Genomic DNA, 56836 nt, shown 5'->3' with positions numbered 1-56836 from the left:
CCCCACCGAGTTCTGCACCGTGACCGCGGCGACCGCGACACATGCGTGGACGCCGCACAGCGCCATCGTCCGCGAGTCCGCCTGGATCCCGGCGCCACCGCCGGAATCGGTGCCGGCGATGGTGAGGACGCGGACGGGGGTCTGGCCGTCGGGGGTCAGGGGCAGCAGCTTCACGAAGGGGACCTTACCGATTCTCTGAGGTGACGGATTCGACGGGCAGATACACGCGACCACCTGCGTCGACGAACTCGCTCGACTTCTCGGCCATGCCGGCCTCGATGGCTTCGACCGAATCGAGTCCGTGTTGCCGTGCGTACTCCCGCACGTCGGCGGAGATCCGCATGGAGCAGAATTTCGGACCGCACATCGAGCAGAAGTGGGCCGTCTTCGCCGGCTCGGCGGGCAGCGTCTCGTCGTGGAACTCCCGCGCGGTGTCCGGGTCGAGGGACAGGGCGAACTGGTCGTGCCAGCGGAACTCGAACCGGGCCTTCGACAGCGCGTCGTCCCGTTCCTGCGCCCGCGGATGCTGTTTTGCGAGGTCCGCGGCGTGCGCCGCGATCTTGTACGTGATGACCCCGGTCTTGACGTCGTCCCGGTTCGGCAGTCCCAGGTGCTCCTTAGGGGTGACGTAGCAGAGCATTGCGGTACCGGCCTGCGCGATCATCGCCGCGCCGATCGCGGACGTGATGTGGTCGTACGCCGGTGCGATGTCGGTGGCGAGCGGTCCGAGCGTGTAGAACGGCGCCTCCTCGCACAGCTCCTCCTCGAGTCGCACGTTCTCGACGATCTTGTGCATCGGCACGTGCCCGGGACCTTCGATCATCACCTGCACGCCATGCGATTTCGCGATCTTCGTGAGCTCGCCGAGGGTGCGGAGTTCGGCGAACTGGGCCTCGTCGTTGGCGTCCGCGATGGAGCCGGGGCGCAGGCCGTCGCCGAGCGAGAACGTGACGTCGTAGCGGTGGAGGATTTCGCAGAGTTCGTCGAAGTGGGTGTACAGGAACGATTCCCGGTGATGGGCCAGGCACCACGCCGCCATGATCGAACCGCCGCGGGAGACGATGCCGGTGACCCGGCGCGCGGTCAGCGGGATGTAGCGGAGCAGTACTCCGGCGTGGACCGTCATGTAGTCGACGCCCTGTTCGCACTGCTCGATCACGGTGTCGCGGTAGATCTCCCACGTGAGTGCCGTCGGATCGCCGTTGACCTTCTCCAGCGCCTGGTAGATCGGCACGGTTCCCACGGGCACCGGCGAATTGCGCAGGATCCATTCCCGGGTCTCGTGAATGTTCTTGCCGGTGGACAGGTCCATGATGGTGTCCGCGCCCCACCGCGTCGCCCACACCATCTTCTCGACCTCTTCCGCGATCGACGACGTCACCGCGCTGTTGCCGATGTTCGCGTTGATCTTGACCGCGAACGCCTTGCCGATGATCATCGGCTCGAGTTCGGGGTGGCAGCGGTTGGCCGGGATCACGGCCCGACCCGCCGCGACCTCGGCGCGCACCGTCTCGGGTGAAACACCCTCTCGTGCTGCGCAATACCGCATCTCGGGAGTGACGGTTCCGGCGCGGGCGGCGTCGAGCTGGGTGCCTGCCCGGTCGGCGATCCACGGCGCCCGCAGGTGCGGAAGCCCCGCGTCCAGGTCGATCGTGGCGTCCGCGTCGGTGTACGGGCCCGATGTGTCGTACACGTCGAGGTGCTCACCGTTGGTGAGGTGTACGCGCCGGACCGGCACCCGGACGTCGCCGCCCGACAGCAGGTACTGCTTGGTGCTGCCCTGGATCGGTCCCGTGGTGACGGACGTGGCTGTAGATATGGTTGTGCTCATCGATGATGCTCCCTACGCCGGCATTACCCGGACAGGTTCGACGGTCGACGGCCCTAGCCGTCCTCTCAGCCCGCTGGTGCGAGCCCCCGTGGATGTGTAGTTGTCCCGGAGACTGTAACCGAGATCTCTGTGAGTGAAACATTCGGGGGAAACTTGGACAGCGGTTCCGTGCATCGGTATAAAGGGTGATGAACATCACATTTCGATTACGACACATACCCCAGGAGATAGCCATGCTGACGGACGCGCAGGTTGTGGACGTGATCGACAACGCCGATCAGAACCGATTCGAACTCCGACTGAGTGGTGACCTGGTCGGCATCCTCGGGTATTTCGCCCTCGCGGACACCCCGCCGGGTGCGGGCGCGGGAGTGGGCGTGGTGGCCCGGCCGCCGGGCCAGGGGGGCCGGGGGCGTCAGGCTCCGGTGGTCTCGTTCATGCACACGGTGATCGTGGAGGACTTCGGTCACCGCGGACTCGCCGCACTCATGGTGGGGCGCTCCCTCGACCTCGCGCGCGGGTACGGCTGGAAGGTACGGCCCGTGTGCACCTATGTGCAGCGCTTCGTCGCAGGGCATCCCGAATACCGCGACCTCATGGTCCCGGTGGAGGTCTGACGGCGACGGGACACGAATCGACCACTCGTCGGCAACGAAACGGTTCCGGGGCCGGTGGTTCCGCTCGCGAGGGCGCCCGGGAACTGTTTCCATGAGTGGCATGGATCACATGTCGAACGGTTCCGGCCCGTCGGGGAGCATCACGACCACTGCTGCGCGCGTGCTCGACAACCCCGCCCACGAACGATTCGATCTGTGGCTGGGGGACGAGCTGGTCGGCATCCTCGGCTATCGCGACGAGGACGACATTCCCGGATTCACCGCCAGACCCGGCGAGGTGGTCGCGTTCATGCACACGGTGATCGTGGAAGACCTCGGTGGCCGCGGTCTCGCCGCGGTCCTGGTTCGTGAGGCGCTGGGTTCAGCGCGCCGGCGGGGCTGGAAGGTGCGCCCGATCTGCACGTACGTCCGGCGCTACGTGGCGCTGAACCCGGAGCATCTCGACATTCTGGTCGCCGACTAGACCCCGGGGGCGCCGTTCGTCTCGGGTTGCTGCGTGTCAGTCGCCGAGGTCGACGATGACGGGCGCGTGATCGCTGGCGCCCTTGCCCTTGCGTTCGTTGCGGTCGATCTCGGCCTTGTCGACACGGCCCGCGAGGGCGGGCGACCCGAGCACGAAATCGATGCGCATACCCTGCTTCTTCGGGAACCGCAGCTGGGTGTAGTCCCAGTAGGTGTAGACACCCGGGCCGGGGGTGTGCGGCCGGACGACGTCGGCGAATCCCGATTCGACGAACGCCTGGAAGGCCTCCCGCTCGGGGACGGACGTGTGGGTCTTGCCTTCGAACAGCGCCGGATCCCAGACGTCCTCGTCGGTGGGTGCGACGTTCCAGTCACCGACCAGCGCGATCTGCGCGTCCGGATCACGGTCGAGCCACCCGACCGCATCCGTGTGCAGCTTCGCCAGCCACTCCAGCTTGTACGTGTAGTGCGGATCGGCGAGCTCGCGGCCGTTGGGCACGTACAGGCTCCAGACGCGGACGCCGTTGCAGGTGGCACCGATGGCGCGCGCTTCCTGCACGGGGGCGACCTCCGGATCCTTGTGGAACCCGGGCTGATCCTCGAAGCCGATCTGCACGTCGTCGAGGCCGACGCGGGACGCGATCGCGACACCGTTCCACTGGCTGAGGCCCACGTGCGCGACCTCGTACCCGAGTTCGCGGAACCGCTCGTACGGGAACTGCTCGTCCTTGCACTTGGTTTCCTGCATCGCCAGCACGTCGACGTCGGACCGCTGGAGCCAGTCCAGGATCCGGTCGGTACGGGCACGAACAGAGTTCACGTTCCAGGTTGCGATGCGCACGGCAGCCACCCTAGCGGCACGCCCCGACAGATTCTCAGCCGCCGGGTTCGGTGGCGTAGCGGTACCGGTGGTGCGCCACGAAGCCGACGTTGCGGTACATCGCCTGCGCGCCCTCGTTCTCGGCGGCGACCTGCAGGCACGCGTGGGTCGCGCCGTGCTCGCGCCCCCAATTGATCATGTCGCCGCAGATCAGGCTGCCGATTCCGCGGCGGCGGTGAGCCTGCGCCACCTCGACCGCGGTGAGCCCGACCCACCGGCGGTCGTCCGGCGCGGTCGTGACGGATCCGCGGGCGACGGCGAGGAGCGCCGAGTCGGCGGCGCCGATCCGGCCGAAGCCGAGCGTCCCGCCGCGGACCGCGTTCAGCACGTCGACCGCGAAGTCGGGCAGCGCGGACCCGCGGTAGCGGTACAGGGCGAGCCAGTCCGGATCCGGGTGATCGGTGACGGTCGTGGTCCGCGGACCCTCGGGCAGCGCCAGATTGTCGACGTCGGCGGCCATCACGACCACTTCGTCGCTGACGTTCCAGCCCGGCGGCACCTCGCCCAGGCGGTCGGGGATCAGCAGCCGCAGCGGGCGGTCCCGCTCGGCGTACCACTCGCGCAGACGGTCGAGCGTGCCGCCGGGGGAGGGGTCGTCCAGGCTCCCGACCGTCCCGCGGTCGCCGAGCGGCGCCGCCGAGTTGGCGCGTCCGGTGAAGCCGTGGCCGTATCGGGCGAGCCAGCCGTCGATCCAAGCGTGCTCGATCCCCGGCCAGCCGTCGGCGGAGGCCAGTTCGAGGGACCGGATCTCGCTCGCCCGCACCGGTCGCGCGGGGACGGCCTTCAGCGCGACCACTCGCCCGGGCTCCACTTCGATCGCGGTGCCGGCCGCATCGCGGACGACCACGACCGGCTCGACGCTCTCGAGCACCCCGATGACGTCGGTCATCGGATGGCTGGACCCGGGCGGCAGCTGGTAGCGCAGCACCACCCGGGCTCCGAGCGGAATGTCAGTCGTCATGCCCGAACGGGTCTTCGACCGTTCCGGGCACCCAGCTGAGACCGGGAACTCCCCAGCCGGCGCGCTTGATGGTCTTCTTGGCGGCGCGTGCGTTGCGGCCGACCAGCATGTCGACGTAGAGGAAACCGTCGAGGTGACCGACCTCGTGCTGCAGCATGCGCGCGAAGAAGTCGCGCCCCTCGATCTCGACGGCATTGCCGTCGGCGTCGGTGCCGGTCACCTTCGCCCACTCGGCCCGGCCGGTGGGGAACTGTTCGCCGGGGACCGACAGGCAGCCCTCGACGTCGTCGTCTGGGTCTGGCATGGTCTCGGGTCGTTCCGACGTCTCGAGGACCGGGTTGACGACGCAGCCCCGGCGGCGGAACGGCTTTCCGGTCTCGTCGACGTCCGGGCAGTCGTAGACGAACAACCGCAGCGGCAGGCCGACCTGGTTGGCGGCGAGCCCGACGCCGTTGGCGGCGTCCATCGTGTCGTACATGTCAGCGATGATGTCTGCGAGTTCCGCAGGTGACTGGGACACCGTCTCGGTCGGTTCGTGCAATACCGGGTCGCCCACGATCCGGATGGGGAGGATGGCCATGGTCGTCAAGGATAGTGCGGCGCGCCCGAGCCGTTCGCACTGCCCGCGGCGTTCGTCGTGGTTGAATAGTCGCTGAAGTACAGCTGTGTAATTCGTTGCTCGGTCGGCCACGCGATCGAGGAGCCGGGGGAACGTGGTTTCGCTGAGGTCGGGCGAGAGCTAGTAGTCGAGGAGTGAGATGGACGGCGCAACAGCGCGTAGTCGGAACCAGTCCGAGCGCATCGACGGCGACACTTCCGTAGGGGTCGACGACGTCGGCAACGACGACGGTCTCTCGCGTCGGGAGCACGACATCCTGTCCTTCGAGCGCCAATGGTGGAAGTACGCCGGCGCGAAGGAAGAAGCGATCAAAGAGCTGTTCGACATGTCCGCCACCCGGTACTACCAGGTACTCAACGCGCTGGTGGACCGGCCCGAGGCACTCGCAGCCGACCCGATGCTCGTGAAGCGCCTGCGACGGCTGCGCGCGAGCAGGCAGAAGGCCCGCGCGGCCCGTCGCCTCGGGTTCGACGTCACGTAGCACCCGGTCGCTAAGGTCGACATCGTGAGTACTCCGAAACCCGAATCGTCCGGCCCGCCGTTACGTGCCCTCGCGATGGTGCTGATCGCCCTCGCGATTCTCTTCGCGGGTCTCGGGTTCGCCTCGCTCGGAGGTTCGGACTCGGAGGAGACCGCAGCCACCGTCACGACCTCGGCGGCTGCCACGACCACCGCCGCCCGTCCGACCACGGCCGCCGGAGCGGCGGGAGGCACCTCGGCTTCCGCGGCGAGCACGACGTCCGGTGCGTCCAGCACCACGAAGGCCGCCGACGCGGCGCCGGTCCCGGTGCGGGTGCTCAACAACAGCAACGTCACGGGTCTCGCGAGCCAGACCGCCACCGAACTGATGTCTTCGGGGTGGACGGTGTCGGAGACCGGCAACTACAGCGACGGCACCATCTCCGAAACCACCGTGTACTACGGGACTTCCGCGGCCGAGAAGGAAGCGGCCACCGAGATCGCGGCGCAACTCGGGGTGTCGGCCGAGCCGAAGTTCCCGGGTATCGCGAATTCGTCCGCCGGTGTGGTCGTCATCGTCACTTCCGCGCAGTAGACCGGACGGTCGGTGCACCGGCGCCGCAGTTATGATCAGGTGCACTTCTTCGCCACCTCAAAGGAGCGGTTTGATGGCCTCGAGTTCTACCCGTCGGATGTCCTGGCGCATTGTCACCCCGGTGGTGGCCATTGCGGCACTCGGACTGACCGCCTGCAGTAACAACGAGGAGCCGACCGACGTTCCCGGCACCACTCCTCCCGTCTGGACCGGCGCCGCCGATCCCAGTGCCGCAGGCGTTCCCGGCGACGCCGAGAGCGGCTCGGGCGAACACGCGGAAAGCGGCGCGCTCACCGCGACGCTGAAGAACGCGGAGGGCGAGAACGTCGGTACCGCCACGTTCAAGCAGTCGGGAAGCCACGTCGAGGTCACCGTGTCCGTCAAGGATCAGACGCCCGGGTTCCACGGGTTCCACGTGCACTCCGTCGGAAAGTGCGAGACGAACTCCGTGGCACCGACCGGCGGTGCGCCCGGAAACTTCCTGTCCGCGGGCGGGCACTTCCAGGCGGCGGGCCACTCGGGGCACCCCGCGAGCGGCGACCTCACCTCGCTGCAGGTGCTCGAGGACGGGACCGCCGAGTTGGTCACCAGCACCGACGCCTTCACGGTCGAGGATCTGAAGAACGGCGACAGCGGCACCGCGGTCATGATCCACTCGGGTCCCGACAATTTCGCGAACATCCCCACCCGGTACGCACCCGCTCCCGATCAGGAAACCCTGAACACCGGTGACGCAGGCTCTCGTGTGGCCTGCGGTGTCATCGGCGCCGGCTGAGTCGCGTGACACCCCGGCTGCGGCCGGGGTGTCGGTACGCTGCCGCGCACTGCGGCCTGTGGTTGGATCGAAACCGTGGTAGTTCCCTTTCCAGGTTCGCCGCGGCCGACACTGGGTGTCGAGTGGGAGATCGCGCTGGTCGACAGGGTCACGCGGGATCTCTCCAACACGGCCGCGGAGGTGTTCGACGCGGTCGCGAATCTCGCGGGTCCGGAGGATCCGCGGATCACCAAGGAGTTGCTGCGCAACACCGTCGAACTCGTCACCGGCATCCACTCCACCGTCGGTGAGGCGATGGACGACCTCGACGAGTCGCTCGACCTGTTGCGGCGGGCGGCGAACCCGCTCGGCGTCGATCTCATCTGCGCCGGAACGCACCCGTTCGCGCAGTGGTCGACCCAATTGGTCACGCGGACACCGGATTACGACGAGCTGATCGAGCGCACCCAGTGGTGGGGCCGTCAGATGCTGATCTGGGGTGTGCACGTCCACGTGGGGGTGTCGTCGCCGCAGAAGGTGTTCCCGATCCTCAACGCGCTCTTGCAGCGGTACCCGCATCTGCTCGCGCTGTCCGCGTCCTCACCGATGTGGGCGGGCGTCAACACGGGGTACGCGAGCAATCGCGCCCTGATGTTCCAGCAGCTTCCCACTGCGGGGCTGCCGTACCAGTTCGCGAACTGGGCGCAGTACGAGGATTTCATCAGCGACCAGATGAAGACCGGCGTAATCACCAAGATCGGCGGGATGCACTGGGACATCCGGCCCGCGCCGCGGTGGGGCACCATCGAGGTCCGCGTCTTCGACGGGATCTCCACCCGCGCCGAACTCGGTTCTCTCGTCGCGCTCGTGCACTGCCTGATCGTCGACCTGGACCGGCGTTTCGAGGCGGGCGAGAACCTGCCGAACCTGCAGCCGTGGCACGTGAAGGAAAACAAGTGGCGGGCCGCGCGGTACGGACTCGACGCCGAGATCATTCTCGACGAGGACAGCAACGAGCGACTCGTCACCGACGACCTGAACGACCTGCTGGAGAAGCTGGCGCCGACCGCGGTGCGGCTCGGGTGCGCGGACGAATTGGCCGCCGTGGCGGAGATTCCCCGCCGCGGCGCCTCCTATCAGCGGCAACGTCAGGTCGCGGAGGCGACCGGCGGTGACCTGGTGGCAGTCGTCGACGCGCTGGTGAAAGAGCTCGGGACCTGAAAGCCGGTCTCGGGCAGGGCGCTCGTCCACTTGCCGTTCACGTGTTGTTTACACTTGGCGGGTGTCGATCGACGATGTTGCCGTTGTACGGCCGGGTGGGCCCGTCGATCGTTCCCGCATGTTCGTTGCGGGCGGGGCGCTCGGGGTGGCGATCCTGCTGGTCGTGGTTCAGTCGGTCGCGTCCGTCCAGGGTTTCCCGGGTCCCCTGGAGAGCCTGTTCCGTGACTACGTCCTGACCCCCAAGTCGGCGTCCGTTCCGTGGGCCGGTCTCGCGCTCGCGATGGTCGGGCTCACCAACCGGCAACGGGTCGTCGCGCTGTCCGCGGCGGCGGGCATCGACGTGGTGGTCGCCGCTGTGCGCTACCTGTCGGGTGGCCCGCTGACGGTCGGGAACGGCGCCACGTGGGTGCTCACGGCGATCGGTGTCCACGCCGCGGTCCGGTGGACCGGCGAGCAGCGGCGCAGCGCCCTGAAAGGTGTCGGGCTGGGTGCGCTGCTGATTCTCGCGACCAAGTTCGGCGACGCCTGGCTGCAGGTCACGATCATGGCCGGGCCGATGGTCCTCGACGAATTCGCCCAGCTCGCGGATCATGCGCTGGGAAGCCCGTCGTGGCACATGGGTCGGTTCGTCGACGCGCTCGGTCCCGTCGGTTACGGCATCCTGCACTGGGTCTACATCGAACTGCCGGTCGCGGCGATCGCGGTGGCCGTCTACCAGTTGCGGAACGGATGGCCCTCGCACTACCTGGTGCGCACGTTCCTGCTGATCGGTCTCGTCGGTCCCGTGTTCTACGTGCTGTTCCCCGTGGTCGGTCCGATCTTCGCCTTCGGCACCGAAGGGCAGGGGTTCCAGGTCAGCGACTACTGGCCGAACCTGGTCCCGGCACCCGACTTCGCGCCCGAACCCCTGCCGTTCGATTCGACGACCCCGCGCAACTGCATGCCGAGCCTGCACACGGCGTGGGCCCTCGCGTTGTTCATCCATTCCCGGCAGGGCGCCTGGTGGCTGCGGCTCGGCGGCACGTTCTGGCTGGTGTGCACACTGACTGCGACCCTCGGGTTCGGCTACCACTACGGCGTCGACCTGGTCGCCGGAGCCGTCCTGTGCCTGACCATCGAGTCCGCGCTCCGCGACCCCGAACGGGGATGGGGCTGGTTCCGGGTCCGCCTCGTCGGCGGCGGCGCACTGGTGCTGGCGGGACTGCTGCTCAGCTACCGCTACCTGGCGGTGCCGATGGGCCGATTCCCTGAGGTGTCCGGCCCGCTCGTTCTCGGTGTCCTCGCCGCGATGATTCTCGGCTTCTATGCGACGTTCTTCGCCCGGCCCGACACCGCGCTAGCCCGGTGGGGCAGCGGCGCGAAGACGGCGGTCACGGACGTTCTGGTGGCTCCAACTCGTTGATCATCAGCAGCCCGTCCTGATCGCGCTGCTCCCGGTACGCCACCCGGCCGACGCTGTGCGCGATGACCGGCGCGGTGAACAGGGTGAAGATGCCGACGAGGATCAGCATCCAGATGTCGACGTTGCCGCGCAGTTCGAGGACGGCACCCGCGAGCACCATGATGAGACCGACCACCTGCGGTTTGGTGGCGGCGTGCATGCGGCGCAGGGTGTCGGGGAAACGGACGATGGCGATGGCGGCCGTCAGTGCGAGCAGCGACCCGCACAACATGAGGGTGGCCCCGATGACGTTCAGCACGGTGGTCACGACTTGTCACTCACCCGGAACCGGGCCACCGACACCGAGCCGATGAACCCCACCAGCGACAACGCGACGATGGCGGGCACGATCGTCGTGTCGCCGGTGTACGCCGCCCACACGGCGAGTCCGCACATCGCGAGCGCGATCAGGGTGTCGAGGGCGACGAGACGATCGAGCGAGTTCGGACCGTCGAGCAGCCGGAACGTCGTCAGCACCCCGGCGACGACCAGGATAATCCCGGATATGACCGATACGACTGTCATGAACTGCCCTCCTGAGCGGGGTCGTCGTACTGCTGGTCGCGGTTGTGCCACGGGCTCGGTTTCCAGTCGGAGTCCCGTTCGAACGCCTCGACGAACAACCGTTCCAGCTGCGCGACGGTGCGGTAGAACTGGCTGACCGCCTTCTGCGAGCCCATGTCCAGGACGTGGACGTACACGATCCGCCGGACCTGGTCGATCTCGAGGACCATGGTGCCCGGGATGAGGTTCAGCACGTCGATGCACAGGGTCAGCACGAGGTCCGACTTGATCCCCAACTGGTATCGCAGGACGCCGGTGACGGGCGGCGGCCCGGGCCGGAGTGCGAGCCACGCGATCTGGAGGCTCGACTGGAGCGAGTAGTACACGAACATCACGGCCAGCCGCAGCAGTGGCAGGACGTGTACCCGGCCCTCCACGGGCACCCGCGGCAGCGGCATGAGCACCATGATGATCGCGCCGACGGCGAGTCCGCCGAGGATGTTGCCCCAGCTGACGTTGCCCCACAACAGGATCCACACCGACATCAGCCACAGCAACGCGCCGAACTGGAGAATTCTCTCGCGTTTCATCGCGGTGCCTCCTGCGCTTCGCCGCCGGGATGACCGCCGAGGACGGCGTCGATGTAGATGGACCGGTTCTGCAGGTCGCTCGCCGCGCGATCGCTGATCTGGATGATCTGACCGGCGAACACCGTCATCGCCAGCCCGACGGCGACGAGGGCGACGGTGGGGATCAGCATCATCGCGGGGATCCGGCCCACGTCGGCGCGGTCGTCGAACGCGATGTCGGCCTCGGACTCGTCGAGTAGCGCCGACGGGCTGACGTCCGCGAGGTCGCCCTCGGGGGCGTCGGCGCGGGCCCGCCAGAACGCCTTGGTCCACACGCGTGCGACGACGTACAGGGTGAGGAGGCTGGTGACGGTTCCGCCTGCGACGAGGGTCCACGCCAGCACGCTCGCGTCCGCCGAGCCGGCCTGCAACAACGCGACCTTGCCGATGAACCCGGAGAACGGGGGAATGCCGCCGAGGTTGAGGGCTGGAATGAGGAACACGATGGCCAGGACGGGGCTGGCCGCGGCGAGCCCGCCGAGACGCCGCAGCGACGACGACCCGGCCTGGCGTTCGATGAGACCGACCACCAGGAACAAGGTGGTCTGCACGAGGATGTGGTGGGCCACGTAGTAGATGGCACCCGAGAGCCCCGACTGCGTGGACAGCGCGACCCCGAACACCATGTATCCGATGTGGCTGACCAGGGTGAAGGACAGCAGCCGTTTGATGTCGCTCTGCGCGATCGCACCGAGGATCCCGACGAGCATCGTCAGCAGGCCGCAGACCATCAGCACGTTGTCGAGTTCGCCCTCCGGGAAGAGCAGCGTGTGCGCGCGGATGATCGCGTACACACCCACCTTGGTGAGCAGGCCGGCGAACACGGCGGTGACCGGGGCCGGCGCGGTGGGGTAGGAGTCGGGCAGCCACGTCGACAGCGGGAACACCGCGGCCTTGATGCCGAACGCCACGAGCAGCACGCCGAAGATGGCGGTGCGGGTGCCGGACGGGATGCCGTCGAGGCGGGTGGCCATGTCGGCGAGGTTGAGGGTGCCGGTGGCCGCGTAGGCGAACGCGATGCCCGCCAGGAAGATCAGCGACGACACCATCGACACCATCACGTACGACACACCCGCGCGGACGCGGTCGGCGCTCGCGCCCAGTGTGAGCAGCACGAAACTGGCGGCGAGGAGGACCTCGAAACCGACGTACAGATTGAACAGGTCGCCCGCGAGGAACGCGTTGGAGATGCCCGCCGTCAGCGCCAGATACGTCGGCAGGAAGATCGAGACGGGCTGGTCCTCACTGCCGTCGCGGATACCCTGACCCACGGCGTACGCCATGACGGCGAGCAGCACGATCGACGAGACCACCAGCATCATCGCGGACAGCCGGTCGACCACCAGCGTGATGCCGATCGGCGAGTCCCAGCCACCCACCTGAACGGCCGTCGTGCCGTCGCGATCGGCGAGGAACAGCAGCAGTCCCGACACGACGAGGACGCCGATCAACGCGACGAGCGTGATGATCCGCTGGGCCCGCGGACGCCGGCCGAGCACCAGCGTGGCCGCGGCGGCGAGCATCGGGACGAGGACGGGCAGCGGCGCGAGCGCCGTGATGACGTTCGGGGAAATGGTCACGACTTCTCCCCGATCCCGGCCTTGTCGATGTCCTCGTCGTCGTCGAAGTCACCCTCGTGCAGGTCTTCGTAGCATTCGAGGTCTTCGAGGTTCTTCAGTTCGTCCAGGGGAATGGGGTTTCCGTCCTTGTCGAAGGCGTCGCCGCTGAAACTCGGCTCGCCGGTGACCGGGTCGTCGGAGCGGTCGCGGTCCGGGGCCTCGGCGGGCGACCGGCGCCGCAGGACCTTGGTGTCCTCGGGGTCGTTCTCGACGGCGTCCTGCGTGGTGATCTTGAACGACCGGTACGCGAGCGCGAGCACGAAACCGGCGATACCCATCGTGATGACGATCGCCGTCAGGATCATCGCCTGAGCCAGCGGGTCGGCCATCGACTCGTGAATGGACTCGCGGCCGACGATCGGCGGATTGCCGTCCGGACCACCGGACGTGAGGATGAGAAGGTTGATGCCGTTGCCGAACAGCAGCAACCCCAGCAGCATGCGGGTGATGCTGCGTTCGATGAGCAGGTAGACGCCGGCCGACACGAGGACGCCGATGATGACGAGAAATCCGAGGTTGGCGCTCATTACTGGTTCACCTCGACCTGTGCGTCGAGACGTGCCCCGAGACTGCGGAGTACGTCGAGTACGAGTCCGACCACGATGAGGTACACACCCAGGTCGAAGAACAGTGCGGTGACCATCTTGACGTGACCGATCACCGGCAGCGTCACCTCGAACACCGCGGACGACAGCGCGGGGGCGCCGAGGAACAGCGACGCCAGCGCGGTACCCGCGGCGAGCGTGAGCCCGAGCCCCAGGATCTTGCCCGCGTCGATCGGAACGGTCTCGCCGAGTTCGTACCGCCCGCCCGCGAGGTAGCGCAGGACCAGCGCCAGACCGGCGGTGAGGCCGCCGGCGAAACCGCCGCCGGGTGCGTTGTGGCCGGCGAAGAAGAAGTACACCGACAGCACCATGATGGTCGGGAAGATCAGCCGGGTCGTCACCTCGAGGACCAGTGACCGGTGTTTCGGATCGATGAGGTCGCCGCCGAGCAGCCACGTGGTCTCGGAATGCGAGGCCGAAGAATCGGCCGTGACCGCGGGGGCGTCGGCCACCCTGGGGGCGCTGCCGAAGCGGCGGTTCCGGAACACCAGGCTCGCGACACCGGTGGCCGCGACGAGCAGCACCGAGATCTCGCCGAGGGTGTCCCACGCGCGGATGTCGACGAGCAGGACGTTGACCACGTTCTTGCCGTTGCCGAGGTAGTACGCCGCGTCGGGGAGTCGCTCGTAGATCGGCACCGAGTTCCGCGCGTTGATGGCGTACGCGCCGATCGTGGTGATGGTGGCACCGACGGCGACCGCCAGCATCGCCCGCGGAATCTTGAATCCGATTGCCCGGCGCTCGTCCACCTCGGCGGGCAGCTTGCGGAACACGAGGACGAAGATGACGAGGGTCAGCGTCTCCACCAGGAACTGGGTGAGCGCCAGGTCGGGGGCGCCGTGCAGAGCGAACAGCACACCGCACCCGTAGCCGCTGAGACCGACGAGGATCACGCTGGCCAGACGGTTGCGCATCACCGTCGCCGCGAGCGCGGCCGCGACCATCATCAGACCGATCACGAACTGCACCGGCGAATCCCACAGGCGGACGTCGGCGCCGGTGTCGGTGCCGACGACGAGGAGCACCAGCGGCACCAGCACCAGGGTGCCGAGGATGGTCGCCTGGGTCAGCGGCAGCGAACCGCGCTGGGTGGCGCCGGTCAGCCGCATTGACAGGGCGTCCATGCCGCGCAGCGTCGCGTCGTAGATGCGGTCGGCGTTGCCGAGCGGCGGATGCTCGAACCGCAACCGGTTGACCCAGCGCTGCGCCACGAAGAGCGCGGTGCCGACGGCGAAGACGAGCAGTGTGAGCAGCAGCGCCGTGTTGACGCCGTGCCACAGCGCGAGGTGGTAGTCGGCGGCGGCCTCCGCCGGCAATGTGCGCGAGTACGGCGTCAGCAGCTTCTCGAGCTGCGGCGCCGCCAGTCCCGCCGCGAGGCTCAGCACCGCGAGGACGGCGGGTGCGGCGAGGAACAGCGGTCCGGGTGCGTGCATACCCTGCACGGCGGGGCTCGGCCGCGCGAGCCGCTTGCGGCCGAACGCGCCCCACATGAAGCGCACGCTGTAGGCGAGCGTCAGGATCGAACCCAGCACCACGACGCCGACGGTGGCGATCCGCGCCGGATCGGCGAGCACGGTCGTGCTCAGCAGGGAGTCGAAAGCGGCTTCCTTGCCGACGAACCCGAGGAACGGCGGAAGTCCGGCCATGCTGGCCGCTGCCAGCGCGGCGAACACCATCAGCGCCGGCGCGCGATTGCCGAGGTGCGCGAGTTTGCGGATGTCGCGGGTCCCCGTCGTGTGGTCGATGATGCCGACCACCATGAACAGTGCCGCCTTGAACATCGCGTGCGCGACGACCATCGTCATGCCGGCGAGCGCGGCATCGCGGGTGCCGAGACCAACCAGCACCATCATGAAGCCGAGTTGGCTGACGGTGCCGAACGCGAGCACCAGTTTGAGGTCGAACGCGCGCATCGCCCGCCACCCGGCGAGGACCATCGTCAGCAGGCCGAGAGTGATGATCGTGAACCGCCAGGGTGCCGCGTCGGCGAAACCCGGCGACAGCCTGGCCACGAGATAGATGCCCGCCTTCACCATCGCCGCGGCGTGCAGATAGCCGCTGACCGGGGTCGGGGCGGCCATCGCGCCGGGCAACCAGAAGTGCAGCGGGACGATCGCCGATTTCGACAGCGCACCGATGAGGACCAGCACGACACCGACACCGGCGAGCCAGCCGCGGGGTGCGACCTCGATCAGTTCGGACAGGTTGTACGTGCCACTCACCTGGCCGAGGATGATGATGCCGACGAGCATGGCCAGACCACCCGCGGTCGTGACGAGCAGGGCCTGCGTCGCGGCGCGGCGGCTCGAGGCGCGTTCGGCGTAATGCCCGACCAGCAGGAACGACAGGACCGTCGTCAGCTCCCAGAAGATGTACAGCAGCAACATGTTGTCGCTCGCGACGAGCCCGAACATGGCCCCGGCGAACGCCACCATCTCGGCGGCGAAGATGCCGAGACGGGGTTCGTCGTCGGTGAAGTAGCGGGCGCAGTAGACCAGGATCAGCGTGCCGATGCCCAGCACCAGCACCGACATGATCGCGGCGAGCGGATCGAACCAGAAGTCGAGGTCCATCGACAGACCCGGTGCCCACTCGACGGACACGGTCTGTTCCGTGCCCCAGTTCGCGATCACCCATCCGAGTGACGCCAGCGGGACGAGGGAGAGGGGATAGAAACCGTTGCGGCCGAACTGGCGCACCACAAGCGGAGCCAAAACGGCGGCAACGGCATGGGCGAGCAGAACAGCAAGCAAAAGGCACTCCGTCGGGGGTCAGCGGGCGGCGGGGTGTCGGAACGAAACGAACCGAGTCGTGTAGACCGTTCGCTTAGCTAGCGAACTGGGCTACGTGTACATCCTACTGGGTCGGTTATTCGGACCCACAATCGCGGCAAATCGGACTATTGGGGCGCACTGTGTTATGGGCGGGTGCCCCGGCTGATCTATCTTGGGTCGGTGCCAGCCGAGATTCGAACCGCCGCGCTCGCCCACATCCGTGACCGCAAACTCCTCCAGACGCGTTCGGCGGGGAAGACCGCGTTCTACATGGCAGGCGGCAAGATCGACCCGGGCGAGAACGCCGAACAGGCTCTGCACCGCGAGATCCGGGAAGAACTCGACGCCGGAATCGTCGACGGGACGCTCGAACGTCTGGGGGTCTTCGAGGCGCCCGCGTACGGACATCCCGAGGGCACGGACCTGCACATGACCTGTTTCCTCGCCGAACTCAGCACCGAGCCGCGGCCGACGAGCGAGATCGCCGAACTGCGCTACTTCACCGTCGACGAGTACGCGGCGATGCCCGACGTCGCGCCCGGCTCGATGCTCGTGTTCCGCCGACTGCAGTCGCTCGGCCTCCTCGACTAGGTGAGTGGCGCGGTGCCCTCCGCCGCACTGTGGCGCTCACGGAGCGAGTAGACGCAGAACGCGACGACGAGCAGCATCGCGACACCGGCGAGATGGTCGGACGCGGCGGTCGAGGCCGGCGACGACGGCAGACGGTGTTCGCTCGGCGCTCCCGAGTAGACCACCCGGCTGCGGGGGACCGTCGTCGCCGCGACGAACACCAGCGACGCGAACGGCAGCGCCAGACCGAGCACCGCGACCGGCGCAGAACCCGGCAGCGCGGAGGCGAGCGCGAAACCCGTGCCGCCGCCCAGGACCGCCAGGCGGAGCAGGAGCGCGACGCCGTCGTCGCCGAAGTCCGGCGAGATGGTCGCGACCAGCGGAACGACGGCGGCGAGACACAGGCCCCACGCCGGCCGACGCCACTTCGGCGGAACCCTGACCGCCACCGCCATTCCCGCGGCGAGGGCGACGACGCCGACCGCCAGCAACGCGGGCGCGGGCGTCGTCACCCGCGGGGTCCGGAGGTCGTCGAGGACGAGCACGGACGCGGCGGTGACCCCCGTCGCCGCCACCAGGAAATGTCCGTCGATGCCGGGGAACCGGCGCGCGATCAGCACCGTGGCCCCCAGGATCACGGCCAGCGAGAACGCCACGATCAGCCAGACCGTGAGGGGTTCGCCGAATTCCTGATCGTCGATCCACGCCCCGAGCAGCCGGTTGAGCAGCGCGAGCCCCAGGGCTCCGACCAGCGCGGTCAGCAAGGTCTTCCGTTCGGGGCGTTGCACCCGGAACTGCGACCGTGCCACCACCGCCGACGCGAGCGCGAACACGAGAACACCGATCAGCAGCCACAGTGGGGGTTCGCCGATCGCCGAGGTGCTCATGCTCGCGGGCTCCACATACGCGGTGTCGCCGCGCGGCAGTTTCTGCACACTTGCGAGGAGGAACGCGCCCGCGACCCCCAGGGTCAGGGCCAGCTGCGAACCCCAGCGACCCCATACCGCCGCGACCGCCGCGCCCAGCAGGAACCCGGCCGTCGCGGTCTTGGCGAAGTGCAGGGCGATCAACGTGTCGACGCCCCCGGCGTCCGGCACCGCCCACCGCGCGCCGATCAGGACGACCGCGCACACCGCGGCCAGGAGCCACGACGCCCGGCGGGAGCCGGACCGTTGCAGACCGCCCACCGAGATGACGGCGAGAACCAGGGCCACCACCACACCCGTCGGCTGGCTGCTGATCCACCGGTCGATCTCGCGATCGGACGCGTTGATCGTCCATGCCCGGTTGCGGGGATTGGTGAGGACGAACCCGGCCAGTGCGCCGGACGCGAGAGCAGCCGCGGCCGACAGGGGTTCCCGGAAGTCCATTTTTTCACGGTACTCGAGCGGGAAGGATTCACGGTACTCGAGCGGTAAGGAATGGAAACGGCGAACCGCGCGTTGGCACCGAAGGCGTGCCCGAGAACGACTCCGATCGAATACCCCGAGGCGAGGAGCCCCCTATGACGTCGATCAACGAGAAGGCCACCACCCTGCTGGAGCTGCACCGGCCCGGCAACCCCGTCATCCTGCCCACCGTGTGGGATGCGTGGTCCGCGAATCTGGCTGTGTCCGCCGGGTTTCAGGCGCTGACGGTCGGAAGCCACCCGGTGTCCGACTCGATCGGCAAGCCCGACAACGAGGGGATCACGTTCGACGAGCTGCTGCACCGCATCTCGCAGATCACCGCCGCGGTGGAGCTGCCGCTGTCGGTCGACATCGAATCCGGCTACGGGCTCGAGCCCGCCCGGCTCATCGAGGGACTGATCGGTGCGGGCGCGGTGGGTCTGAACATCGAGGACACGGTCCACAGCGAGGGCGGACGCCTCCGCGAGCCGCAGGAGCACGCCGACTTCGTCGGAGGGTTGCGGCAGGCCGCCGACGCCGCCGGGGTCCATGTGGTCGTGAACGCGCGGACAGATCTGTTCGTGAAGCAGGTCGGCGACGAGTCCGACCGTGTCGACCGCGCGATCGCGCGACTGAAGCTCGCCGCCGAGGCCGGAGCCGACGTGCTCTACCCCGTCGGCCGTCACGACGACGCCACCCAGAAGCGGCTCACGTCGGAGCTGCCGTTGCCCGTCAACGCGATCGGGCTGCCCGATCAGGACGATCCGGCGAGCTTCGGACCGCTCGGCGTCGCGCGGGTGAGTTTCGGCCCGTTCTTTCAGGCCGCGCTCGCCGCACACGCGGCCACCCTGCTCGGCCGCTGGTCCTGACCCGTGAGTACTTGTTAACCGCGGGCGGTTAACAAGTACTCACGGGCGCGACAGCGCATAGGCCTTCAGGTGCGCCACTTGCTCGGGATCGAGTGAGGGGCGCACCTTTTCGCGTGCCTCGGCCACGTCGGCCGCGGTGACGTCGGCGGCGTCGATGTTCCGGCGCATCGCGGCCAGCGCGGCTTCGCGCAGCAACGCCGAGCAGTCGGCGGCCGAGTAGCCGTCGAGATCGTCCGCCAGGGTGTCGAGGTCGACGTCGTCGGCGAGCGGGACCGCCTTCCCGGACGTCCGGAGGATCGCGCGGCGGGCGTCGCCGTCCGGCGGCGGCACGAACACCAGCCGCTCGAGGCGGCCGGGGCGCAGCAACGCCGGGTCGATGAGGTCGGGCCGGTTGGTGGCGCCGACGACCACCACGTCGCGCAGCGGTTCGACACCGTCGAGTTCGGTGAGCAGTGCTGCGACCACCCGATCGGCCACCCCGGAATCGGAACTCTGGCCGCGGCGCGGCGCGAGAGCGTCCACCTCGTCGAGGAAGATCAGCGACGGGGCCGAATCCCGTGCCCGCTGGAACAGTTCGCGGACCGCCTTCTCGGACGCGCCCACCCACTTGTCCATCAGTTCGGCGCCCTTGACGGCGTGCACACTGAGATGGCCCGAACTGGCCAGCGCCCGAACGAGATACGTCTTGCCGCAGCCGGGCGGGCCGTAGAGCAGCACGCCGCGCGGGGGATCGACTCCCAGCCGGGCGAACGAATCCGGATGCTGCAACGGCCACAGCACCGCCTCGGTCAGGGCCTGCTTGGTCTCCACCATGTCCCCGACATCGTCGAGGGTGACGCTGCCGATCGCGAGTTCCTCGCTACCCGACCGCGACAGTGGGCGGATGACGTCGAGCGCGCCGAGGAGGTCGTCCTGGGTGAGCGCCGGCTCGACGGGTTTCCTGGCCGCGCGGGACGCGGCCCGCAGGGCGGCTTCCCGGCACAGCGCGGCGAGGTCGGCGACGACGAACCCGGGTGTGCGGGCCGCGATCGCGTCGAGGGCGATGCCGTCGCTGGGGACCTTCCGCAGGAGCAGTTCCAGCAGGGCCCGGCGGGTGGAGCCGTCGGGCAGGGTGAGGGCGAGTTCGCGGTCGCACAGGTCCTGCCCGCGCAGCCGGGTGTCGACCGACTCCGGGTGCGCCGACGTCGCGACGAACGCGACCCCGACGGTCTCGACGGCGCCGCGAAGTTGTTCGACGATCAGCGCCGACACCGGTTCCGGGGTGGACGGCAGCAGGGCGTCGATGTCGGTGATCAACAGGACCCCGCCGCCGCGGACCGCCTCGACGGCCGCGGTGACCCGCTGCAGCCGGGATCCCGCTTCGAGCGCGCCGGCACTCGGCCCGTCGAGTTCGACCATCCGCCGGGACGCGAGAACCGAACGGGCGAGCGTCGCCTTCCCGACACCGGCGGGCCCGGTCACGAGCACGCCCAGATGGGGTGAGGCGCCGAGGGTGCGGAGCAGTTCGGGTTCGTCGAGCGCCAACCCGAGCCACTCGGTGAGTTTCGCCGCCTGGGTGTGGGCGCCGACCAGGTCCTCGACCGGGACCGGGGGCACGTCCTCGGCGGGCCGGACGGGCGGCGCGGGCAGCCGCGACGGGGGCGCGGTCACCGTCGCGCGCACACCCTCACCCCACCCGACCGCGGTGTTGGGTTGCACGCTCACCGGACCACCGGCCGGGTCGACCCCGGTCACGGTGAGCAGTTCGGACGTCCAGGCGACCCCGAACGTCCGGGACAGGGCCTGTGTCGCGGGGGCGGTGCTGGTTCCGGGGCCGAGGTCGCGGGGCAGCAGCGACACCGTGTCGCCGACCGTGAGGACCTTGCCGAGCAGGGCATGACGCAGGGTGACGTCGGAGACGGAGTTGACGGCCAGATTCGAGCCGCTGACCGTCACCGTCTTCCCGCCGTACACCGTCACCGGTGTCACGACGACGGTGCTGTTCTCGGACAGCCCGGCGTTGGACAGAGTGACGTCGTCGAGGAGTGCGGTCCCGGTGGGAGTTCCGGCGGGTGCGCGGCCGGCGACGGCGGCGGTGCGGCGCGCACCGATCAGGGCGATCGCGTCCCACTCGCGCAGACCGAGCGCGGCGAGGGCTTCCGGATGCAGCCGGACCACGCCGCGCCGGGTGTCGGCGGCCGAGGTGTTCAGTCGGACTGTGAGCGCGAGTTCCGGTGAGGTCACGCCGTCGAGCCTACGTGCGGGAGCGACCTACCGGGCCCGGGGACGGCGCAGTCCGAGCCGTGCCGCGGACCGCCTGCCGCGGGCGTCGGGCTGACGCCGGATGGCCCGTCGCTCGGACGGCTTGATGTCCCACGTCTCGGGCCGCGCGGCCACCCACCGCTTCGAGTGGACGGCGAACGGAATGTGCCCGAGGTACACCGCGACGAGGACGATCAGCAGGATGTACGGGTAGGTGACCAGGGCCGCCGCCGCGAGCGCCACGAGGACGAGCAGACCGGCCGCCATGTGCGGCGGCACGGACACCGTCTTCAGTGCGAGCGTGGGGATCCGGCTGACGATCAGCGCCGCGGAGATCACGGTCCATGCCACGACGACGGGATACGACGACCACCAGCCGTCGCCCCATTGCGCGGCGGCGGCCAGCGGGGTCAGCGCGACCAGCGCACCCGCCGGCGCCGGGACACCCGTGAAGTACTCGTTGGCGTACCCCGGCATGTCGTCCTCGTCGAGGAGCGTGTTGAACCGGGCCAGCCGCAGCACGATGCTCACCGCGTAGATCAGGGCGATGATCCAGCCGAAACTCTGGCCGTCCAGCAGCGTGACATAGAGGACGAGAGCCGGGGCGACGCCGAACGAGATCGAATCGGCGAGCGAATCCAGTTCGGCGCCCATCTTGCTGGTGGCGTCGAGCAGTCGCGCGATCCTCCCGTCGAGCGAGTCGAGGACCGCGGCGGCGCCGATCATGGCCAGCGCCGTTCCCAGATCGCCGTCCAGCGCGAATTTGACGGCGGACAGTCCCGCACACAGCGCGAGGATCGTCACGACACTGGGCAGGAGCCGGACCGCCTGCTGGGGTCGTCCCCTCTTCTGTTTCTTCGCGTTGGCGATCACGGCAGTTGAGCGATGACGGTCTCGGCGCCGATCGTCCGCTGTCCCCGCTCGGCGAGCAGCGTGGTGCCCGCCGGGAAGTACGTGTCGACGCGGGAGCCGAACCGGATCAGGCCGTACGTGTCCCCGATCGGGAGAGTGTCGCCGACCTTGGCGTCGCAGACGATCCGGCGGGCGAGCAGACCGGCGATCTGGACGACGGCGACGTCGTGGCCCTCCGCGGTGTGCAGCAGCATGCTGTTGCGTTCGTTGACCTCGCTGGCGTCGGCGAGGTCGGCTGAGAGGAACTTGCCCGGCCGGTGGACGACCTTTGTCACTTCGCCGCCGACGGGGCTGCGCTGAACGTGCACGTCGAGCACGGACAGGAAGATGCTGACCCGGGGGAGCGGTTCGGTTCCCATGTCGAGTTCGGACGGCGGGACCGCGGAGTCGACGAGCGCGACCTCACCGTCGGCGGGTGCGACTGCGACGCCGACACGGTTCGGCGGAACGCGGTGCGGATGCCGGAAGAAGGCGGCGCAAGCGGCGGCGGAGGTCAGTGCTCCGCGACGGACCCATTTGCGGTTGCGGCCGAGGACGGCCACACCGAGTGGTGCGAGGACGAAGGGCAGCCCGGCCGGGTGCAGGGGCGGAACTGCTCCGCGGACGAGGTCGACGATGTGCCCGACGCTCGTGGCTTGCGGGGTGCCGGGGGGTGTGGGCTTGCGTGCCACGGGCTCCTCTAACTGTGTTCGGACGGACGTGCTGCCTGCGCGCCATCGCGCCGCACCCACAGGTTACGTGAGCGCTTCCGGCTGCAACGGCATCAGGAGAGAGTACGCACTCGCCGGGTCCGGTGTGTGAACGGATCGTGGCCGGATGGCGAGAGGTGTGATGGGTCCACCGACCCGGAACGTCAATTGCTCGCCGGGCAGCGCGTCGACCGCTTCGAGGAGAAAACCGGCGTTCACCTGCACGTGGAAGCGGGCGGTCTGCTCGGCGCCCGGGTGGCCGACGACGATCTCGCCCGACTCGAGAACCCCCAGATCCACCCGGTCGCCCGCGTCCGCGAGGAGTGCGCGCAGGGCCGCCGAGGAGAAGGTCTGCTCGATTCCCGGGTCGCGGGGCGACAGGCTGCGATGGTCGGGGAAGGCGCCGTCGACGAGGTCCGTGGTGAGCTGTTCGCGGCCGCAGCGGAGGGTGACGGAGTCGGCGCCCACGACGACGGTCACCGTGTCGTGGCGGCGCAGCAACCCGGCAGCGTCGTCCAGGAACGTGCACGGGACGACCGCGGAGATCGGCTGGTCCGGTGTTTCGAGGAGGGACGCGGCAGCGACCGCCAGCCGGTAGCGGTCGGTGGTGACGAGCCGCACGACGTCGTGGTCCGATTCGACGAGGCAGCCGCGCAGCACCGGGAACTCCGAGTCCGCGTCGGCGGCGAACCGCACCGCACCGATCGCGGCGAGGAGATCGGCGGTGCGGACGACGACCCTCCGCGTCCCGTCCGATCGGGCGTCGAGCAGGCGGTGAATCCGCGTCAGTTCACGGCGGGCGTCGTCCAGCCCCTGCTCCAGCCGGCCGAGATGCCGGTCGAGAAGTCCGTGGGCGTCGGTGCCGCCCAGCACGGCCGCCATCTCCTTCACCGGCATCCCCACCCGGCGCATCGCGGCGACGAGCACGGCGGCGTCCACCTGCCGGTCGGTGTACCAGCGGTAACCGGTGCGCGGATCGACCGCGTGCGGGGTGAGCACCCCGGCCTTGTCGTAGAACCGCAGTGCGCTGACCGACAGACCTGACGCGCGGGCGAGTTCACCGATGCTGAGCACGGCCCCCACTCTGCCCCGGCGGTCCGACAGTCGCGTCCAGTTCGGCGCGGAGCCGGGTGACGGCGCCGCGGATCATCCGTCCGTAGCCGTCGTCTGCGAGGTGTTCGCAGCTCTGCGCTGCCCGTTCGAGATGGTGGCGTGCCTGGTACGACTGGCCGAGGGCGTGATGAGCGGCCGCCACGTTGAGGTGCAGCGACGGGTAGAAACCCGCGACCGACAGCGACGAGTGATGCTCCCGCGCGCGGTCGTCGGTCAGCGAGTCGGCGGCGCCGAGGGCTCGCAGGTCCCAGCGCAACTCCTCGGCGGGGTCGGTCTGGACGTCCGCCATGTAGTGGGCCAGCGCGACGACGTGCAGCGGGTCCGGCGCGGTGTCGCCGGAGCCCTGGAGGGCGTCCCACACCTCCGCGAAGATGCGACGGGCGCCCTCCCGGTCACCCGCTACCGCCCGTTCCTGCCCCTGCGCGATCCTCGCCATGACGGCGTCCGGTGTGTCCATGAGGGCCACGCTGAGGCCTCGACCAGGTCGAGGGTCAAGCGGACTACTTGCGCTCGGCGGCCGACTTGATCCGGGCGAGGGTGGTGTTCATGCCGTTGACGAGGTCGACCTCGAAGTCCTCGTTGCCGCCGAGGACGGTCTTGACGAGGAACTGCGACACCTTGGACGTGCCGGTCGGGGCTTCGCGGCGCTCGACGACCTTGGTTCCGCTCGCGGTCGGCTCGAGTTCGTACGACCAGATGGTGCGGTTCTCGAGGATCCGGAAGGCGATGGCCTTGTTGGGCTGGAACTTCACGACCTTCGACGTGGTCGGCCACACGAGGAAGCCCTTGCGGTTGATGTTGACGGTTTTCGTGCCCTCCTCGACGACGCCTCCGAGAACGCGCATCTTGCGGCACTGGGGGCTCCATTCGCCCATCCGCTTCAGATCCGAGACGACTGCCCACACGTCTTGCGGGGTCGCGTCGATGTCGATGCTTGCTTCGAGGGTGGTTGCCATCGGCTGTCTCCAGTCAGGGAAGGTGATACGTAAGGTAACAATTACTTTTGCGTCATGGTAGGCCCTGGGGCCGGAGTGCTGTGCGGTAGGTCACTGAAACCGTGCCCGGACCGCAGTTTTCCAGCATTTCCGCGCGCCTCGTCGAAACCGTGTAACCAAAGGGGCACGATGGGCGATGAGTCAATAGTGCGACGAACTGTCGCCGATGCAATGGTGCGAATTGGAAAGTTGTCGAGTCGGTGTTCGGAAGTGATCGGTAGTGAATGTTCATTCGATCCTGCGGTGGGACCGCAGCCCTCTCCCTCTACTCGAATCAGCCCGATTGCAAGGACGTCCGTCCTCGTGGCCGAGTGAAAAGCTCGAACGTCTGATGACGCCACGCGAAATCGAGGAAGCTCTCCGCGGCCGGTTGTAGACACGGTCGAGGCTCCCGCAATCCCGTCACTCTCCGCCCGGACCCGGGGGAGACTGGGGTTGTGGGAGCCGAAGAGTGCGTCGTGGTCGGAACCGGTGCGGTCGCCGCCGAAGAAGTGATCCGGGTGGCGCGCCACGGCGCGCCGGTGCGGATCTCACGGGACGCGATGTCGGCGATGGCGGAGACCCGCAAGCGCATCGAGGCGCTGGCCGAGGACCCGAAGCCCGTCTACGGGATCTCGACCGGGTTCGGGGCGCTCGCCACCCGGCACATCCCCTTCGCCCTGCGCGCGCAGTTGCAGCGCAGTCTCGTCCGCTCGCACGCCGCCGGAAACGGGCCCGAGGTGGAACGCGAGGTCGTGCGCGCTCTGATGCTGCTGCGGCTGTCGACCCTCGCCACCGGCAGGACCGGCGCCCGGCCGGAAGTCGCGCAGGTCTACGCCTCGCTGCTGTCGGCGGGGATCACGCCCGTGGTGCACGAGTACGGCAGCCTCGGGTGCTCCGGCGATCTGGCGCCGCTGGCCCACGTCGCGCTCGCGGTGATCGGCGAGGGCACGGTGCGGGGCGCGGACGGCGCACTCGTGCCGGCCGCGACAGCGCTGTCCGCCGCGGGCATCGCGCCGGTGGTCCTCGAGGAGAAGGAGGGGCTCGCCCTCATCAACGGCACCGACGGCATGCTCGGCATGCTGCTGCTGGCGTGCGAGGACCTGCACGCGCGGCTGCGGCTGGCCGACGTCACGGCGGCGATGAGCGTCGAGGGGCTGCTCGGCACCGACAAGGTGTTCGCCCCCGACCTGCAGGCGCTGCGGCCCCACCCCGGCCAGGCCCGCGCCGCCGCGAACATGGTCCGGTTGCTCGCCGGCTCCGAGATCGTGCAGAGTCACGCCAACCCGAGTTGCACCGTGGTGCAGGACGCGTATTCGTTGCGGTGCGCGCCGCAGGTCGCGGGCGCCGCGCGGGACACGCTCGCGCACGCCGAGCAGGTGGCGTCGTGGGAACTGGCGAGCGCCGTCGACAACCCGGTGGTGACACTCGACGGCCGGGTGGAGTCGAACGGCAATTTCCACGGGGCGCCGGTCGGGTACGTGCTGGACTTCCTGGCCATCGTGGTTGCGGACGTCGCGAGCATGAGCGAGCGCCGCACCGACCGGTTCCTCGACGTTGCCCGCAACCACGGGCTGCCGCCGTTCCTGGCCGACGATCCCGGTGTCGACAGCGGCCACATGATCGCGCAGTACACGCAGGCCGCGATCGTGTCCGAACTGAAGCGGCTCGCGGCGCCCGCGAGCGTCGACTCGATTCCGTCGTCGGCGATGCAGGAGGACCACGTGTCGATGGGGTGGTCCGCCGCCCGGAAGCTGCGCCGGGCGATCGACGGGCTCACCCGGGTGCTCGCGATCGAGGCGTTGACGGCCGCTCGCGCGCTCGACCTGCGGGCCCCGCTCGCACCGTCACCCGCGACGGGGGCGGTGCGGGACACGATCCGCCAGCACGTCGCCGGACCGGGAACCGACCGCCACCTCGCGCCGGAGATCGAGGCCGCGGTCGCCCTGGCCGCGTCCGGCGCACTGGTCGCGAGCGCGGAGGCGGTGGTGGGGCGGCTGGACTGACGCCGTTGATGTCGCGAGTCGTGCGAACTACCGTGGACTGCAGGAGATGGTCCGCATGACCCTCGCGGAGTTCGAGACGCGCCGCAAGACCGTCGACACCGACCGTGGGCCGGTCAGCTACCTCGATTCCGGCACCGGGCGGGTGGCGTTCTTCATTCACGGCGTCGGCACGTCCGGTTACCTGTGGCGCAACGTGATCCGTCAACTCGAGGACGAACGCCGGTGCATCGCTCTGGACCTTCCGCTGCACGGTCGGACCCCCGCCGCACCCGATCAGGACTTCACGCTGGGTGCGCTGGCCGACGTCGTCGCGGCCACCTGCGACGCGCTGGGCCTGGAGAAGGTCGACATGGTCGCCAACGACACCGGCGGCGCTCTCGCGCAGATCTACGCCGCCCGGCATCCCGACCGGTTGTCGACGCTGACGCTGACGAACTGCGACACCCGGGACAACGTGCCGCCGAAGGCGTTCCTGCCGGTCGTGTTGCTGGCCAGGGCGGGACTGCTCGCCCGCATTCTGCCGCCGTTGGTGCGGAACGTGACGAGGGCTCGTAAGCTGTTGTACGGCACCGGATATCAGAACGTGCGTTCGCTGCCCGAAGAGGTCGTCGCGGCGTACGTCGAGCCGCTGCTCGGCACCCGCGACCGCGCGTTGCTCTTCCAGCGCTGGATCGCGTCTCTGCATCCGCGCGACCTGCTCGCGGTCGAGTCGGACCTCGCGGCGCTCGAGGTGCCCATGCTCATCGTGTGGGGTACCGGGGACCTGTTCTTCCGGACCACGTGGGCCTACCGCCTCCGCGATCTCGTTCCGGGAGCGCGGGAAGTCGTGGAGATCCGGGGCGGCAAGCTGTTCTTCCCCGACGAGCGTTCGCGCGAACTCGTCGTCGAACTGCGCAGATTCTGGGCGGCCCGGTCCTGAGCCGTGCTCAGCGCAGCGGGTCGAAATGCCGCATGACGGAGGGAACCTCGCCGCCGGTCATGGAGTCGGCCATCATGCGCCCGGTCAGCGGACCCAGCGCGATGCCCCACATGCCGTGGCCGCCCGCCACGTGCACACGGGGGGAGCGGGTGGCGCCGACGAGCGGAAGTCCGTCGGTGGTGCAGGGCCGGGATCCGACCCATTCCTCCCGCCGCGATTCCCAGTCGATGCCGGTGAACATGGGCGTCGCGGCCGCGATGATCGCCTGTACCCGGCGCGGGTCGAGAGGTGCGTCGGGACTGCGGAATTCCATCATTCCGGCCACGCGGAAACGGTCGTGCAGTGGGGTGCACGCCACCCGCTGGGTGGGGAAGTAGATCGGGTTCTTCGGCATCTGCTCGGGCTGGACGCTGAAGCTGTACCCGCGGCCGGCCTGCACCAGGGCGCGGACACCGAACGGGCGGGCGAGAGTATTGAGGTGTGCGCCGCCCGCGAGGACGACGGAATCGGCGGTCACCGTGTCGCCGGAAGCCGCGACCAGCTGGACGCCCGACTGCCCCTGATCCAGCACCGTCGCCACGTCGAAGCCGGACCTGATCTCGCCGCCCCGGGCGCGGACCGCGTCGGCGAGCGAATGCACGAAGCGCGGCGGGTCGATGAAACGCTGGTTGCGCAACCGCAGACCGGAGTGCACGCCGTCGCCGAGACTCGGCTCGAGAGAGTGGATCTCGTCCCGGTCGACGCGGTCGTACTCGACCTCGCCGCCCGCGGCCTCGACGTGCCGGAACTCGTCGACGAGCGCTTCCCGGTCCTCGTCCGACTTGAACGCGGTGAGGAACGGGTCGGCGAGATGCGTGTGCTCCCGGACGCCGCCGTCCGCGAGTGCGTCGTAGGCGCCCAGGGAGATCCGGTTGACCTCGGCGTACACCTTCATCGCGTCCGCCCACCGGGACGGCGTGCAGTGCCGGGCGAAGCCGACGAGGAAACGCACCAGCCGCAGATCCGTCGTGAACGGCACATAGACCGGCGAGGACGGATTCAGCATCGCGCGCAGGCCGTACCGCAGCACGGCCGGCTCGGGCAGCGGCAGCGTCAACGCCGGTGCGAGCCAGCCCGCATTGCCCCAGGACGCATCCGCCGCGACACCCGTGCGGTCGACGACGGTGACGCGAACGCCACGCTCCTGGAGGAACCACGCCGTGGACAATCCGACGACGCCTGCTCCGACGATCGCGACATGGTCAGGGCGCTGCACTGTGCTCATGACTCCATCATCGGCGGGCGACGGGACCGCGGCAGTAGCCGTTCGGCCAATCCCGGACAGTGCCCCCTGTGCAATCGGCCAGGGGTCACATGTCGCGCAGTCCCGTCAACTTCAGATGCAGCATCAGGACGAGCCGGGTGTCCGCGTCGGTCAGGTCCACGTCGCACGAATCGACGCAGCGCCGCAGCCGATTCCTCAGCGTGTTGGGGTGCACGTGCAGCGCGCCGGCGGCATCGGCGACGTCGCCGCCGTGCGCGAGGAAGGCGCGGGCCGTGGCGACGAGATCGGTGCCGTGCTGCTCGTCGTGCCGGGTGAGCGCGGCGAGCGGGGTGAGTTCGCCCAGGCCGTCGAAGATGTCGGCGACGCGCAACGCCAGCACGGACGCGAGACTGTCCCGCATCGTCCCGGCGACACCACCGGACCGGGCGTGCTGCAGCGCGGTGAGCACCCGGTCGGCGTCCCCGCGCGACAGGTGTGCCTGGCTGGCCGTCCCCACCTCGCGTCCGACCGCGACGACGAACGTAGCCCCGCTGCGGGCGCGGCCGAGGAAGTCCTCGGTGAGGCGCCGGACATCCTTCTCCGACGCGGCGATGACCACGTAGATGACGTCGCCGAGCTGCGCGGCCACCGAATCGACCGCCAGCGTGTCGAGGTACAGGCCGAGGGAGGCGAGCAGACCGGACGGCAGCGGGCGCCCGATCGCGACGGGGGCGGCCGCCGCGACGGTCAGCCGTCCCTCCAGCCGGAGGTCGTCGGCGGCACGGAAGGCGGGCTCACCGCCGTTGATCAGCGCGCGGACGCGGTCGACCTGCATCCGGCGCGTCACGTCCACCCGTTCCCGCTCCGCCGCGATGTGCTCGGCGACGACCGGGACCGCCGACCGCAGGATCGATTCCTGTTCCGGGGTGGGGGCCGACGTCATCGCCGCCCAGATCGACCCGACCGACCGTCCCGCGTCCCGCACCGCGATCACCGCCCGGGGCGTCATGTTCGGCAGTCCGATGTCCACGTAGAAGACGTCGGTGTCCCGGTGCAGGCGCTCGAAGACGCCCGCGTCCTCGAGAAGTTGCCGGTACTTCCCGGGCACCTGCCGTCCCAGGATGGTCTCGATGCGCGCTTGGTCCACGGCCTGCTCGCCGCTCGAATAGGCCAGGACCGTCGAGTTCTCGTCCTCGATCGTGATCGGGGCGCCGATCAGCTCGGCCAGCGACCCCGCCACCGTGAACAGGTCTTCACCGCGCAGGTCCATGGGTGCGAGCCTAGTGGCCGGGGGCGGTCCGGCCGGGTCTTCGCCGCGGTCCCGTGTCGTCGAGACACGGGCCTTCGGGTCCTGGCGGTGGCCACCCGTCACGGGCATTGTGGGGGTATGGCGGCGACGCAGGGCGGAACCGGAACGATGACCGCGTGGCGCGTGGTCGCTCCGGGGCCCGTCACGGGCCACCCGCTGGAACGGGGCCGCGAGCCGATCCCCGAGCCGGGGCCGGGCGAACTTCTCGTGAAGGTCCTGGCGTGCGGCGTGTGCCGCACCGACCTGCACGTGTCCGAGGGGGACCTTCCCGTGCACCGGCCCGGGGTGATTCCCGGTCACGAGGTGGTGGGGGAGGTTGCCGCACTGGGTGATTCGGTGACCGAATCGTTCGCTGTCGGGGACCGGGTGGGCATCGCCTGGCTGCGGCACACGTGCGGACGGTGCGCGGCCTGCCTGCGCGGCGCGGAGAATCTGTGCAGGCAGTCGCGGTACACGGGGTGGGACGCGGACGGCGGATACGCCGAGTTCGCGACGGTCCCGGCCGACTACGCGCTGCACCTGCCGGCGGGGTACACGGACACCGAACTCGCCCCGCTGCTGTGCGCCGGGATCATCGGCTACCGGGCGCTCGAACGGGCCGAGGTCCCTGTCGGCGGCGCGCTGGGCGTCTACGGCTTCGGCGGCAGCGCGCACCTCACCGCCCAGGTCGCGTCGACGCGCGGCGCCCGGGTGCACGTCATGACGCGAGGGGCGGAGGCCCGGGCACTGGCGGGACGACTCGGGGCGACGTCCGTGCAGGGCGTGCGCGACACACCCCCGGAGCCCCTCGACTCCGCGATCCTGTTCGCCCCCGTCGGCGACCTGGTGCCCGTCGCGATGGAGGCGCTCGCCGACGGCGGCACGCTCGCCGTCGCCGGAATCCACCTCACCGACATCCCCGCGCTCGAATACCAGCGGCACCTGTTCCGGGAACGGCAGATCCGCAGCGTCACCGCCAACACCCGTGCGGATTCCGTCGAATTCCTCCGCATCGCAGCGGAACACCGGCTGAGCATCGACACCCACCCGTACCCACTCGACCGCGCCGATCGGGCCCTGAAGGACCTGGCAGGCGGAAAATTCAGCGGTGCAGCAGTTCTCGAGCCGTAGAGGGAGAGAGATATGAGCGAACACGCAGGGGCACCCGTCGTCGTCGGTATCGACGGTTCCCGGGCCGCGCTCGACGCGGCGCGCTGGGCGGCGGGCGCCGCGGTCCGGCTCGGCGCCCCGCTCCTGCTCGCGCACACGTACCCGGACGAGGCCACGTTCTACAACGGCACCGCGATGATGATCGACGCCCAGTTCATCCAGGAACTGCGCGAGGACGGCAACTCGATGCTCGACACCGCGACCGCCGCCGCCCTGCAGGATCAGCCCGGTCTCGCCGTCGAGCGCGACGTCCGATCCGGGACCGCGGCATCCCATCTGATCGAGCTGTCCCGGGCGGCGCGGATCGTCGCGGTCGGCGCGCAGGGCGCGGGTGCGGTCACCGACTATCTCCTCGGATCCACCGTCCTCCGGACGGTCAACCACGCGCACTGCCCGGTCGCGGTGGTCCGGGGAGAGCCTGCGCCGGATTCACCGGACGCCCGCCCGATCGTCGTCGGCGTGGACGGCAGCCAGGTCAGTGAGAAGGCCGTCGAGGAGGCGTTCGCGCTCGCGTCCGCGTTCGGGGTGGGTTTGGACGCAGTGCACGCGTGGAGCGGGGAGAAGCAGCACGGGCTCGCGCATGCATCGAAGTACGTCGACTGGGCCGCATACGAGGAAGCGGAGAAGGCCGTCGTGTCCGAATGCCTCGCCGGCATCCGGGACGAGTACCCCGACGTTCCGGTAACCGAGGTGACGACACAGGGCGCGTCCGCCGACATCCTGCTGCGGCACGCGGCGACCGCGCAACTGCTGGTCGTCGGAAGCCACGGCCGGGGCAAGGTGCTGGGCGCCCTGCTCGGATCCGTCAGCCAGAATCTGGTCCACCACGCTCCCTGTCCCGTCCTCGTCTGCCGGACTCGGCAGTGACGCCGGGATAGGCTCCTGTCATGGCTGGGGTCGAGGGTGTCCTGCTCGATATCGACGGCGTGCTGGTCACTTCGTGGCATCCGATCGACGGCGCCGCCGCCGCGGTGCGGGAGGTGCGCGAGCGCGGACTCGCGTGCGCGTATCTCACCAACACGACGTCGAGGACGTGCGACGAGATCGCCGACGCCCTGCGGTCGGTGGGCATCGAGGCCGACTCCTCCGAGATCGTCACCGCGGCCCGGCTCACCGCCGAGTACGTCCGGTCGACCTACCCCGGGTCGCGGGCCTGGGTCCTCAACAGCGGCGACATCACCGCCGACCTGTCCGGGATCGAACTGGACGACGAGAACCCGGAGGTGGTGATCCTCGGCGGTGCCGGGCCCGAATTCACCCACGACGCACTCAGCCGCGTGGTCGAGCTGATGCTCGACGGCGTCCCCGTCGTCGCGATGCACCGGGGCACCACGTGGGCCGCGCACGACGGGCTGCGCATCGACACGGGCACCTACCTCCCCGGGATGGAGGAGGTCGCGGGAACCAACGTCGTGTCGGTGGGCAAGCCGTCGCTCGCCGCGTTCCTCACCGCCACCGATCTGATGGGCACCGGGCCGGACGTGACGATGATGGTCGGCGACGACCTGACGGGTGACGTCCTGGCCGCGCAGCGGGTGGGACTGACCGGTGTGCTGGTGCGGACGGGCAAGTTCCGTCAGTCGATTCTGGACCTCGCCGCGCAGCGACCCGACCATGTCGTCGACTCCGTCGCGCAGCTGCCGAAGCTCCTCGACGAACTCGCCTGACCGGCGTCCCGGACTAACCGGCCCGGAGCGGGTACTCTCGCGGCGAATCCTCCAATTCGACGTTCCCAGAAGGAGCTTCCATGCTCGCTGTCTCCACCCCCGTCACCTCGACCCCGTCGGCATCGCGTACTCGTATCTCGTCTCTGTTCGGCCGACGGCTGGCACGTGTGGGAGCGGCGATGGCCGTGGGTCTGGGCGTGGCGGCGGGAATCTCGGTGGCCGGCGCAGGCGTCGCCGGTGCCGCCCCCGTCAACTGCGTCTCGCCGCCGTCGGCCAACGACGTCCAGGTGTCGGACACCGCGAGCTGCGGCGCCAAGGCGACCGAGGCCGGCACCGCCCACGCGATGGCCGCGGACAGCGGCACCGCGGTGAGCGTCGCCAACGGGCACAGCGGCGCCACCACGTACGCCAACGGATACGGAACGTCGCTCGGTGCGGCGACGGGCTCGGGTCAGGCGTACGCCGTCTCGCTCGGCGGCGGCATCGCCCGTTCCGGCGCGGCCGACGGCACCACCACCGTCGCGATCGCGGGCTGGGGTTCGGGCGCGACGGCCGACGCGAACGGCGTCGACTGCGTCGGCGCGCTGTCCCTCGCCTTCAACCTGAACACCGGTCAGGTCTGCGCGATGCGCTGATCGCCCCGGCGCAGCGCTTCCGTCCCGACCTTGCACTCACCCAGTTCGAGTGCTAAAAATGCACTTGGCACTCGCCACGGGTGAGTGCCAGGTCGGGACGGTGAGACCGGGAACCACAGACACCCCTGGTCGTCCGTCGCGGGCACCGAACTCGGCCGAAGGCGTAAATGAGGCGACCCGACTAGCGGTCGCCTTGTGTGTCACCCCCAATCCGGAGGATCACTTCGCAATGGCCAAGATCATCGCGTTCGACGAAGAGGCCCGTCGCGGCCTCGAGCGGGGACTCAACGCCCTCGCCGACGCAGTCAAGGTGACGTTGGGCCCCAAGGGTCGCAACGTCGTGCTCGAGAAGAAGTGGGGCGCCCCCACGATCACCAACGATGGCGTGTCCATCGCCAAGGAGATCGAGCTCGAGGACCCCTACGAGAAGATCGGTGCCGAGCTGGTCAAGGAGGTCGCCAAGAAGACTGACGACGTCGCCGGCGACGGAACCACCACCGCTACCGTTCTCGCCCAGGCTCTCGTCCGTGAGGGCCTCCGCAACGTCGCTGCCGGCGCCAACCCGCTGGGTCTGAAGCGCGGCATCGAGAAGGCCGTCGAGGCCGTCACCGTGTCTCTGCTCGAGACCGCCAAGGAGATCGACACCAAGGAGCAGATCGCTGCTACCGCTGGTATCTCCGCAGGCGACCCGTCCATCGGCGAGCTCATCGCCGAGGCCATGGACAAGGTCGGCAAGGAAGGCGTCATCACGGTCGAGGAGTCCAACACCTTCGGCCTGCAGCTCGAGCTCACCGAGGGCATGCGCTTCGACAAGGGCTACATCTCGGCGTACTTCGCCACCGACCCGGAGCGTCAGGAAGCCGTCCTCGAGGACGCGTACATCCTGCTCGTGAGCTCCAAGATCTCCACGGTCAAGGACCTGCTGCCGCTGCTGGAGAAGGTCATCCAGTCCGGCAAGCCGTTGGTCATCATCGCCGAGGACGTCGAGGGCGAAGCCCTGTCCACCCTGGTGGTCAACAAGATCCGTGGCACCTTCAAGTCCGTGGCCGTCAAGGCTCCCGGCTTCGGTGACCGTCGCAAGGCTCAGCTCGCCGACATCGCCATCCTCACCGGTGGCGAGGTCATCAGCGAAGAGGTCGGCCTCTCCCTGGAGACCGCCGGACTCGAGCTGCTCGGCCAGGCACGCAAGGTCGTCATCACCAAGGACGAGACCACCATCGTCGAAGGCGCGGGAGACCCCGAGGCCATCGCTGGTCGCGTGTCCCAGATCCGCGCCGAGATCGAGAACAGCGACTCCGACTACGACCGCGAGAAGCTGCAGGAGCGCCTGGCCAAGCTGGCCGGTGGCGTTGCCGTCATCAAGGCCGGCGCTGCCACCGAGGTGGAGCTCAAGGAGCGCAAGCACCGCATCGAAGATGCCGTGCGCAACGCCAAGGCTGCTGTCGAAGAGGGCATCGTCGCCGGTGGTGGCGTGGCTCTGCTGCAGTCGGCTCCGGCACTGGACGACCTGAAGCTCGAAGGTGACGAGGCCACCGGTGCGAACATCGTTCGCGTCGCCCTCGAAGCACCGCTGAAGCAGATCGCCTTCAACGCGGGCCTCGAGCCCGGCGTCGTTGCCGAGAAGGTTCGCAACCTGCCCGCAGGTCACGGCCTCAACGCCTCGACCAACGAGTACGGCGACCTGCTCGAAGCCGGCATCAACGACCCGGTCAAGGTCACCCGCTCCGCGCTGCAGAACGCAGCGTCCATCGCGGCTCTGTTCCTGACCACCGAGGCCGTCGTCGCCGACAAGCCGGAGAAGGCCGGAGCGCCCGTGGGCGACCCGACCGGCGGCATGGGCGGTATGGACTTCTAAAGGCGGCTACGCCTCCCGTGCGTGGCTGAGGAGTCCTCGGACTCGTCCACCACGCACGGGCACGAAGTGCTCCGAAAGAGCCCGGGACACCAACTGGTGTCCCGGGCTCTTTCTCGTCCGTGTGACGCGTGCCGGCTGGCCACGGTGCTTTCCGGAGTCTGTCGTGGTCTCAGTGTCCGGCCGGCATCAGCATCCACGCGGCGAGGTAGACGAGGGCGGCAGTGCCACCGGTGACCAGGGTGGCCACCACGGTGAGCAACCGGACGAGGTTGACGTCCACCGAGAAGTACTCGGCCACGCCGCCGCAGACGCCTGCGACCATCTTCTGGCTGTCGGAACGGGTGAACTGGCGGGGAGTGTTGCTGTCGAATGTCATGCGTCCAGTCTGTTCGGCGAAACCGGCCGGCACATCGGGATGTACCCCGATCTCCACCCTGGTGCTTCACCCTGAGCAGCGGCGACGCGCCGAAAAACTCGATATCCCACATTTACGGTCCAATTAGTGTAAAACTGAGAATTTTTGTTCGTATTCATTCTATTTCCAGACAAATCGGATGCGTGTACCGGGCCGAAAGGCGGGGTGTTCGAATTTGCCGGTGCTTCGTTTCTTCGTCCGGTGATTCAAGGGCGACGACAAGAAAATGTCCGAAAACGGTGAAGTGAGGTATGTTCTGTCGCTCTTCGATTACGGGAGCGGGGATTCGACGCCGGAGGTCTCGGCATACCCCCTGGTAGTGCGGCGTGTTCTGGAAGTAATTGGGGATTAGCCGGTGCCTTTTCATCGGTTCTTCGTTAAGCCAACGATCGCAAATGTTTACCGCTTCGTGCTTATTCGGAGCGAAAACTCGGGTACAAATGACGGAGCCCCTGATCGCAGGGGGAGTTCGAAAATCCACTGCGTCGAATAGGAGTAATACTATGTCCGACAGCCTTCTGGGTCTGCTCGAAGCACTCACCACTCTGATCGGGTTCCTCGGGTCCGTCGGGGGATAGGGACACCCCGTTTCGACCCCACTTCCGAACGAGAGCTGGAGTTCACATGACATCATGTGGGCTCCAGCTCTCGCCTCTACGGAGTCGGGCAGGCGACGTCGCAGCGAAGGAGAACGATGGTCAACCGCACTGCAGCGGGTAGGTACGGGGTGCGCCTGGCGCTCGCGGCCGCTCTGACGACGGCGATTCCGTGCCTCGGGGTCCAGGCGTCAGCCTCCGCAGATCCCGCCGAAGACGCCACTGTCGCGGCCGGCGGCTCCCACCTGGTGAGCACCGACCCGATCGACGACCGGCAGTCGACCATTCACGTGTACTCGGCCTCCATGGACCGCGAGATTCCGCTGCGGGTGATCACCCCCGCGGACACGAGCGCGCCGAGGCCCACGCTCTACCTGCTCAACGGTGCGGGCGGCGGCGAGGACTCCGCCACGTGGCAGGCCCGGACCGACGTCGTCGACTTCTTCGCCGACAAGAACGTCAACGTCGTCACGCCCATGGAGGGCGCGTTCAGTTACTACACGGACTGGGAGCAGACCGACCCGGAACTGGGCAACAACAAGTGGACGACGTTCCTCACGCAGGAACTTCCGCCGATCGTCGACTCCGCGCTCGGCACCAACGGCGTCAACTCGATCGCCGGCATCTCGATGGCCGGTAGCTCCGTACTGAGCCTGGCGCAGTCGGCGCCCGACCTGTACCAGAGCGTCGGCGCCTACAGCGGGTGTGCGATGACCAGCACCGACCCCGGTCGCGCGTACGTACGTATGGTCGTCGAGGGTCGCGGCGGCGGCGACACCGCCAACATGTGGGGTCCTGACGACGGTCCGGGCTGGGCCGCCAACGACCCGTACATCAACGCGGAGAAGCTGCGCGGACTCGACATCTACGTCAGCAACGGATCCGGGCTGCCCGGGGCGGGCGATCAACTGAACGCACCGGGAATCAACGGCGACGTCGGAACACTCGCCAACCAGATCCTCGTCGGCGGCGCCATCGAGGCCGCCACCAACCAGTGCACCCACGCGCTGGCGGACAGGCTGAACGAACTGCAGATTCCCGCGACGTTCGACTTCCGGCCCACCGGCACCCACTCCTGGACCTACTGGCAGGAAGACCTGCACAAGTCGTGGCCGATGCTCGCCGCGTCGATCGGCCTGTAGCGTCCGGTCTCGGAACAGAATCGACCCCCGCAGATCCCGGATCTGCGGGGGTCGAGCCGTCTAGTCTGACGAAGTGGAGACAGTACCGATCCAGATGCCCGACGGAACCACCACTCCGGTTCGCCTGTTTCCCGGCCCGGACGACGCCCCCGTGATCGTGGTGTTTCCCGGCCTGGGAATTCCCGCCGGCTACTACGAACCCTTCGCCGAGGAACTCGTGTCCCGGGGATTCAACGCGGCGATCGGCGAACTCCGCGGCCAGGGCGACAGCCGCCCCCGCCCGAGCAGCGACAGCACCTACGGCTACCACGAACTGGTGGCCCTCGACTTTCCCGCGATCTTCGAGGTGGTGCGCGAGCGTTTTCCGGCGGCGACGCCGTTCCTGCTGGGGCACAGCATGGGCGGCCAGCTCGGCGTGATGTACGGGGCGCGGATCCGGGGCCGGCTCGGCGGGATCGTGCTCGTCGCGTCGGGGTCGCCGTATCACCGCGGATTCCCCGGGATCCATGCCCCGCGGATGCTCGTCGGCGCCGCGGCGATGTCGATGACCGCCAACCTGGCCGGGTTCTGGCCCGGCGACAAACTGGACATCGGCGGGTTCGGGCGGCAGTCGAAGGTGCTGATCACCGACTGGTCGCGATTCGCCCGCACCGGCAGGATCGAACCCGACGGCGCCGACATCGACTACGAGGAGCGCATCGCCCGGCTGACACTGCCGGTGCTGTCCGTGACCGTCGAAGGCGACGATCTGGCTCCGGAATCGGCGGCGAAGAACCTCCTCGCGAAACTCCCCAACGCCGACGTCACGCTGTGGCACCAGCCGCAACCGCTCGGCCACAACGGGTGGATCCGCGAGCCTGCAAGCACCGTCGACCGGATCGTCGACTGGATCCACGACCACACCTGACCTGTGAGTACTTGTTAACCGCGGGCGGTTAACAAGTACTCACAGGGGGTCAACGGGTGAGCTGCTCCCACAGGAACGTGAACGTGAGCGCCGATTTGAACGCGGCCTGCGCGTTGTCCGCGGCCCCGCCGTGCCCGCCCTCGATGTTCTCGTAGTACCAAACCTCGTGACCCTGCTCCTCGAGCAGCGCCGTCATCTTGCGGGCGTGGCCGGGATGGACGCGGTCGTCGCGGGTGGAGGTGGTGACGAGGATCGGCGGGTAGTCCGCCGCCGGGTCGGTGTTCTGATACGGCGAGTACTCGCCGATGAACTTCCAGTCGTCCGGGTTGTCCGGATCGCCGTACTCGGCCATCCACGACGCCCCGGCGAGCAGCAGGTGATACCGCTTCATGTCGAGGAGCGGAACCTGGCACACGATCGCGCCGAACAACTCCGGATAGCGGGTGAGCATGACACCCATGAGCAGTCCGCCGTTGCTGCCGCCCTGGATTCCGAGCTGCTTCGACGTCGTGATGCCCCGCGCCACGAGGTCGCGGGCGACGGCGGCGAAGTCCTCGAACGCCTTGTGCCTGCCCTCCCGCACCGCCTGGGTGTGCCACGACGGGCCGTACTCGCCGCCGCCGCGGATGTTCGCGACCACGTACGCGCCGCCGCGTTCGAGCCACGCGAACCCGACCGACCCGCTGTACCCGGGGACCATCGAGTTCTCGAAGCCGCCGTACCCGTACAGCATGGTGGGGCAGGGTCCGGTCACGTCGTCGCGGCGCACCACGAAGTAGGGGATCTCGGTTCCGTCGTCGGACACCGCGAAGTGCTGCGACACCGACATGCCGTCCGCGTCGAAGAACGAGGGCGCCTGCTTGACGGGTTCGAGCGCACCACCGACGGAGCCGTACAGCAGTGTCGCCGGCGTGGTGAATCCGCTGGAGTTGACGAAGAAGTCGTCGCCGGTGCGCGGGTCGGTGCTGATGACCCCGCTCGCTGTGAGTTCCGGGACCCCGTCGAGCGGCTTCTCCTCCCAGCCGTTGTCGTTCGGCGTGAGCACCGACAGCTTGGTCTGCACATCCGACAGTCGCACGAGGAGGAGATGGTTCCTCGTCCACGTTCCCTGTTCGAGGGACGTGTGCTCGTCCGGCGTGAACAGCGGCGTCAGCTCACGGGACCCGCCGAGGAAGTCGGCGTAGTTCGCGACGAGCAGCGACCCGGCCGGGTAGACGGTGCCGTCCACCTCCCAGTCGGTGCGCGGACGGATGGTCAGCCACTCGCGGTACACGGACGAACCCGCGTCGTCCGGGGTATCGATCCGGACCTTCGACCCGTCGGGGAGCAGTTCGTAGCGTTCGGAGTTGTAGAAGTCCATCGACCGGCCGACGAAGTGCCGCTCGTACCCGGGGGTGTCGTCGTACGACGCGCCGACGGACACGTCGGTGGTCTCGCCCTCGAAGACGGTGACCGCCTCGGTGAACGGGGTGCCGCGATGCCAGCGTTTCGCGATCCTCGGATAGCCGGAGTCGGTCATCGAGCCCTCGCCGAAGTCGGTCCCGACGTACACGGTGTCGTTGTCGATCCAGCTGATGCTGGTCTTCGCCTCGGGGACGTCGAACGCGTGGTCGCCGCCGACGAATTCGCGCTTCTCGAGGTCGAATTCGCGCACCACGGACGCGTCGGCGCCGCCGCGGGAGAACGACAGCAGGGCACGCGACTGCTCGGGTCGCAGCACGCTGGCGCCTGCCCATACCCAGTTCTCGCCCTCCCGTTCGGCGAGTGCGTCGACGTCGAGCAGGACGTCCCAGTCGGGGTTGTCGGTGCGGTACTGCTCCAGGGTGGTGCGCCGCCAGATGCCGCGCTTGTGCTCGCCGTCGCGCCAGAAGTTGTACAGGTACTCGCCGCGCATGCCCGCATAGGGGATCCGGTCGTCCGTGTCGAGCACGTCCAGGATCCGGCTCTCCAGCGCGGCGAACCCGGCGTTCTCGGTGTACTCGGCGAGCGTGCGGGCGTTGCGTTCGCGTACCCAGTCGAGTGACCGTTCCGCGGTGACATCTTCGAGCCAGAGGAAGGGATCCGTCATGGCGCCATTCTTGCAGGCGGTGTCGTGCCTGGTCGCGGCAGGAAAGGTGTGACGGATGAGGCTACCCGCGGGTAATGCGACCGCGTGGAGACAGCGAATCGGGACGGGACTACCCTGAACAACCGTGACCTCACACTATGACGTCGTTGTCCTCGGAGCCGGTCCCGGTGGGTACGTCGCTGCTATCCGCGCGGCACAACTCGGACTGAGCACTGCCATCATCGAGCAGAAGTACTGGGGCGGTGTGTGCCTGAACGTGGGCTGCATCCCCTCGAAGGCTCTTCTCCGCAATGCCGAACTTGCGCATCTCTTCACAAAAGAGGCCAAGTTGTTCGGCATCTCGGGTGAGGCGTCCTTCGACTTCGGCGCCGCGTTCGACCGCAGCCGCAAGGTTGCCGAGGGCCGCGTCAAGGGCATCCACTTCCTGATGAAGAAGAACAAGATCCCCGAGTACGACGGCAAGGGCACCTTCACCGACGCCAACACCATCGAGGTCGCGCTCACCAAGGGCGGCACCGAGACGATCACGTTCGACAACGCGATCATCGCCACCGGCAGCACCACCAAGCTGCTGCCCGGCACCGAGCTGAGCAAGAACGTCGTCACCTACGAAGAGCAGATCATGACCCGGGACCTGCCCGGTTCGATCCTCATCGTCGGCGCCGGCGCCATCGGCATGGAGTTCGGGTACGTGCTCAAGAACTACGGGGTCGACGTCACCATCGTCGAGTTCCTCGACCGCGCGCTGCCCAACGAGGACGCGGACGTCTCCAAGGAGATCGAGAAGCAGTACAAGAAGCTCGGCGTCAAGGTCATCACCGGCGCCGCCGTGCAGAGCATCGACGACGACGGCTCCAAGGTCACCGTCTCGATCAAGAACAACAAGTCCGGCGAGACCGAGTCGGTCGTCGTCGACAAGGTGATGCAGTCCGTCGGGTTCGCACCCCGCGTCGAGGGCTACGGCCTCGAGAAGACCGGTGTGCAGCTCACCGACCGCGGCGCCATCGGCATCACCGACACCATGCAGACGTCGGTGCCGCACATCTACGCCATCGGTGACGTCACCATGAAGCTGCAGCTCGCGCACGTCGCCGAGGCGCAGGCCGTGGTGGCCGCCGAGACGATCGCCGGCGCCGAGACGCTGCCGATCGAGGACTACCGGATGATGCCGCGGGCGACGTTCTGCCAGCCGCAGGTCGCCAGCTTCGGATTGACCGAGCAGCAGGCCAGGGACGAGGGCTACGACGTCAAGGTCGCGACGTTCCCGTTCGCCGCCAACGGCAAGGCACACGGCCTCGGCGATGCCACCGGCTTCGTCAAGCTGATCGCCGACACGAAGTACGGCGAGCTGATCGGTGGACACCTCATCGGCCCCGACGTCTCCGAGCTGCTGCCCGAGCTGACCCTCGCGCAGAAGTGGGACCTCACGGTCAACGAGCTGGCCCGGAACGTGCACACGCACCCGACGCTGTCCGAGGCCCTGCAGGAGGCCATCCACGGTCTCGCCGGGCACATGATCAACTTCTGACCCGAACACCGAAGAGGGCCCGCACAGTCTCTGTGCGGGCCCTCGTCGTTTCTCGGCGGATCGGTTCCGCGATCCGATGGCGAAGTGTTCGCCGCGATGGCATCGTGGGGAAGATGACCATGCCGGACAGCACGCCAGAAGGATCCGACGGCGAGTACAGCCTGGACGAAGAGGACCAGCTGCAGCCGGAGGACACGTTGGTCGACCGAGGTGTGGACGACGTTCTCGACGAGGGGTATTCGCCGCCGGAGAAGCCGCTCGGGTTGGACGCGTTCGGAACGACGGCCGCCGAGCAGCGCGACGGGGAGACCCTCGATCAGCGGCTCGCGGAGGAGGAACCGGATCCGGCGTTCGAGGAGGACGACGACACGGAGATCCTCGACGACAACGAGGTCGGACGGCAGCGGTCAGGCAGGCTTCTCGCCGAGGACGAGGGTGTGGGGGAGGACACGGAGAAGGATCTCGTTGCCTCCGACATCGGAATCGACGGGGGAGCGGCGTCGGCCGAGGAGGCCGCGGTCCACATCGTCGACGAAGAGTCCGATCTCGACGAACTCAGCTGACGCCCCGACCGGCGTCGTATCTCTCCTGCGCCGCCACCACGTCGGGTACGCGCGACTCGACCAGTTCGATCAGGTCGATCAGGCGTGAACCGACCTCGGCGCCGAGCGGCGTGAGGCTGTATTCGACCTTCGGCGGGATCGCCTCGAGTACGTCGCGAACGACGAGGCCGTCCCGTTCGAGTGCCTGCAGTGTCTGCGACAGCATGCGTTCGCTGACGCCGTCGACGCGTCGGCGGAGTGCGCTGAAGCGGTAGTTGCCCTCGGTCAGTGCCGCGAGCGCGAGCACACCCCAGCGGCCGGTGACGGTCTGCAGGGTCTCGCGCGACGCGCAGTTGCGTGCGAAGACGTCCGCTTCGAGGGTGCGGTCTTCGCTTTCCTGTGCAGGGTGTGCGGGCTCGGACATGCGTCCAGTGTATCCGACGAAATGGAAGCACTTACCTAAGTATTTGCACTTACGAAAAATTAGTGCATGATGGAAAGTGAGCTTGAACAGTCAACTCGCACCACTACGCGCTAGGAGTTCGTCATGACCATCGCCGTCACAGGAGCAACCGGACACCTCGGCAGGCTCGTCGTCGAGGCACTGCTCGACAGGGGAACACCCGCCGCCGACATCGTCGCCGTGGTCCGCACCCCGGCCAAGGCCGCGGACCTCGCGGACCGGGGGGTCGAGGTCCGGCAGGCCGACTACAGCGACCGCGCCGCACTCGAGACCGCAGTCGCCGGCGTCGACAAGCTGCTGCTCGTCTCCGGCAGTGAGGTCGGACAGCGGGTTGCCCAGCACACCAACGTGATCGACGCCGCGAAGGCCGCGGGGGTCGGTTTCGTCGCCTACACCAGCGTCCTCGACGCACAGAACAGCCCGCTCGGGCTGGCCGTGGAACACCGTGCCACCGAGGATCGGCTGGCGCAGTCCGGGATCGACTTCGCGCTGCTCCGCAACGGCTGGTACTGGGAGAACTACCTCGGCAGCATTCCCGCGGCAAGCGAGACCGGTGCGCTGTTCGGCAGCGCCGGGACGGGTGTCGTCGCCGCTGCCGCCCGCAAGGACTACGCCGAGGCGGCCGCCGCCGTCCTGCTCTCCGACGGGCAGGCGGGCAAGGTCTACGAACTCGGCGGCGACGAGCGCCTGACGTACAGCGAACTGGCGGACGTCATTTCCTCCGTCATCGGAAAGCCGGTGTCGTACAAGGATCTTCCGCAGGACGACTATGCCGCGGCGCTCGAGGGCGCCGGACTGCCCGCACCGATCGCGAGCATGCTCGCCGATTCCGATGCCGGCGTGGCCGTCGGCGCGCTCGACACCGAGAGCGGCGACCTGCAGAGGCTGATCGGCCGCAACTCGACCCCTGCCGCCACCGCCCTCGCTGTGAGTACTTCTTAACCGCCCGTGGTTAAGAAGTACTCACGGGCGTAAGCAACCCAGCTGCCGAATTCGGTGATGTCCGTGGCCCCGTCGACCGCGTCGTGGGTGCAGCTGAAGCCCACCACGGCGCGGCCGTCGGACAATTCGACGCTCGTCAGGGCCATCGGGGCGGGCAACGCTGCGAGGAAGCTGCCCAGCCCCGCGGCGGACACGCGGAACAGTTCCCCGGAAATCGGGGAGCCCGCGCCGGGACCGCGGCGGACGAGGCCGGGCTTGGGCGGGGTGGTGTCGAGCGCGGTGAGCCGGTACGCGTCGGTGGTGGTGACGGTGTCGACGAAGCGGGCCCCGATGTCCTCGAGCTGGAAGTGCAGGGGCTGCCCGCGCAGGTGTGCGCCGAACACGGCCAATTCCACGCCCTCCTCGACGAAGGAGGGCGCCGGCACACCGACGAGCCGGGCGGCGAGGTCGACGGCCACCTGATCGGCGAACGCGGGCACCACGAACATGACCCCGAACGGTTCGCCGGCGGCGGTCGGGGCGCCCGGGACGGCGACCGCCGCCATGTCGAGCAGATTGCAGAAGTTCGTGTAGGTGCCCATCCGCCGGTTGATGCCGATCGGATCCGCTTGTACGGCAGCGATGGTCGGGTGTTCGGTGGTGGTGGGCAGCAGGAGTCCGTCGACACCGGCCAGCAGGTGCCGCGTCTGCGCCTTGACGCGGGTGAGCGTGTCGAGGTCGGCGGCGAACTCGTGGCCCGCCGGCGTGCGCGCCGACTCGACGATGGCGGTGACCACCGGATCGGCACCCGCAGGCGCCGTGTCGAGGAATTGCCCGACGGCGGTGTACCGCTCGGCGACGACGGCGCCGTCGTACAACAACCGGGCGGCGTCGAGCAGCGGGGAGATGTCGATTGCCTCGACGGCGAACCCGCGGTCCGTCAGCGATGCCACCGTGTCGGCGAACGCCGCGCGGTACTCCGGCGTCAGCAGGGCGAGGTTTGCTTCCGTGGGAATCGCGACGCGTGCGTGCGCGGGTGCGGCGAGCCGGACGTCGGACGGCCACGCGCGGCTGCGCGGGTCCGCGGTCGCGGGGCCCGACATGATGCGGGCGGCAGTCACCGCCGTGTCGAGTTCGGCGGCGAAGACGGTGACGCAGTCGTAGTCGACGCAGGCCGGAACGACCCCGTCGGCGGGGATGACGCCGAGTGTCGCCTTGATCCCGACGAGGCCGTTGAATGCCGCCGGGACCCGGCCGGATCCCGCTGTGTCGGTGCCGATTCCGATGTCAGCGATGCCGAGGGCGACGGCGACGGCGGAACCTGAACTGGATCCGCCCGACACTCGTTCGGGGTCCCACGAGCACCGGACGGCGCCGTACGGACTGCGGGTCCCGACCAGTCCGGTCGCGAACTGGTCGAGGTTCGTCTTCCCCAGTACGACGGCGCCCCGGTCGATCAGGCGGCGCACGGCACTCGCGGTGACGTCGGGGAGATAGGTGAACTCGGGGCATGCGGCCGACGTCGGGAGCCCGGCGACGTCGATGTTGTCCTTGACCGCCACGACCTTCCCGGCCAGGGGCAGGTGCTCGCCGGCGTCGAGACGGGCCTGCACGGCAACGGCATCGGCGTGGACGTCCTCGGCGGGCCGGAGGGTGATCCACACCTCCGGGCGGTCCGTCTCGGCGATCCGCCGGAAGGCGTCCTCGACCCGGGCGGTGGGGGACAGGGCGGCCTGTCCGCGGTTCACGGCATCGACAGTCATCAGTTTTCTGCTCCAATCACGACGAGAGGGGTGCCCGGTTCGACGATCGCGCCCGGTGACACGAGGACTTCGAGGACCGTGCCCGGCGAGGTGAACGCGACCGGCATCTCGAGTTTCATCGCCTCGAGCACCACGGCGTTCTGGCCCGCTTCGACGCGCTGCCCGGCCTCGACCTCGACGCGCCACACGCTGCCGACCATCGGCGCCTCGACGACGACGGCGCCCGGCGGGAGGTCGCCGCGCGCGGCCGGCTCGGGTGCGGGGGCCTGTTCGACACGGTCGAATTCGCCCGACGCACGCCACGCCGACTTCTCGGTCTCGAACGCCGCGGACTGCCGGGCGTCGAACTCGGCGATGGATTCGGCGTTGTCCTGCAGGAACTTCAGATGGTCGGCGAACGCGAACGTGCCGTCGGAGATCTCCGCGTCGAACCGACCGGCCACCGCCTGCGCGCGGTACTCGAGCAACTGCTCCGGGGTGACGGGTTCCCACACGATGCGGTCGAAGAACCGGAACATCCAGGGTTTGCCCTCGTCGAACGGGCGGTGCTGCCGGTAACCCGACCAGATCGGGACGGTGCGCCCGATCAGCTGGTAGCCGCCCGGCGACTCCATGCCGTAGACACAGAGGTACTTGCCGCCGATGCCGACGGCGTCGGACGGCGTCCACGTGCGGGCCGGGTTGTATTTGGTGGTGACCAGGCGGTGCCGCGGATCGAGGGGCACGGCCAGCGGCGCACCGAGGTAGACGTCGCCGAGCCCCAGCACCAGGTATTCGGCGTCGAACACGGCGTCCCGGACGTCGTCGACGCTGTCCAATCCGTTGATCCGCCGGATGAATTCGGTATTCGACGGCAGCCACGGCGCCTCGTCGCGGACCCCGCTCCGGTAGCGGTCGATCGCCTCCGCGATGGACGGGTCGTCGAACGACAACGGCAACCGGACCGTGCGACTCGGCACCACCAGATCGTGCGTCGCCGGCAGCAGTTCCTCGATGTCCTGGAGGATGTCCAGCAGCCTCCCGGCCGGGAGGCGGTCGGCGTCGAAATGCAGGTGCAGCGACCGGACACCCGGCGTGATGTCGATGACACCGGGAACGCGGCGCCGGACCAGCGCCTCCGACAGTGCGTGGACGCGCATGCGGAGTCCGAGATCCAGTTCCCGGTCCCCGTATTCGACGAGGAGGTTGTCATCGCCGGCGCGCAGGTACGCGACCTCCGGTCGGTCCAGTATCGGCGCGATGCGGTGCAGCACCCCGCCGTCGCTGTGCTCCGACCGGGTCACCGCGGGCGGAACATCCAGTCTGCGAGACGAATCCGAAGCCCGCAGCGAGTCCGCGCCGTCGTCGGAGACCGCGACGAACCGCACGCTGTCTCCGGGCCGGATCTGCCCGAGCTTCCACCGGTGGGCCTTGGCGACGGTGAGCGGGCACGCGAAACCGCCGAGGCTCGGCCCGTCGGGTCCGAGCAGAATCGGAGTGTCGCCCGAGACGTTGAGGGCTCCGACGCTGTACGGGTTGTCGTGCAGGTTCGACGGGTGCAGTCCGGCGTCGCCGCCGTCGGTCCTCGACCACACCGGTTTGGGGCCGTCGAGCCGGAGGCCGGTCCGGTTCGCGTGGGTCTGGACCTTCCAGGTGGTGTCGTAGAACTGCGCCATGTCCGAATCGGTGAAGTAGGCGGGCGCCGGCTGCGGTCCCTCGGTGACGGCGAGATGCCACACGTGCGTGAACTCCGGGCGCGAGTCCTCCGGGACGGGATGCGGCGCGCCGAGACCCGTCGTGTTCTCGAACAGCGAGTCGTCGAACAGGCCCAGCACGTCGCCCGTGGCGACGGCCTTGCCCGTGACGCCGCCGAACCCGCCGAGCGTGAACGTGGCCGCGCTGCCGTGATAGCGCGGGGCGTCGATCCCGCCCCGGAACGCGACATACGTGCGCAGACCCGTGTCCGCCGGAGTGCCGACGTCGAGTACGGACCCCGCAGGCGCTTCCACCGGGTGCCACAGCGGGACCGGCTCGCCGTCGAGGGTCACCGGGGCATCGGCGCCGCCCACGCAGATCACTGTGGCGTCCGAGAACACCAGGCGCGGACCCTGCAGGGTGCATTCGAGTCCCGGTGCACCGGCTGGATTGCCGACCGCCGTGTTGACCAGCTGGAACGACAGGTCGTCCATCGGCCCGGACGGGGGAATTCCGACCTCCCACAGCCCGATTCGTCCCGGATAGTCCTGCACGGTGGTCATCGTTCCCGCGCGGAGGACGTCGATGCGGCGGCCGGTGGGCCGCAGATCGGCCAGCGACTGCGTGGTGTGCTCGGCGTCCAGGACGGTGTCGGCGACGCAGATCCGCCGGAGCTGGGGCAGGTTGGTCTGGATCCCGTAGATGTGGGTGTCGGCGAGCGCCTCCGCGAGGGCGGCGAACGCCGCCGCGCGCCGGTGCCCCCGGGTGATCACCTTCGCCAGCATCGGGTCGTAGAAGGCGCTCACCTCGGTGCCCGTGTCGACCCACGTCTCCACCCGCGTGTGAGCCGGGAACTCCACACCCGTGAGGCGTCCGGCGCTGGGGCGGTAGTCGTGGCCGGGGTCCTCGGCGTAGATGCGGGCCTCGACGGCGGTTCCCCTGATCTCGGGTCCGGAGTCGGGCAGCCCGTCCAGCATGGAATCGTCGCCGCGGGCGAGCCTCAGCATCCACTCGACGAGATCCACACCGGTGACCTCCTCGGTCACCGGGTGCTCGACCTGCAATCGGGTGTTCATCTCGAGGAACGACGCCTCGCCGCGGTCCACGTCGTAGACGAACTCGACGGTTCCGGCCGACCGGTAGTTCACCGAGGACGCGAGAGAGCGGGACGCGGACAGCAGTTGCTCCACCACCTCGTCGGAGAGTCCGGGCGCCGGCGCCTCCTCGACCACCTTCTGGTTGCGGCGCTGCAGCGAGCAGTCGCGGGTGCCGAGGCTGAGCGTGCGGCCCCGGCCGTCGCCGAACACCTGGACCTCGATGTGCCGGGCGCGGGCCACGAAGCATTCCAGGAACACCCCCGACGAGGAGAAGTTGGCCTGGGCGAGGCGCTGGACACGGTCGTAGGCTTCGCGGAGTTCCGCGGCGTCGAAGCACGCCTGCATCCCGATGCCGCCACCGCCGCCGACCGCCTTGATCATCACCGGATAGCCGATGTCGGAGGCCGCGGACAGCGCGGCGTCGACGGAGTCGAGGAGCCCGCTGCCCGCGACGAGCGGGACGCCGACGGCGCGGGCGGCCTCGCGTGCGATGTGCTTGTTCCCGAACGTGCGCAACTGTTCGGGGGTGGGACCGACGAACGCGATGCCCGCGGATTCCGCGGCCGCGGCGAAACTGTCGTTCTCCGACAGGAACCCGTACCCGGGGTGAATCGCGCCTGCGCCCGTGGCGAGTGCGGCCTCCACGACGGCGTCGGCCCGAAGATACGACTCGTGGGCGGGGGCCGGGCCCAGCCGGACGGCGACGTCGGCCATCTCGACGTGCGCGGCGGCGGAATCGGCGTCGGAATACACCGCGACCGTCTTCAGTCCGAGGAGATGCGCGGTTCGCATGATGCGGCAGGCGATTTCGCCCCGGTTCGCGACGAGCAGGGTGTCGAAGGAGTACTCGATCGGCGGCGTATTCATCCCTGTGGACATGGTTGTATACGCTAAGGACGAGGTGTTTCACCGAGATTTCTCGAAGTAAAGCGTGGGTTAGTAACACCTCTCACGGTGTCGAGGGTTGCACCGGGGGGACGAAGTCGAACGTGGTGCCGAGCAGCCACACCAGCAGCAGGACCACGGGCAGGTGGAACATGAACTGCAGGAACGTGAATCCCACCAGATCACGCGCCCTGAGCCCCAGCACCGCGAGCAGCGGCAGCATGAAGAACGGGTTGATCAGGTTCGGCAGCGCCTCGGCGACGTTGTACACCTGGACCGTCCAGCCCAGGTTCATCCCGACGTCGGTGGCCGACTGCATGACGTACGGCGCCTCGACCAGCCATTTTCCGCCGCCGGACGGCACGAACAGGCCCAGCACGACGGTGTAGAGGGCGATGACGACGGTGAACGCTCCACCGCTACCGATGTTCGTGAAGAACTCGGCCAGGTGCTCCGAGATGGTGAGACCGTGTCTGCCCTCGGCCTCGGTGAGGATCGCGGCCATCGCGGCATACAGCGGAAACTGGACCAGGATGCCCGCCGTGGCCGGGACGGCCAGAGCGACGGCCTGCAGGAATTTACGCGGCGTTCCGTGCAGCACCAGCCCCAGAATGAGGAAGACCAGCAGGTACGCGTTCAGGCTACTGACGACGGTGAGCAGGGGTGTGGTCACGAGTTGGGAGACGAGCCAACCCAGCGTCATGAGCCCGGCCAGCGCCGGCAGGATCCAGCTGTACTCGAGCCACTCGCCCGGTCGTGATCGGGGTGGCACCTCCTTGGGCCGGTCGTCGAGGTCGACCTCGAGGTCCTGGGCGGTGGTGACGGCGGCGCCCCTCGGCGCCGAGAAGTGGGCGATCACCACGGTCAGGGCGATGATGATCACGCACATCAGCAGCGACTGCCACGTGAAGATCGTGGTCCCGAAGTCGAGAACGCCGGTGATCTTCAGCAGCGCCGGCGGCAGGGAGGCGGCGGTGGCCTGGAGTTGGGCGGCGGAGGACGACATGCCGAGCGCCCACACCGCGCCCAGACCCATGAAGGCCGCCGCGCCCAGGGCGCGGTAGTCCACCCGCAGGTCCGTTCGGCGTGCGATCGCCCGGGCCAGCAGCCCGCCGAACACCAGGCTGAGCCCCCAGTTCAGGAACGAGACCGACATGGACAGGAACGCCACGAAACTGACTGCGCTGCGTGCAGTCCCGGGCACCGTCGCCAGCCGGTCGATCAGCCGGGCCACCGGCGGGGACGTCGCGACGACGTACCCGGTCAGCACCACCATCGCCATCTGCAGGGTGAACGCGGTCAGATCCCAGAACCCGTCGCCGAACGCGTCCACCACTTCCTGCGGAGACGAACCGTTGGCCAGCGCGGCCACCGCGACGACGAACACGCCGACGAGGGCGAAGACGTAGGCGTCCGGAAACCACTTCTCCGTCCACCCGGCCAGCGACTGCGCAACCCGCGCCAAACCCTTCTCGGAACGGACGTCTTCGGTGGCGGAGGTCATGCAGCCGTTCCTCTTCTCTGCGTTCTCTGCGCGATGCGGGAGCCTACGAGTAGTCGCGTTCGATCCGCAGCGTCCCGATGGTGGTGGCCAGGGCGTCGTACTGCGTCACCAGGAAACAGAACTCGATCAGCCGCCGATCGTCGAAGTACGCCCCGAGCGCCGACCACGTGGCGTCGTCCAGGTTGTCGGTGGTGACGAGTTGGTCGACGGCGGTGAGAATGGCGCGGCGGCGCGCGTCCCAGCCGTCCGCGTCCGGACCTTCCAGCACCTGTTCGAGCAGCGCCGGGGTGACGCCGGCCCGGCGTCCGAGGCGCACGTGGTGGTCCATCTCGTAGCCGCACTTCCGCAGGTGCGCCACCCGCAGGATGATCAGTTCGGTCTCGTGGCGGGAGATCTTCCCGCCCGGCATCAGCTTGCCGGAGTAGTGCAGCCACGCACGGAACAGGCCCCCCGTGCGGCCCACGGTGCTGAACAGATGCGCGTCCGGGACGCCGGCGACGCGGGAGATGACGCGCCACAGCACCCAGTTGACGGGGCCGAGTTCCTTCAGACGTCCCGGTGGAATGCGTGCGGTCACGCCGCCCCCTCTCCTTCTACTCGCCCCCTGGCAGGAACGGTTGCGTGCGTGCGTAGTTCGATCGACCGGGTCATCTCGGTAGCCCGAGATGCGAGTCCCCGAAGTGGGAGGGCCCGAAGTGCGAGCATACGCACCGAATCCGTCCCGGGTACCCGGGACGGCGCGGAAATCCGGGTCTTCCGTCCCGCGATTCCCCGTTCGAGCGCGTCGACCGCCACCGTGATCGAGGAGGTCCGGGCGAGTGCGCTGCCGCGGGGCGCGGGGACCGCGGCGCCGTCGAAGCAGATCAGCGTGCGATCCGTGTCGATCTCGCCGAGCCGGGCGATGCCGACCCGGGTTCCGAGCGGCTTCATCTCCTCCCGCAGCGCCTCGCCGAGTTCCTCGGCGCCGCCTCTCGTCGCGCTGTGAACGCCACGCAGCGGGTCGAATGCCGTCGACGATGCCACGACCAGCGCGTACCCGTTGCGATGCCCGATGTACGGCCCCGCGGCCCGCAGCGTGTGGTACGTCCCCAGCACGTTGACCTCGATGGCGTAGCGCATCATTTCCGGATCACCCGCGACGATGTGCGCCGGGGGTGTCACGCCCGCGTTCGCGACGACCACGTCGAGGCCGCCGAGCCGGTCGGTGAGGTAGTCGAACGAGTCCTCGACGGCGCGCCGGTCGCGGATGTCGCATCGGCGCCACGGCGCCCGGCCGCAGGTGGTGGCGGTCTGTTCGAGGAGTTCGGGTTCGAGGCCGAGCAGCCCGACGCGGGCGCCCCGCTCGTGAAGTCGCCTGGCGAGTCCGGCGCCGATTCCCCGGGCCGAGCCGGTGATCAGGACGCGGCGTCCGACCAGATTCTCTTCGAGAGTGCGTGACATGGAGCGAGTTCCCAACCTGTGTTACCGAGCGGTAGCAAGACGCTAGCACCCGCTCGGTGCATTGGTGGGAAAAATGTCCCACCTAGTTGGACAACTGTCTCAATCACGGATCGCCCAGGCCATCCGCGCAAGGGAAAGTGCCTGCTCCGCGCGCTCGATCACCACCTCCCGCGACTCGCTGATGTGCGCGAGCAGCGTGTCGTATGCGGTGTCCAGCTTGCCGTCGAGTGCGAACTCGGCGACCGCGATGTGCTCGTCGACGGTCGCGCTCATGCGGTCGGGGGTCAGGTAGTCGAACATCCGGACCGGCCGAACCTTCGCGTTCACGCTGACGAGCGCATCGGACAGCGCTCGGTTTCCGGCCGACCGCAGCAGCACCGTGTGGAACTGCTCGTCGAGCGCCACGAATCCGGCATCCGGCTCGGGGTTCTCCTTCCGCAGCGCGTACCACCGCTCGAGTTCCGGCCCCAGGACGTCCGGGTCGTGCGACAGCGACTCGTCGGCCCGCACCCGGGCGATGCCCTGAAGCTCGAGGGTGATGCGCAGTTCGTACAGCCCGGCCAGTTCGTCGATGCGAGGGCGGTACGGAAACAGCCCGCCGACATCGCGCTGGACCAGTCCGTCGGCGAGGAGCCGGGCGAGCGCCTCCCGCACCGGTGTCCGCGACACCCCGTAGGTGTCGGCGAGACGTTCCTCGCCGAGCCGCTGTCCCGGCGGGATCCGCCCGCTCATCAGGTCGGTGCGCAGCGACAGGTAGACGTGATCGCTGAGGGAGCCGTCCGGCGCTCGGCGTGCCATCAGATGGCCATCGCCGCGCGGACGTCGGAGACCGCGGTCCGGACGTCGGAATCGGGTGCGGCTCCGCCGGCGCCGGACGACGTGACTCGCCCGGACTCGAGCACGTAGTAGCGCTCGGCGGATTCGAGCGCGAACCCGATGTGCTGTTCCACCAACAGGACTCCGAGGCCGCCTCGGCGGGTGAGTTCCATGATCGTGCGTTCGATCTCCGTCACGACGGACGGCTGGATTCCCTCCGTCGGTTCGTCGAGGATCAGCATCTTCGGTTCCGTGATCAGCGCCCGCGCGATGGCGAGTTGCTGACGCTGGCCGCCGGAGAGGAGACCGGCGCGCCGGTCCAGCAGGCCGCGCAGCGCCGGGAACAGGTCCAGCGCCTCGCCGACGAGTTCCTTGCCGCGCTTGCGGCCGTCTGCCACCACCTGCAGGTTCTCCGCGGTCGTCAGCTGACCGAACGACTGCTGGCCCTGCGGCACGTATGCGAGGCCGCGCGCCACCCGGGCGCTGGGCCGCAGCGCCGTGACGTCCTCGCCGTCGAACAGCACCCGCCCGGAATTCACCGTGATCAATCCGACCGCGGCCCGGAGAAGCGTGGTCTTGCCCGCGCCGTTGTGTCCCATCACCGCGGCCACCCCGTCCGACGGGACCGTCAGCGACACTCCGTGGATCACCTCGGTCCGGCCGTACCCGGCCCGGACGTCGTCAAGCTCGAGCATCGCTGTCCTCCTTCGCAACGTCGGGCTGCAACTCGGGGGCGGCGCCCGCCGCGGCGGTCCCGAGGTACACCTCCTGCACCCGTGGATCGGCCTGCACCTGTTCGACCGTGCCCTCGCTCAGCACCTTCCCGGCGTGCAACACCGTCACCGAGGTCGCGAACGCGCGCATGAAGTCCATGTCGTGCTCGACCACCACGACGGTTCGTTCACCGCCGATGCGGCGCAGCAGGTTTCCCGTCTCCTCGCGTTCCTCGTGGCTCATGCCCGCCACCGGCTCGTCGAGCAGCAGGACCGAACAGTTCTGCACCAGGAGCATGCCGATCTCGAGCCACTGCTTCTGCCCGTGCGCGAGGATTCCGGCCGGGGTGTCGCGGAGTTTGCCGAGACCCGTGACGTCGAGCGCCTCCTCGATCGCGGGGAGCACCGCCTTGCGGCGGCGCAGCAGCGTGAGCGCCGAGCGGCCGGAGCCCGCCGCGATGTCGAGGTTCTGGAGCACCGACAGTTCCTCGAACACACTCGCCGTCTGGAACGTGCGGCCCACGCCGAGCCGGGCGATGCGGTGCACCTTCTTGCCGATCAACTCGACGCCGGATTTCGTGACCGACCCCGTCGCCGGGACGAGCCCGGTGATGGCGTCGACCAGCGTGGTCTTGCCCGCGCCGTTGGGACCGATCAGGAACCGCAGATCGCCCTGCATCAGGGTGAGGTCGACGCCGTCGACGGCCTTGAAGCCGTCGAAGCTGACCCGCACGTCCCGGACCTCGAGGTACTCACTGGACATTCCGGCGTTGCCGCCGGGCACCGGCTCCCTGGTTGTGGTGGGAATCGTCATCGCGCCATCTCCATTCGTTCCGCCGTCTCGGTCTCGTCCTCCGGACCGGGCGGTGGCTGCTGTTCGGACGCGGCTTTCTGCTTGCGCTTCAGCAGCGCGAACAGCCCCGCGACACCGGCCGGGAAGAAGCCGACGACCACGATGAACAGCAGACCCTGCGCGTAGATCCAGCCGGACGGGAACGACTCCGAGAAGGCGCTCTGCGCCCATGCCACACCGATCGCGCCGAGGACGGGGCCGAGGAGCGTGGAGCGTCCGCCGATGGCCACCCCGATCAGGAACGCGATCGACGGGACGATCCCGACGTCGGCGGGGGAGATGATGCCGACGATCGGCACGAACAGCGCACCGGCGAGACCGGCGAAGAACGCTGCCGTCACGTAGGCGACGAGTTTGATGTTCGCCGGGTCGTACCCGAGGAAGCGCACCCGCTCCTCCTGATCCCGGACGGCGACGAGCAGTTCGCCGTACCGGCTGTTCATCAGTTGCCGGGTGACGGCGACGACGGCGAGCAGCACGCCGGCGGCGATGAAGAACAGCATCTGTTTGTTGGCGGGATCGTTCAGGTTGAAACCGAAGAACGTGCGGAACCTGTTGAGGCCGTTGCTCCCTCCGGTGCTCTGCTGACCCACCAGCAGGATGGCGAACGCGGCGGCGAGTGCCTGGCTGAGGATCGCGAAGTACGCGCCCTTGACGCGGCGCTTGAACACGCCGAGGCCGAGGACGAACGCCACCGACGCGGGGATCAGGAGGATTCCCAGGATCGTCACGATCGGCGACGTGAACGGCACCCAGTAGCCCGGCAGTTCGCGGATGCCCGCGATCTGCATGAAGTCGGGCACGGTGTCGCCGCGGAGTTCGGCGTCGGCGATCTTCAGGTGCATCGCCATCATGTAGGCGCCCAGTCCGAAGAACACCCCCTGGCCGAGCGTGAGCATGCCGCCGCGGCCCCACGCGAGGCCGATACCGACCGCGACGATCGCGAAGCACAAGAACTTGCCGAGCAGACTCAGCCGGAAGTCGCTGAGGACCGCGGGCGCGAGAACGAACAGAAGCAGCGCGGCCAGCGCGAATCCCGCCCACGCGCGGTAGCGGCCACTCGTCAGGATGCTCATACGAGACTCCTCGTCTTGACGGCGAACAGGCCCTGCGGCCGAACCTGGAGGAACACCACGATGACCACGAACACGATGACCTTGGCGATCGACGCCGTGGTCGAGTACTCGACGAACGAATTGAGGATGCCGAGCGCGAACGCGGCGATCACCGCACCCTTCATCTGGCCCAGACCGCCGACCACGACCACCAGGAACGCGTCGATGAGGTAACTCTGGCCGATGGTCGGGCTCGTCGAGCCGATCAGGGTGAGCGCCACACCCGCGACACCCGCCAGCCCGGAGCCGATGAAGAACGTCGTCACATCGGTTCGGCGACTGGAGATCCCGCTCGTCTCCGCGAGGTCGCGGTTCTGCACGACAGCGCGGATCCGGCGTCCCATCGACGACTTCTGCATCGCCAGCGACAGCGCGACGACGGCCACGACCGCGAGAACCAGGATGAACAGCCGCGTCTTCGGGACCACCGCGCCCAGGATCTCCACCCCGCCGGACAGCCAGCCCGGTGCGGCGACGTTGACGGCGGGCGCCCCGAAGACGTCGCGGGCCAGTTGCTGCAGGATCAGACCGACACCGAACGTGACCAGCAGCGTGTCCAGCGGCCGGTGGTACATCCGCTTCACGAGTGTCACCTCGAGCAGGACGCCCATCGCACCACCGACCACGAAGCCGACGAGCAGAGAGACGAACAGCGAACCGGTCGCGCTCGACACCACCTGCTGCACCACGTAGGCCGTGTACGAGCCGGCCATGATGAATTCGCCGTGGGCCATGTTGATGACGCCCATCTGGCCGAACGTCAACGACAGCCCCAGCGCCGCGAGCAACAGGATCGATCCGATACTCGACCCGGTGAACAGCTGTCCGATCACTACATCCATCGATGTATGTCCTCTCTCTTCCCTCGTGCTCGTCGGACCGTG

54 protein-coding genes and 1 riboswitch (1 of these 55 only partly in view) are annotated in these 56836 nt (G+C 68.7%); of the genes, 21 read left to right on the top strand and 33 right to left on the bottom strand.

Going from position 1 to position 56836, the window contains the following annotated elements; all coding sequences use genetic code 11:
• Together thiD and thiC are read right to left on the bottom strand one after the other, a co-directional pair.
• Nucleotides 1-174 carry the 5' portion of a bifunctional hydroxymethylpyrimidine kinase/phosphomethylpyrimidine kinase gene (gene thiD / locus ACFU5V_RS18585; RefSeq protein WP_378435760.1) on the bottom strand. It extends 672 nt beyond the left edge of the window, so the window shows 174 of its 846 coding nt (coding positions 1-174); its start codon is at nucleotides 172-174; its stop codon lies off the left edge, out of view.
• Nucleotides 175-184: 10 nt separating this feature from the next.
• Nucleotides 185-1831 (bottom strand): phosphomethylpyrimidine synthase ThiC, encoded by a 1647-nt coding sequence (gene thiC, locus ACFU5V_RS18580; protein WP_378701097.1) that lies wholly within the window; start codon nucleotides 1829-1831, stop codon nucleotides 185-187.
• Nucleotides 1824-1931, bottom strand: a riboswitch (TPP riboswitch). (Overlaps the previous gene by 8 nt.)
• Nucleotides 1932-2064: 133 nt before the next feature.
• Here thiC and ACFU5V_RS18575 point away from each other — a divergent pair.
• A complete protein-coding gene (locus ACFU5V_RS18575) occupies nucleotides 2065-2448 on the top strand; it encodes a GNAT family N-acetyltransferase (RefSeq protein WP_378701095.1) in 384 nt (127 codons plus the stop codon).
• 100 nt (nucleotides 2449-2548) lie between these two features.
• The gene (locus ACFU5V_RS18570; RefSeq protein WP_378701093.1) at nucleotides 2549-2911 is read left to right on the top strand and encodes a GNAT family N-acetyltransferase; all 363 of its coding nucleotides are present in this window, start codon (nucleotides 2549-2551) and stop codon (nucleotides 2909-2911) included.
• Between the two features lie 36 nt (nucleotides 2912-2947).
• Here ACFU5V_RS18570 and ACFU5V_RS18565 read toward each other — a convergent pair whose 3' ends face one another.
• From ACFU5V_RS18565 to ACFU5V_RS18555, 3 genes are read right to left on the bottom strand one after another with little or no spacing between them, the layout of a single operon-like run.
• A complete protein-coding gene (locus ACFU5V_RS18565; RefSeq protein WP_378701091.1) occupies nucleotides 2948-3751 on the bottom strand; it encodes an exodeoxyribonuclease III in 804 nt (267 codons plus the stop codon).
• 34 nt (nucleotides 3752-3785) lie between these two features.
• Nucleotides 3786-4751 carry a GNAT family N-acetyltransferase gene (locus ACFU5V_RS18560; protein WP_378701088.1) on the bottom strand — a complete coding sequence of 322 codons (966 nt, stop codon included), beginning with the start codon at nucleotides 4749-4751 and terminating at the stop codon, nucleotides 3786-3788.
• The gene (locus ACFU5V_RS18555; protein WP_087558902.1) at nucleotides 4741-5331 is read right to left on the bottom strand and encodes a peptide deformylase; all 591 of its coding nucleotides are present in this window, start codon (nucleotides 5329-5331) and stop codon (nucleotides 4741-4743) included. Before ACFU5V_RS18555 ends, ACFU5V_RS18560 begins: the two co-directional genes overlap by 11 nt.
• A gap of 178 nt (nucleotides 5332-5509) precedes the next feature.
• On the opposite strand from ACFU5V_RS18555, the gene ACFU5V_RS18550 reads away from it, so the two are divergent.
• The 5 genes from ACFU5V_RS18550 to ACFU5V_RS18530 all read left to right on the top strand — a co-directional run bounded on the left by ACFU5V_RS18550 (nucleotide 5510) and on the right by ACFU5V_RS18530 (nucleotide 9801).
• Nucleotides 5510-5851, top strand: a complete 342-nt coding sequence (locus ACFU5V_RS18550; protein ID WP_087558901.1) for a DUF3263 domain-containing protein — start codon at nucleotides 5510-5512, stop codon at nucleotides 5849-5851.
• A 24-nt stretch (nucleotides 5852-5875) separates the two neighbouring features.
• Nucleotides 5876-6424: a LytR C-terminal domain-containing protein gene (locus ACFU5V_RS18545; protein WP_378701084.1), complete on the top strand. Its 549-nt coding sequence runs from the start codon at nucleotides 5876-5878 to the stop codon at nucleotides 6422-6424.
• A gap of 73 nt (nucleotides 6425-6497) precedes the next feature.
• Nucleotides 6498-7199: a superoxide dismutase family protein gene (locus tag ACFU5V_RS18540; protein ID WP_378435743.1), complete on the top strand. Its 702-nt coding sequence runs from the start codon at nucleotides 6498-6500 to the stop codon at nucleotides 7197-7199.
• Between the two features lie 75 nt (nucleotides 7200-7274).
• Nucleotides 7275-8399, top strand: coding sequence for a glutamate--cysteine ligase (locus ACFU5V_RS18535; RefSeq protein ID WP_378701082.1), 1125 nt, complete (start codon nucleotides 7275-7277; stop codon nucleotides 8397-8399).
• Between the two features lie 118 nt (nucleotides 8400-8517).
• Nucleotides 8518-9801, top strand: a complete 1284-nt coding sequence (locus ACFU5V_RS18530; protein ID WP_378435740.1) for a DUF5933 domain-containing protein — start codon at nucleotides 8518-8520, stop codon at nucleotides 9799-9801.
• Here the strand turns inward: ACFU5V_RS18530 and mnhG are convergent.
• From mnhG to ACFU5V_RS18500, 6 genes are read right to left on the bottom strand one after another with little or no spacing between them, the layout of a single operon-like run.
• A complete protein-coding gene (mnhG, locus tag ACFU5V_RS18525) occupies nucleotides 9770-10108 on the bottom strand; it encodes a monovalent cation/H(+) antiporter subunit G (protein ID WP_005264391.1) in 339 nt (112 codons plus the stop codon). The genes ACFU5V_RS18530 and mnhG overlap by 32 nt on opposite strands.
• Nucleotides 10105-10365 carry a monovalent cation/H+ antiporter complex subunit F gene (locus tag ACFU5V_RS18520; RefSeq protein WP_005251754.1) on the bottom strand — a complete coding sequence of 87 codons (261 nt, stop codon included), beginning with the start codon at nucleotides 10363-10365 and terminating at the stop codon, nucleotides 10105-10107. The genes mnhG and ACFU5V_RS18520 overlap by 4 nt, the downstream gene beginning before the upstream one ends.
• On the bottom strand, nucleotides 10362-10934 hold the full coding sequence (locus tag ACFU5V_RS18515) for a Na+/H+ antiporter subunit E (protein ID WP_378701080.1): 573 nt from the start codon (nucleotides 10932-10934) through the stop codon (nucleotides 10362-10364). The genes ACFU5V_RS18520 and ACFU5V_RS18515 overlap by 4 nt, the downstream gene beginning before the upstream one ends.
• The gene (locus ACFU5V_RS18510; protein WP_378435736.1) at nucleotides 10931-12553 is read right to left on the bottom strand and encodes a Na+/H+ antiporter subunit D; all 1623 of its coding nucleotides are present in this window, start codon (nucleotides 12551-12553) and stop codon (nucleotides 10931-10933) included. The genes ACFU5V_RS18515 and ACFU5V_RS18510 overlap by 4 nt, the downstream gene beginning before the upstream one ends.
• Entirely contained in the window at nucleotides 12550-13119 is a 570-nt protein-coding gene (locus ACFU5V_RS18505) for a Na(+)/H(+) antiporter subunit C (RefSeq protein WP_378701078.1), read from the bottom strand. The genes ACFU5V_RS18510 and ACFU5V_RS18505 overlap by 4 nt, the downstream gene beginning before the upstream one ends.
• Nucleotides 13119-15950, bottom strand: a complete 2832-nt coding sequence (locus ACFU5V_RS18500) for a Na+/H+ antiporter subunit A (protein WP_378435733.1) — start codon at nucleotides 15948-15950, stop codon at nucleotides 13119-13121. Before ACFU5V_RS18500 ends, ACFU5V_RS18505 begins: the two co-directional genes overlap by 1 nt.
• 201 nt (nucleotides 15951-16151) lie before the next feature.
• On the opposite strand from ACFU5V_RS18500, the gene ACFU5V_RS18495 reads away from it, so the two are divergent.
• Nucleotides 16152-16562, top strand: coding sequence for an NUDIX domain-containing protein (locus ACFU5V_RS18495; RefSeq protein WP_244163738.1), 411 nt, complete (start codon nucleotides 16152-16154; stop codon nucleotides 16560-16562).
• On the opposite strand, the gene ACFU5V_RS18490 is transcribed toward ACFU5V_RS18495, so the two are convergent.
• The gene (locus ACFU5V_RS18490; protein ID WP_378701076.1) at nucleotides 16559-17911 is read right to left on the bottom strand and encodes a hypothetical protein; all 1353 of its coding nucleotides are present in this window, start codon (nucleotides 17909-17911) and stop codon (nucleotides 16559-16561) included. The genes ACFU5V_RS18495 and ACFU5V_RS18490 overlap by 4 nt on opposite strands.
• A 134-nt stretch (nucleotides 17912-18045) precedes the next feature.
• Between ACFU5V_RS18490 and ACFU5V_RS18485 the strand changes: the two genes are divergently transcribed.
• Entirely contained in the window at nucleotides 18046-18798 is a 753-nt protein-coding gene (locus ACFU5V_RS18485) for an isocitrate lyase/phosphoenolpyruvate mutase family protein (RefSeq protein WP_072948457.1), read from the top strand.
• 39 nt (nucleotides 18799-18837) lie between these two features.
• Here the strand turns inward: ACFU5V_RS18485 and ACFU5V_RS18480 are convergent, their stop codons facing one another.
• From ACFU5V_RS18480 to ACFU5V_RS18455, 6 genes are all read right to left on the bottom strand, one after another.
• Nucleotides 18838-21021, bottom strand: coding sequence for an AAA family ATPase (locus tag ACFU5V_RS18480; RefSeq protein WP_378701074.1), 2184 nt, complete (start codon nucleotides 21019-21021; stop codon nucleotides 18838-18840).
• Between the two features lie 27 nt (nucleotides 21022-21048).
• Complete coding sequence (gene pssA, locus ACFU5V_RS18475) at nucleotides 21049-21912, bottom strand: CDP-diacylglycerol--serine O-phosphatidyltransferase (protein ID WP_378436644.1); 864 nt, start codon at nucleotides 21910-21912, stop codon at nucleotides 21049-21051.
• Entirely contained in the window at nucleotides 21909-22622 is a 714-nt protein-coding gene (locus tag ACFU5V_RS18470) for a phosphatidylserine decarboxylase (RefSeq protein WP_378436642.1), read from the bottom strand. Before ACFU5V_RS18470 ends, pssA begins: the two co-directional genes overlap by 4 nt.
• A 63-nt stretch (nucleotides 22623-22685) precedes the next feature.
• Nucleotides 22686-23723, bottom strand: a complete 1038-nt coding sequence (locus ACFU5V_RS18465; RefSeq protein WP_378701072.1) for a MerR family transcriptional regulator — start codon at nucleotides 23721-23723, stop codon at nucleotides 22686-22688.
• Nucleotides 23698-24219: a hypothetical protein gene (locus ACFU5V_RS18460; protein ID WP_378436637.1), complete on the bottom strand. Its 522-nt coding sequence runs from the start codon at nucleotides 24217-24219 to the stop codon at nucleotides 23698-23700. Before ACFU5V_RS18460 ends, ACFU5V_RS18465 begins: the two co-directional genes overlap by 26 nt.
• Nucleotides 24220-24253: 34 nt before the next feature.
• Complete coding sequence (locus ACFU5V_RS18455; protein WP_378436635.1) at nucleotides 24254-24709, bottom strand: SRPBCC family protein; 456 nt, start codon at nucleotides 24707-24709, stop codon at nucleotides 24254-24256.
• Nucleotides 24710-25185: 476 nt separating this feature from the next.
• Here ACFU5V_RS18455 and hutH point away from each other — a divergent pair, with 476 nt between their 5' ends.
• Nucleotides 25186-26733, top strand: a complete 1548-nt coding sequence (gene hutH, locus ACFU5V_RS18450; RefSeq protein WP_378701070.1) for a histidine ammonia-lyase — start codon at nucleotides 25186-25188, stop codon at nucleotides 26731-26733.
• A gap of 55 nt (nucleotides 26734-26788) precedes the next feature.
• Entirely contained in the window at nucleotides 26789-27652 is an 864-nt protein-coding gene (locus ACFU5V_RS18445) for an alpha/beta fold hydrolase (RefSeq protein ID WP_378701068.1), read from the top strand.
• Between the two features lie 7 nt (nucleotides 27653-27659).
• Here the strand turns inward: ACFU5V_RS18445 and ACFU5V_RS18440 are convergent, their stop codons facing one another.
• Both ACFU5V_RS18440 and ACFU5V_RS18435 read right to left on the bottom strand, forming a co-directional pair.
• Nucleotides 27660-28967, bottom strand: a complete 1308-nt coding sequence (locus ACFU5V_RS18440) for an NAD(P)/FAD-dependent oxidoreductase (protein WP_378701144.1) — start codon at nucleotides 28965-28967, stop codon at nucleotides 27660-27662.
• A gap of 34 nt (nucleotides 28968-29001) precedes the next feature.
• A complete protein-coding gene (locus ACFU5V_RS18435; protein WP_378701066.1) occupies nucleotides 29002-30165 on the bottom strand; it encodes a PucR family transcriptional regulator in 1164 nt (387 codons plus the stop codon).
• Nucleotides 30166-30312: 147 nt separating this feature from the next.
• Here ACFU5V_RS18435 and ACFU5V_RS18430 point away from each other — a divergent pair, with 147 nt between their 5' ends.
• The 5 genes from ACFU5V_RS18430 (at nucleotide 30313) to groL (ending at nucleotide 35510) form a co-directional block, all read left to right on the top strand.
• Entirely contained in the window at nucleotides 30313-31314 is a 1002-nt protein-coding gene (locus ACFU5V_RS18430; RefSeq protein ID WP_378701142.1) for a zinc-binding alcohol dehydrogenase family protein, read from the top strand.
• A 12-nt stretch (nucleotides 31315-31326) separates the two neighbouring features.
• Nucleotides 31327-32220, top strand: a complete 894-nt coding sequence (locus ACFU5V_RS18425) for a universal stress protein (RefSeq protein ID WP_378701064.1) — start codon at nucleotides 31327-31329, stop codon at nucleotides 32218-32220.
• 20 nt (nucleotides 32221-32240) lie between these two features.
• Nucleotides 32241-33020 carry an HAD-IIA family hydrolase gene (locus ACFU5V_RS18420; protein ID WP_378436624.1) on the top strand — a complete coding sequence of 260 codons (780 nt, stop codon included), beginning with the start codon at nucleotides 32241-32243 and terminating at the stop codon, nucleotides 33018-33020.
• A gap of 80 nt (nucleotides 33021-33100) precedes the next feature.
• Nucleotides 33101-33655, top strand: coding sequence for a DUF6764 family protein (locus ACFU5V_RS18415; RefSeq protein WP_378436622.1), 555 nt, complete (start codon nucleotides 33101-33103; stop codon nucleotides 33653-33655).
• A gap of 229 nt (nucleotides 33656-33884) precedes the next feature.
• The gene (groL, locus tag ACFU5V_RS18410) at nucleotides 33885-35510 is read left to right on the top strand and encodes a chaperonin GroEL (protein WP_012689067.1); all 1626 of its coding nucleotides are present in this window, start codon (nucleotides 33885-33887) and stop codon (nucleotides 35508-35510) included.
• A 169-nt stretch (nucleotides 35511-35679) separates the two neighbouring features.
• On the opposite strand, the gene ACFU5V_RS18405 is transcribed toward groL, so the two are convergent.
• Nucleotides 35680-35886 (bottom strand): PspC domain-containing protein, encoded by a 207-nt coding sequence (locus ACFU5V_RS18405; RefSeq protein WP_378442478.1) that lies wholly within the window; start codon nucleotides 35884-35886, stop codon nucleotides 35680-35682.
• Nucleotides 35887-36619: 733 nt separating this feature from the next.
• Between ACFU5V_RS18405 and ACFU5V_RS18400 the strand changes: the two genes are divergently transcribed.
• Nucleotides 36620-37663: an alpha/beta hydrolase gene (locus tag ACFU5V_RS18400; RefSeq protein WP_378701062.1), complete on the top strand. Its 1044-nt coding sequence runs from the start codon at nucleotides 36620-36622 to the stop codon at nucleotides 37661-37663.
• A gap of 73 nt (nucleotides 37664-37736) precedes the next feature.
• Complete coding sequence (locus tag ACFU5V_RS18395) at nucleotides 37737-38570, top strand: alpha/beta fold hydrolase (RefSeq protein WP_378442171.1); 834 nt, start codon at nucleotides 37737-37739, stop codon at nucleotides 38568-38570.
• 49 nt (nucleotides 38571-38619) lie between these two features.
• Here ACFU5V_RS18395 and ACFU5V_RS18390 read toward each other — a convergent pair whose 3' ends face one another.
• The gene (locus tag ACFU5V_RS18390) at nucleotides 38620-40695 is read right to left on the bottom strand and encodes a prolyl oligopeptidase family protein (protein WP_378701140.1); all 2076 of its coding nucleotides are present in this window, start codon (nucleotides 40693-40695) and stop codon (nucleotides 38620-38622) included.
• 67 nt (nucleotides 40696-40762) lie between these two features.
• Here ACFU5V_RS18390 and lpdA point away from each other — a divergent pair, with 67 nt between their 5' ends.
• Together lpdA and ACFU5V_RS18380 are read left to right on the top strand one after the other, a co-directional pair.
• Nucleotides 40763-42166 carry a dihydrolipoyl dehydrogenase gene (gene lpdA / locus ACFU5V_RS18385; protein ID WP_378701059.1) on the top strand — a complete coding sequence of 468 codons (1404 nt, stop codon included), beginning with the start codon at nucleotides 40763-40765 and terminating at the stop codon, nucleotides 42164-42166.
• A gap of 113 nt (nucleotides 42167-42279) precedes the next feature.
• The gene (locus tag ACFU5V_RS18380; protein WP_378442046.1) at nucleotides 42280-42729 is read left to right on the top strand and encodes a DUF5709 domain-containing protein; all 450 of its coding nucleotides are present in this window, start codon (nucleotides 42280-42282) and stop codon (nucleotides 42727-42729) included.
• Here the strand turns inward: ACFU5V_RS18380 and ACFU5V_RS18375 are convergent.
• Complete coding sequence (locus ACFU5V_RS18375; protein ID WP_378442041.1) at nucleotides 42722-43132, bottom strand: winged helix-turn-helix transcriptional regulator; 411 nt, start codon at nucleotides 43130-43132, stop codon at nucleotides 42722-42724. The two genes, ACFU5V_RS18380 and ACFU5V_RS18375, sit on opposite strands and share 8 nt — an antisense overlap.
• Nucleotides 43133-43255: 123 nt before the next feature.
• Here ACFU5V_RS18375 and ACFU5V_RS18370 point away from each other — a divergent pair, with 123 nt between their 5' ends.
• Nucleotides 43256-44113 (top strand): SDR family oxidoreductase, encoded by an 858-nt coding sequence (locus tag ACFU5V_RS18370; RefSeq protein ID WP_378442039.1) that lies wholly within the window; start codon nucleotides 43256-43258, stop codon nucleotides 44111-44113.
• Here the strand turns inward: ACFU5V_RS18370 and atzF are convergent.
• The 10 genes from atzF to urtB all read right to left on the bottom strand — a co-directional run bounded on the left by atzF (nucleotide 44110) and on the right by urtB (nucleotide 56794).
• On the bottom strand, nucleotides 44110-45855 hold the full coding sequence (gene atzF, locus ACFU5V_RS18365; protein ID WP_378701057.1) for an allophanate hydrolase: 1746 nt from the start codon (nucleotides 45853-45855) through the stop codon (nucleotides 44110-44112). The genes ACFU5V_RS18370 and atzF overlap by 4 nt on opposite strands.
• The gene (uca, locus tag ACFU5V_RS18360; RefSeq protein WP_378701055.1) at nucleotides 45855-49505 is read right to left on the bottom strand and encodes an urea carboxylase; all 3651 of its coding nucleotides are present in this window, start codon (nucleotides 49503-49505) and stop codon (nucleotides 45855-45857) included. Before uca ends, atzF begins: the two co-directional genes overlap by 1 nt.
• Before the next feature lie 70 nt (nucleotides 49506-49575).
• Nucleotides 49576-51015, bottom strand: a complete 1440-nt coding sequence (locus ACFU5V_RS18355) for a short-chain fatty acid transporter (RefSeq protein ID WP_378701053.1) — start codon at nucleotides 51013-51015, stop codon at nucleotides 49576-49578.
• A 43-nt stretch (nucleotides 51016-51058) separates the two neighbouring features.
• On the bottom strand, nucleotides 51059-51592 hold the full coding sequence (locus ACFU5V_RS18350) for a carboxymuconolactone decarboxylase family protein (protein ID WP_378701051.1): 534 nt from the start codon (nucleotides 51590-51592) through the stop codon (nucleotides 51059-51061).
• Entirely contained in the window at nucleotides 51589-52455 is an 867-nt protein-coding gene (locus ACFU5V_RS18345) for an SDR family NAD(P)-dependent oxidoreductase (protein WP_378701049.1), read from the bottom strand. Before ACFU5V_RS18345 ends, ACFU5V_RS18350 begins: the two co-directional genes overlap by 4 nt.
• Before the next feature lie 99 nt (nucleotides 52456-52554).
• Complete coding sequence (locus tag ACFU5V_RS18340; RefSeq protein WP_378440682.1) at nucleotides 52555-53253, bottom strand: GntR family transcriptional regulator; 699 nt, start codon at nucleotides 53251-53253, stop codon at nucleotides 52555-52557.
• Nucleotides 53253-53966, bottom strand: a complete 714-nt coding sequence (gene urtE / locus ACFU5V_RS18335) for an urea ABC transporter ATP-binding subunit UrtE (protein WP_378701047.1) — start codon at nucleotides 53964-53966, stop codon at nucleotides 53253-53255. The genes ACFU5V_RS18340 and urtE overlap by 1 nt, the downstream gene beginning before the upstream one ends.
• Nucleotides 53953-54798: an urea ABC transporter ATP-binding protein UrtD gene (gene urtD, locus ACFU5V_RS18330; RefSeq protein ID WP_378701045.1), complete on the bottom strand. Its 846-nt coding sequence runs from the start codon at nucleotides 54796-54798 to the stop codon at nucleotides 53953-53955. Before urtD ends, urtE begins: the two co-directional genes overlap by 14 nt.
• Nucleotides 54795-55913 carry an urea ABC transporter permease subunit UrtC gene (gene urtC, locus ACFU5V_RS18325; RefSeq protein WP_276142653.1) on the bottom strand — a complete coding sequence of 373 codons (1119 nt, stop codon included), beginning with the start codon at nucleotides 55911-55913 and terminating at the stop codon, nucleotides 54795-54797. The genes urtD and urtC overlap by 4 nt, the downstream gene beginning before the upstream one ends.
• On the bottom strand, nucleotides 55910-56794 hold the full coding sequence (gene urtB, locus ACFU5V_RS18320; RefSeq protein ID WP_378701043.1) for an urea ABC transporter permease subunit UrtB: 885 nt from the start codon (nucleotides 56792-56794) through the stop codon (nucleotides 55910-55912). Before urtB ends, urtC begins: the two co-directional genes overlap by 4 nt.
• Nucleotides 56795-56836 lie beyond the last annotated feature (42 nt).

This window comes from Rhodococcus sp. NPDC057529, assembly GCF_042802055.1.
Taxonomy (GTDB): Bacteria; Actinomycetota; Actinomycetes; order Mycobacteriales; family Mycobacteriaceae; genus Rhodococcus_F.
The sequence above is the reverse complement of the archived record's forward strand: the minus strand, read 5'-3'. Positions and strand labels throughout refer to the sequence as shown.

Coding starts and splice junctions, on each gene's coding strand:
- groL (WP_012689067.1), top strand. CDS start 33,885: ATGGCCAAGATCATCGCGTTCGACGAAGAGGCCCGTCGCGGCCTCGAG.
- thiC (WP_378701097.1), bottom strand. CDS start 1,831: ATGAGCACAACCATATCTACAGCCACGTCCGTCACCACGGGACCGATC.
- urtB (WP_378701043.1), bottom strand. CDS start 56,794: ATGGATGTAGTGATCGGACAGCTGTTCACCGGGTCGAGTATCGGATCG.
- ACFU5V_RS18435 (WP_378701066.1), bottom strand. CDS start 30,165: ATGGACCTGCGCGGTGAAGACCTGTTCACGGTGGCGGGGTCGCTGGCC.
- ACFU5V_RS18550 (WP_087558901.1), top strand. CDS start 5,510: ATGGACGGCGCAACAGCGCGTAGTCGGAACCAGTCCGAGCGCATCGAC.
- ACFU5V_RS18405 (WP_378442478.1), bottom strand. CDS start 35,886: ATGACATTCGACAGCAACACTCCCCGCCAGTTCACCCGTTCCGACAGC.
- ACFU5V_RS18400 (WP_378701062.1), top strand. CDS start 36,620: ATGGTCAACCGCACTGCAGCGGGTAGGTACGGGGTGCGCCTGGCGCTC.
- ACFU5V_RS18345 (WP_378701049.1), bottom strand. CDS start 52,455: ATGTCACGCACTCTCGAAGAGAATCTGGTCGGACGCCGCGTCCTGATC.
- ACFU5V_RS18420 (WP_378436624.1), top strand. CDS start 32,241: ATGGCTGGGGTCGAGGGTGTCCTGCTCGATATCGACGGCGTGCTGGTC.
- ACFU5V_RS18430 (WP_378701142.1), top strand. CDS start 30,313: ATGACCGCGTGGCGCGTGGTCGCTCCGGGGCCCGTCACGGGCCACCCG.
- ACFU5V_RS18540 (WP_378435743.1), top strand. CDS start 6,498: ATGGCCTCGAGTTCTACCCGTCGGATGTCCTGGCGCATTGTCACCCCG.
- ACFU5V_RS18370 (WP_378442039.1), top strand. CDS start 43,256: ATGACCATCGCCGTCACAGGAGCAACCGGACACCTCGGCAGGCTCGTC.
- atzF (WP_378701057.1), bottom strand. CDS start 45,855: ATGACTGTCGATGCCGTGAACCGCGGACAGGCCGCCCTGTCCCCCACC.
- urtC (WP_276142653.1), bottom strand. CDS start 55,913: ATGAGCATCCTGACGAGTGGCCGCTACCGCGCGTGGGCGGGATTCGCG.
- ACFU5V_RS18340 (WP_378440682.1), bottom strand. CDS start 53,253: ATGGCACGCCGAGCGCCGGACGGCTCCCTCAGCGATCACGTCTACCTG.
- ACFU5V_RS18570 (WP_378701093.1), top strand. CDS start 2,549: ATGGATCACATGTCGAACGGTTCCGGCCCGTCGGGGAGCATCACGACC.
- ACFU5V_RS18425 (WP_378701064.1), top strand. CDS start 31,327: ATGAGCGAACACGCAGGGGCACCCGTCGTCGTCGGTATCGACGGTTCC.
- uca (WP_378701055.1), bottom strand. CDS start 49,505: ATGTCCACAGGGATGAATACGCCGCCGATCGAGTACTCCTTCGACACC.
- ACFU5V_RS18520 (WP_005251754.1), bottom strand. CDS start 10,365: ATGACAGTCGTATCGGTCATATCCGGGATTATCCTGGTCGTCGCCGGG.
- ACFU5V_RS18515 (WP_378701080.1), bottom strand. CDS start 10,934: ATGAAACGCGAGAGAATTCTCCAGTTCGGCGCGTTGCTGTGGCTGATG.
- urtD (WP_378701045.1), bottom strand. CDS start 54,798: ATGACGATTCCCACCACAACCAGGGAGCCGGTGCCCGGCGGCAACGCC.
- ACFU5V_RS18455 (WP_378436635.1), bottom strand. CDS start 24,709: ATGGCAACCACCCTCGAAGCAAGCATCGACATCGACGCGACCCCGCAA.
- ACFU5V_RS18445 (WP_378701068.1), top strand. CDS start 26,789: ATGACCCTCGCGGAGTTCGAGACGCGCCGCAAGACCGTCGACACCGAC.
- urtE (WP_378701047.1), bottom strand. CDS start 53,966: ATGCTCGAGCTTGACGACGTCCGGGCCGGGTACGGCCGGACCGAGGTG.
- ACFU5V_RS18375 (WP_378442041.1), bottom strand. CDS start 43,132: ATGTCCGAGCCCGCACACCCTGCACAGGAAAGCGAAGACCGCACCCTC.
- ACFU5V_RS18555 (WP_087558902.1), bottom strand. CDS start 5,331: ATGGCCATCCTCCCCATCCGGATCGTGGGCGACCCGGTATTGCACGAA.
- ACFU5V_RS18355 (WP_378701053.1), bottom strand. CDS start 51,015: ATGACCTCCGCCACCGAAGACGTCCGTTCCGAGAAGGGTTTGGCGCGG.
- ACFU5V_RS18415 (WP_378436622.1), top strand. CDS start 33,101: ATGCTCGCTGTCTCCACCCCCGTCACCTCGACCCCGTCGGCATCGCGT.
- ACFU5V_RS18575 (WP_378701095.1), top strand. CDS start 2,065: ATGCTGACGGACGCGCAGGTTGTGGACGTGATCGACAACGCCGATCAG.
- ACFU5V_RS18560 (WP_378701088.1), bottom strand. CDS start 4,751: ATGACGACTGACATTCCGCTCGGAGCCCGGGTGGTGCTGCGCTACCAG.
- ACFU5V_RS18485 (WP_072948457.1), top strand. CDS start 18,046: ATGACGTCGATCAACGAGAAGGCCACCACCCTGCTGGAGCTGCACCGG.
- ACFU5V_RS18380 (WP_378442046.1), top strand. CDS start 42,280: ATGACCATGCCGGACAGCACGCCAGAAGGATCCGACGGCGAGTACAGC.
- ACFU5V_RS18530 (WP_378435740.1), top strand. CDS start 8,518: ATGTTCGTTGCGGGCGGGGCGCTCGGGGTGGCGATCCTGCTGGTCGTG.
- ACFU5V_RS18490 (WP_378701076.1), bottom strand. CDS start 17,911: ATGGACTTCCGGGAACCCCTGTCGGCCGCGGCTGCTCTCGCGTCCGGC.
- ACFU5V_RS18505 (WP_378701078.1), bottom strand. CDS start 13,119: ATGAGCGCCAACCTCGGATTTCTCGTCATCATCGGCGTCCTCGTGTCG.